At 67.2% G+C, this 48,606-nt stretch carries 45 protein-coding genes, 1 tRNA gene and 1 pseudogene; 25 read left to right on the top strand and 22 right to left on the bottom strand.

Features of this window, described 5'->3' with window-relative positions:
- Positions 1-49: 49 nt before the first annotated feature.
- Positions 50-126, top strand: a tRNA-Met gene (locus EU513_RS14755).
- A 71-nt stretch (positions 127-197) separates the two neighbouring features.
- On the opposite strand, the gene EU513_RS14750 is transcribed toward EU513_RS14755, so the two are convergent.
- From EU513_RS14750 to EU513_RS14725, 6 genes and pseudogenes are all read right to left on the bottom strand, one after another.
- The gene (locus EU513_RS14750; RefSeq protein WP_129627370.1) at positions 198-935 is read right to left on the bottom strand and encodes a hypothetical protein; all 738 of its coding nucleotides are present in this window, start codon (positions 933-935) and stop codon (positions 198-200) included.
- A gap of 54 nt (positions 936-989) precedes the next feature.
- Positions 990-1,816, bottom strand: a pseudogene (locus EU513_RS14745) (oleate hydratase); the annotation flags it as partial.
- A 106-nt stretch (positions 1,817-1,922) separates the two neighbouring features.
- Positions 1,923-2,255, bottom strand: coding sequence for a hypothetical protein (locus EU513_RS14740; RefSeq protein WP_205744808.1), 333 nt, complete (start codon positions 2,253-2,255; stop codon positions 1,923-1,925).
- Entirely contained in the window at positions 2,252-4,618 is a 2,367-nt protein-coding gene (uvrA, locus tag EU513_RS14735) for an excinuclease ABC subunit UvrA (RefSeq protein WP_129627366.1), read from the bottom strand. The genes EU513_RS14740 and uvrA overlap by 4 nt, the downstream gene beginning before the upstream one ends.
- 213 nt (positions 4,619-4,831) lie before the next feature.
- A complete protein-coding gene (locus tag EU513_RS14730) occupies positions 4,832-5,545 on the bottom strand; it encodes an SDR family oxidoreductase (RefSeq protein ID WP_129627363.1) in 714 nt (237 codons plus the stop codon).
- Positions 5,542-6,357: a transglutaminase family protein gene (locus tag EU513_RS14725; protein ID WP_129627360.1), complete on the bottom strand. Its 816-nt coding sequence runs from the start codon at positions 6,355-6,357 to the stop codon at positions 5,542-5,544. Before EU513_RS14725 ends, EU513_RS14730 begins: the two co-directional genes overlap by 4 nt.
- Positions 6,358-6,447: 90 nt before the next feature.
- Here EU513_RS14725 and EU513_RS14720 point away from each other — a divergent pair, with 90 nt between their 5' ends.
- The 5 genes from EU513_RS14720 (at position 6,448) to EU513_RS14700 (ending at position 11,907) form a co-directional block, all read left to right on the top strand.
- The gene (locus tag EU513_RS14720; protein ID WP_205744807.1) at positions 6,448-7,149 is read left to right on the top strand and encodes a general stress protein; all 702 of its coding nucleotides are present in this window, start codon (positions 6,448-6,450) and stop codon (positions 7,147-7,149) included.
- Positions 7,150-7,197: 48 nt separating this feature from the next.
- Positions 7,198-7,734: a PadR family transcriptional regulator gene (locus tag EU513_RS14715; RefSeq protein WP_129627357.1), complete on the top strand. Its 537-nt coding sequence runs from the start codon at positions 7,198-7,200 to the stop codon at positions 7,732-7,734.
- Positions 7,731-8,135, top strand: coding sequence for a nuclear transport factor 2 family protein (locus EU513_RS14710; protein ID WP_129627354.1), 405 nt, complete (start codon positions 7,731-7,733; stop codon positions 8,133-8,135). The genes EU513_RS14715 and EU513_RS14710 overlap by 4 nt, the downstream gene beginning before the upstream one ends.
- Before the next feature lie 8 nt (positions 8,136-8,143).
- Positions 8,144-10,186 (top strand): NADPH-dependent 2,4-dienoyl-CoA reductase, encoded by a 2,043-nt coding sequence (locus EU513_RS14705; protein ID WP_129627351.1) that lies wholly within the window; start codon positions 8,144-8,146, stop codon positions 10,184-10,186.
- A gap of 71 nt (positions 10,187-10,257) precedes the next feature.
- Positions 10,258-11,907, top strand: a complete 1,650-nt coding sequence (locus EU513_RS14700; protein ID WP_129627348.1) for an HNH endonuclease signature motif containing protein — start codon at positions 10,258-10,260, stop codon at positions 11,905-11,907.
- Here EU513_RS14700 and EU513_RS14695 read toward each other — a convergent pair.
- Positions 11,826-15,959, bottom strand: coding sequence for an FtsK/SpoIIIE domain-containing protein (locus EU513_RS14695; RefSeq protein ID WP_129627345.1), 4,134 nt, complete (start codon positions 15,957-15,959; stop codon positions 11,826-11,828). The genes EU513_RS14700 and EU513_RS14695 overlap by 82 nt on opposite strands.
- Positions 15,960-16,152: 193 nt before the next feature.
- Here EU513_RS14695 and EU513_RS14690 point away from each other — a divergent pair, with 193 nt between their 5' ends.
- The 11 genes from EU513_RS14690 to EU513_RS14640 all read left to right on the top strand — a co-directional run bounded on the left by EU513_RS14690 (position 16,153) and on the right by EU513_RS14640 (position 25,346).
- A complete protein-coding gene (locus EU513_RS14690) occupies positions 16,153-17,379 on the top strand; it encodes a CpaF family protein (protein ID WP_129627342.1) in 1,227 nt (408 codons plus the stop codon).
- Positions 17,376-18,236 (top strand): type II secretion system F family protein, encoded by an 861-nt coding sequence (locus EU513_RS14685; protein WP_129627339.1) that lies wholly within the window; start codon positions 17,376-17,378, stop codon positions 18,234-18,236. Before EU513_RS14690 ends, EU513_RS14685 begins: the two co-directional genes overlap by 4 nt.
- Entirely contained in the window at positions 18,233-19,156 is a 924-nt protein-coding gene (locus tag EU513_RS14680; protein WP_129627336.1) for a type II secretion system F family protein, read from the top strand. The genes EU513_RS14685 and EU513_RS14680 overlap by 4 nt, the downstream gene beginning before the upstream one ends.
- A 39-nt stretch (positions 19,157-19,195) precedes the next feature.
- Positions 19,196-19,399 carry a hypothetical protein gene (locus EU513_RS14675; protein ID WP_205744806.1) on the top strand — a complete coding sequence of 68 codons (204 nt, stop codon included), beginning with the start codon at positions 19,196-19,198 and terminating at the stop codon, positions 19,397-19,399.
- Positions 19,368-19,775 (top strand): TadE family protein, encoded by a 408-nt coding sequence (locus tag EU513_RS14670; protein ID WP_129627333.1) that lies wholly within the window; start codon positions 19,368-19,370, stop codon positions 19,773-19,775. The genes EU513_RS14675 and EU513_RS14670 overlap by 32 nt, the downstream gene beginning before the upstream one ends.
- Positions 19,772-20,233: a pilus assembly protein gene (locus tag EU513_RS14665; protein ID WP_129627330.1), complete on the top strand. Its 462-nt coding sequence runs from the start codon at positions 19,772-19,774 to the stop codon at positions 20,231-20,233. The genes EU513_RS14670 and EU513_RS14665 overlap by 4 nt, the downstream gene beginning before the upstream one ends.
- Positions 20,230-20,709, top strand: a complete 480-nt coding sequence (locus EU513_RS14660) for a pilus assembly protein TadG-related protein (protein ID WP_129627327.1) — start codon at positions 20,230-20,232, stop codon at positions 20,707-20,709. The genes EU513_RS14665 and EU513_RS14660 overlap by 4 nt, the downstream gene beginning before the upstream one ends.
- 87 nt (positions 20,710-20,796) lie before the next feature.
- Positions 20,797-21,903: a peptide chain release factor 2 gene (gene prfB / locus EU513_RS14655; protein WP_129627324.1), complete on the top strand. Its 1,107-nt coding sequence runs from the start codon at positions 20,797-20,799 to the stop codon at positions 21,901-21,903.
- Positions 21,904-22,370: 467 nt separating this feature from the next.
- A complete protein-coding gene (gene ftsE, locus EU513_RS14650; RefSeq protein WP_129627321.1) occupies positions 22,371-23,099 on the top strand; it encodes a cell division ATP-binding protein FtsE in 729 nt (242 codons plus the stop codon).
- A gap of 1 nt (position 23,100) precedes the next feature.
- The gene (gene ftsX / locus EU513_RS14645; protein ID WP_129627318.1) at positions 23,101-24,021 is read left to right on the top strand and encodes a permease-like cell division protein FtsX; all 921 of its coding nucleotides are present in this window, start codon (positions 23,101-23,103) and stop codon (positions 24,019-24,021) included.
- A 26-nt stretch (positions 24,022-24,047) separates the two neighbouring features.
- Positions 24,048-25,346, top strand: a complete 1,299-nt coding sequence (locus EU513_RS14640) for a peptidoglycan DD-metalloendopeptidase family protein (RefSeq protein WP_168990305.1) — start codon at positions 24,048-24,050, stop codon at positions 25,344-25,346.
- On the opposite strand, the gene EU513_RS14635 is transcribed toward EU513_RS14640, so the two are convergent.
- The 4 genes from EU513_RS14635 to EU513_RS14620 form a co-directional block, all read right to left on the bottom strand.
- Positions 25,347-26,537 (bottom strand): sorbosone dehydrogenase family protein, encoded by a 1,191-nt coding sequence (locus EU513_RS14635; RefSeq protein ID WP_129627312.1) that lies wholly within the window; start codon positions 26,535-26,537, stop codon positions 25,347-25,349.
- Between the two features lie 32 nt (positions 26,538-26,569).
- The gene (gene smpB, locus EU513_RS14630) at positions 26,570-27,049 is read right to left on the bottom strand and encodes an SsrA-binding protein SmpB (RefSeq protein WP_129627308.1); all 480 of its coding nucleotides are present in this window, start codon (positions 27,047-27,049) and stop codon (positions 26,570-26,572) included.
- Positions 27,050-27,133: 84 nt separating this feature from the next.
- A complete protein-coding gene (locus EU513_RS14625) occupies positions 27,134-29,740 on the bottom strand; it encodes an FHA domain-containing protein (RefSeq protein ID WP_129627306.1) in 2,607 nt (868 codons plus the stop codon).
- A gap of 87 nt (positions 29,741-29,827) precedes the next feature.
- Positions 29,828-31,075, bottom strand: coding sequence for an FHA domain-containing protein (locus EU513_RS14620; RefSeq protein ID WP_129627304.1), 1,248 nt, complete (start codon positions 31,073-31,075; stop codon positions 29,828-29,830).
- Positions 31,076-31,228: 153 nt separating this feature from the next.
- On the opposite strand from EU513_RS14620, the gene EU513_RS14615 reads away from it, so the two are divergent.
- Both EU513_RS14615 and EU513_RS14610 read left to right on the top strand, forming a co-directional pair.
- Positions 31,229-32,503, top strand: a complete 1,275-nt coding sequence (locus EU513_RS14615) for a pitrilysin family protein (protein WP_129627301.1) — start codon at positions 31,229-31,231, stop codon at positions 32,501-32,503.
- Positions 32,500-33,843: a pitrilysin family protein gene (locus EU513_RS14610; protein ID WP_129627299.1), complete on the top strand. Its 1,344-nt coding sequence runs from the start codon at positions 32,500-32,502 to the stop codon at positions 33,841-33,843. The genes EU513_RS14615 and EU513_RS14610 overlap by 4 nt, the downstream gene beginning before the upstream one ends.
- 1 nt (position 33,844) lies before the next feature.
- Here EU513_RS14610 and hisN read toward each other — a convergent pair whose 3' ends face one another.
- From hisN to aroA, 4 genes are read right to left on the bottom strand one after another with little or no spacing between them, the layout of a single operon-like run.
- The gene (gene hisN, locus EU513_RS14605; RefSeq protein WP_129627296.1) at positions 33,845-34,642 is read right to left on the bottom strand and encodes a histidinol-phosphatase; all 798 of its coding nucleotides are present in this window, start codon (positions 34,640-34,642) and stop codon (positions 33,845-33,847) included.
- A gap of 47 nt (positions 34,643-34,689) precedes the next feature.
- Positions 34,690-36,450 carry an FUSC family protein gene (locus tag EU513_RS14600; RefSeq protein WP_129627293.1) on the bottom strand — a complete coding sequence of 587 codons (1,761 nt, stop codon included), beginning with the start codon at positions 36,448-36,450 and terminating at the stop codon, positions 34,690-34,692.
- A 10-nt stretch (positions 36,451-36,460) separates the two neighbouring features.
- Positions 36,461-37,474, bottom strand: a complete 1,014-nt coding sequence (rsgA, locus tag EU513_RS14595; RefSeq protein WP_129627290.1) for a ribosome small subunit-dependent GTPase A — start codon at positions 37,472-37,474, stop codon at positions 36,461-36,463.
- Positions 37,475-37,477: 3 nt separating this feature from the next.
- Entirely contained in the window at positions 37,478-38,779 is a 1,302-nt protein-coding gene (gene aroA, locus EU513_RS14590; protein ID WP_129627287.1) for a 3-phosphoshikimate 1-carboxyvinyltransferase, read from the bottom strand.
- 51 nt (positions 38,780-38,830) lie between these two features.
- Between aroA and EU513_RS14585 the strand changes: the two genes are divergently transcribed.
- The 4 genes from EU513_RS14585 to rsrA all read left to right on the top strand — a co-directional run bounded on the left by EU513_RS14585 (position 38,831) and on the right by rsrA (position 41,520).
- Complete coding sequence (locus EU513_RS14585) at positions 38,831-39,664, top strand: SOS response-associated peptidase (protein WP_129627284.1); 834 nt, start codon at positions 38,831-38,833, stop codon at positions 39,662-39,664.
- A 3-nt stretch (positions 39,665-39,667) separates the two neighbouring features.
- Complete coding sequence (locus EU513_RS14580) at positions 39,668-40,312, top strand: alpha/beta family hydrolase (protein WP_168990303.1); 645 nt, start codon at positions 39,668-39,670, stop codon at positions 40,310-40,312.
- Positions 40,313-40,411: 99 nt separating this feature from the next.
- Positions 40,412-41,251, top strand: a complete 840-nt coding sequence (locus EU513_RS14575) for a sigma-70 family RNA polymerase sigma factor (protein ID WP_370447366.1) — start codon at positions 40,412-40,414, stop codon at positions 41,249-41,251.
- Entirely contained in the window at positions 41,248-41,520 is a 273-nt protein-coding gene (gene rsrA / locus EU513_RS14570; RefSeq protein ID WP_129627281.1) for a mycothiol system anti-sigma-R factor, read from the top strand. The genes EU513_RS14575 and rsrA overlap by 4 nt, the downstream gene beginning before the upstream one ends.
- A 26-nt stretch (positions 41,521-41,546) precedes the next feature.
- Here the strand turns inward: rsrA and EU513_RS14565 are convergent, their stop codons facing one another.
- Both EU513_RS14565 and EU513_RS14560 read right to left on the bottom strand, forming a co-directional pair.
- Entirely contained in the window at positions 41,547-42,821 is a 1,275-nt protein-coding gene (locus EU513_RS14565; protein ID WP_129627278.1) for an HD-GYP domain-containing protein, read from the bottom strand.
- Entirely contained in the window at positions 42,818-44,056 is a 1,239-nt protein-coding gene (locus EU513_RS14560; protein ID WP_129627275.1) for a hypothetical protein, read from the bottom strand. The genes EU513_RS14565 and EU513_RS14560 overlap by 4 nt, the downstream gene beginning before the upstream one ends.
- A 418-nt stretch (positions 44,057-44,474) precedes the next feature.
- Between EU513_RS14560 and EU513_RS16695 the strand changes: the two genes are divergently transcribed.
- Positions 44,475-44,549, top strand: coding sequence for a 50S ribosomal protein bL37 (locus tag EU513_RS16695; protein ID WP_370447367.1), 75 nt, complete (start codon positions 44,475-44,477; stop codon positions 44,547-44,549).
- A gap of 29 nt (positions 44,550-44,578) precedes the next feature.
- On the top strand, positions 44,579-44,734 hold the full coding sequence (locus EU513_RS16015; protein ID WP_168990302.1) for a hypothetical protein: 156 nt from the start codon (positions 44,579-44,581) through the stop codon (positions 44,732-44,734).
- 56 nt (positions 44,735-44,790) lie between these two features.
- On the opposite strand, the gene sodN is transcribed toward EU513_RS16015, so the two are convergent.
- The 5 genes from sodN to EU513_RS14535 form a co-directional block, all read right to left on the bottom strand.
- Positions 44,791-45,192, bottom strand: coding sequence for a superoxide dismutase, Ni (gene sodN / locus EU513_RS14555; RefSeq protein ID WP_129627272.1), 402 nt, complete (start codon positions 45,190-45,192; stop codon positions 44,791-44,793).
- Positions 45,193-45,267: 75 nt separating this feature from the next.
- Positions 45,268-45,609: a S24 family peptidase gene (locus EU513_RS14550; RefSeq protein ID WP_129627269.1), complete on the bottom strand. Its 342-nt coding sequence runs from the start codon at positions 45,607-45,609 to the stop codon at positions 45,268-45,270.
- A gap of 11 nt (positions 45,610-45,620) precedes the next feature.
- Entirely contained in the window at positions 45,621-46,457 is an 837-nt protein-coding gene (locus EU513_RS14545; RefSeq protein WP_129627266.1) for an amino acid ABC transporter ATP-binding protein, read from the bottom strand.
- On the bottom strand, positions 46,454-47,395 hold the full coding sequence (locus tag EU513_RS14540; RefSeq protein ID WP_129627263.1) for an amino acid ABC transporter permease: 942 nt from the start codon (positions 47,393-47,395) through the stop codon (positions 46,454-46,456). Before EU513_RS14540 ends, EU513_RS14545 begins: the two co-directional genes overlap by 4 nt.
- Complete coding sequence (locus EU513_RS14535; protein ID WP_129627260.1) at positions 47,395-48,306, bottom strand: ABC transporter substrate-binding protein; 912 nt, start codon at positions 48,304-48,306, stop codon at positions 47,395-47,397. The genes EU513_RS14540 and EU513_RS14535 overlap by 1 nt, the downstream gene beginning before the upstream one ends.
- Positions 48,307-48,606 lie beyond the last annotated feature (300 nt).

The raw sequence follows: 48,606 nt of genomic DNA, 5'->3' as shown, positions 1-48,606 counted from the left end.
TCGATTTGGTGAACGGCGAACCGGTGATTTATGGTTATGGACATACCGACGCGGGGTGGAGCAGCTCGGTAGCTCGCCGGGCTCATAACCCGGAGGTCGCAGGTTCAAATCCTGCCCCCGCTACCAAAGCCGTTTTACTCCAACTGGCGACCTGAGGGTCATCGTGGAGTGAAGCGGCATCGAACAGATCCTCGGAGTTAGCTCCGAGGATCTTTTCGCTGTGCGGCGTGATGTCGCGATGATCGGGTCGCCCTGGGGTTTCCAAACAGGATCACCGCCGTCTTGGTGTTGCGGCGACGAGCGTCGTTGACGCAGTGCAGCACGTAGTTGTACGCATTGAGTTGCTCGTCGAGCAGCACGAACTGTTCGCGGTGCTGCACCTCCTCAGCTGCGAGAGCCATGAGGTGGTTGGACGGTGCGACCCGACTGCCGGTGAGTTGGTCGGCAGCTTCCGCGCCGCTTGCACCGGCGAACGTGGTGCGCAACGGCTCCCTGAACGCGCCCCGTCGCTGACCCGTGACGAGCCGCCTGAACTCGTCCTGCGGCTTCGCGAACAAATCGCGCACCCCGGCATCGGTTGCGTTGTGCAAGTAGGCGATTCCGCGCACGCGACCCTCGTTGCCACGGAGGCTCATGGCGAAGTCGGTGAGGTGTTCGCAGTAACCGCGCCCTTGGTCAACGGGGTGGCTTACAGGGCGCGAGTAGCCAGGCACGCTGACGACGCAGTCGCTGTCCTCGAACAGCCTCGCGTCCGTCCACTGCTTCAGCTCAACAACCAGATAGGTCGGTTCCCCGTCCGGGGCAACGCGGCCTCGGCGTACTTCGTCTTCGTCGCGGTCGAAGGGGCTGGCCACTCCCGGCTGGTCCCCACGCTGCCCACCGAGAGCGAGGAGGACCGGCGTCGGGAGCGCGAGGCCGAGATCCGGCGTGAGCACCGGCTCGCCCGGCGAGTCGCCATCGAGGCGGGCCGCACGGCCGGCGCCTGGCGCTCAGCCGCGCAGGAGCCCGGCCTGCTCGAGGAGGCGTCCGATCTGGTTGTCGTCGAGCCGGTCGACGAGCGTGGAGCGCACCCGCCCGGGGCCAGGGACCTTGATCGGGTAGCCGCCGCGGAGTCGGGCAGAGGCGTCGAGGAGCGCCCGCACGTCGTAGGTCGACCCCCACACCTCGCGGACGGCTCGCTCGATGCCGACTAGCGAATAGGCCGCCTCCATCCCGGTGCGGACGGAGTACTCGGTCGTGAAGATGCAGTCCCGGCTCGTCTCGGCGAACTGGCCGATGAAGGCGAAGTTCTGCGCCCCCTCGGGGACGACGTCGGGGCGGTCGCCGGCCTTGCGCGGCATGAAGAAGCTCGTGACGTAGGGCATCATGACGGGCACGCAGGTCGCGCCGTCGGCCGCCAGCTCGGGGATCTCCTCGACGGGGACACCCATGTGGTAGAGCCACTCCTGGACGATCTCCTCGCCCGTGCACTCCTGGATCGACTTCTTCACGTAGTCGCCGGGGACGTCGCTGAAGAGGGCGTAGACCCAGACGACGACCTGACCGGGGACCTGGGCCTTGAACTGTGGCTGACGGTTGACCGTCCACGACAGGAGCCACGAGGAGTCGCGCGCCGTGACGATCCCGCCGGTCACGGTGCGGCCGGAGAGGGGGTCACGGCCGCAGATCGGCGGATGTGCTCGGGGATCCGCTCATCGAGGGTCGTGACCGTCGCCGACTCCCACTTCGTCTCGGGAATGCTGCTGCAGAAGACCTCCGGGCGGCCGAATGCCGGGTCCTTGCGGGCGACCTTCTTCCACAGGTCCCACGACCTCGCGATCGCCGGGGCCACGGGCGGGTGACACGGGCCGCGTTGGGAGACTGGCGCCTGGTGAGGAGTTCGGTATGGCTCCGTCAACGCAGTGGCGATCGTTCAGATGAAGTCAGGCATGCTCACTCGCCGTCGGATGCCTCGCGGTCCGCTCACGCAACCAGGTAGTCGTTCCGGCGGCCATGCCCCGCGACTTGGGCATCTGGTGCACCGGGACCACGATGAGCGAAGCCTCACGTCGCAGGGACCACTTGATGGCGTGATAGACGGCTGACAGCGATTCAGTGCTGTTCACGGCGATAAGTCCCGGGGCAATAAGCATCGCTTCATGCCACGGCCCCTCCAGGTCGGCTAGGTCGGCCAGGTCTTCCGAGGTCCAAGCGAGGTAGACGGTCAATGTCGTCATCCTTTTCGACGTGCGCAGCGGCGACCGCAGCCAGCTCATGTCCGCTCGAGCCGCCGCGCGAGGTAGGGCGCGGTCACGCTCCCGTCGGCCTGCACGATGTCGGCCGGCGTCCCGGTCGCGACGACTCGACCGCCGGCGTCTCCTCCGCCCGGGCCGAGGTCGATGACCCAGTCGGCTGTGGCGATCACGTCGAGGTCGTGCTCGACGAGAACCACCGTGTTGCCGGCGTCGACGAGCTGGTGCAGCTGGCGCAGCAGCAGCGCGGTGTCGGCGGGGTGCAGTCCTGAGGTGGGTTCGTCGAGCAGGTAGAGAGTGTGGCCTCGGTGCGCCCGCTGGAGCTCGGTAGCGAGCTTGATGCGTTGCGCCTCACCACCGCTCAGTTCGGTCGCAGGCTGTCCCAGTCGCAGATATCCCAAGCCCACCTCGCGCAGCGTCCGAAGGCTGCGTGCAACGGTCGGCACGTCGGCGAGGAATCTCGCGGCATCGTCGACGGACAGGGCGAGGACCTCCGCGATGTTCTTGTCGCGATAGGTGATCTGGAGCGTCTCGGGGTTGTAGCGATCGCCGTGGCACGTCGGGCAGGGAGCGTAGGTGCCAGGCAGAAAGAGCAGCTCGACGGAGACGAACCCCTCGCCCTGACAGGTCTCGCACCGGCCCCCGGCGACGTTGAAGGAGAAGCGGCCGGCGCCGTAGCCACGAGCCCGGGCCGCGTCCGTGGCGGCGTACAGCTTCCGCACGGCGTCGAACATCCCCGTGTATGTCGCGAGGTTGGACCGCGGCGTCCGGCCGATCGGGCGCTGGTCGACCAATACCAGTCGGTCGAACGACTCACGAGCAGTCGGGTCCTCGGCCAGGACCTGGGTGACCAGGGTCGACTTGCCGGACCCGGACACCCCGGTGACGGCGGTCAGCACGCACAGCGGGATGTCGACAGACACGTCGCGCAGGTTGTGGCGATGTACGCCGGTCAGTCGCAGCCAGCCCTGCGGGGCCCGCGCATCGTGCACAAGCCGCTCAGAGCGACCGAACAGGTAGGCGCTGGTGACCGAATCCGTAACCTCTTCGAGGTCCGCGACAGGGCCGCTGTGAAGCACCCGACCTCCGGCCTCGCCCGCACCCGGGCCGATGTCGACGACCCAATCTGCTCGTCGTACGACGTCGAGGTCGTGCTCCACGACGAACAGCGTGTTGCCAGACGCCTTGAGGCGGTCCAGGACATCCAGCAGGGGCTCTGCGTCGGCCGGGTGCAGTCCGGCGAAGGGCTCGTCCAGGACGTAGACGACCCCGAACAGACCCGAACGCAGCTGCGTGGCGATCCGCAGGCGCTGCGCCTCTCCAGGCGACAGCGTCGTCGAGCTCCGTCCCAGGCTCAGGTAACCCAGGCCCAGATCTAGGAGCACCTCGACGCGCGCGACCAGGTCAGTGCAGATCCGCGACGCGACCTCGTCGGCACCCGCGGGCCGCTCGGCGACCGGACGCAGCAGAGTCACCAGCGCTGTGAAGGGCAGGTCGTTGACCTCGGCGATGGAACGCCCGAGGAAGGTCACCGCGAGGGCTTCGGGCCGTAGTCCACTGCCCTGGCAGTCCGGGCAGGGCGCTTCCTCCACGAACCGCATGGCCCGCTCGCGCATCCGCTCGCTCGTGGAGTCGGCCAGCACGTGCATGACGTGGCTGCGCGCGCTCCAGAACTTGCCGTAGTAGCCGTGGTCGACGCGACCTGGTTCAGGCTCGATGAGCACCGAGGGCTGCTCTTCGGTGAACAGCAGCCAGTCGCGGTCCCGCTTCCTGAGACTGTGCCACGGCTTGTCGACATCGATGCCGAGCCCCATCACGATGCTGCGCAGGTTGGCACCCTGCCACGCGCCCGGCCAGGCGGCGATCGCCCCTTCACGGATGCTCAGTGATGGGTCCGGGACAAGCAACTCCTCGGTGACGTCGTGGACGACGCCCAGGCCGTGGCAGCGCGGGCACGCGCCCGCGCTGGTGTTGGGCGAGAACGCCTCGGCCGCGAGGTGATCGGCACCAGCCGGGTAATCGCCGGCCCGCGAGTAGAGGATCCGCAGCAGGTTGGACAGCGTGGTGATGGTGCCGACCGACGAGCGCGAGGTGGCCGTGCCCCGGCGCTGCTGAAGCGCGACCGCAGGCGGCAGGCCGGTGATCTCCTGGACGTGCGGGGCACCGACCTGCTGCAGCAGCCGGCGCGCGTAGGGCGCGACCGACTCGAAGTAGCGGCGCTGCGCCTCGGCGTACAGCGTTCCGAAGGCCAGCGACGACTTCCCCGACCCAGAGATCCCGGTGAACGCCACCATCACGTCGCGAGGAATGTCCACATCGATATTGCGCAGGTTGTTCTCATTGGCACCGCGAACATGCACAAAACCATCGGTCGCATCGGTGGTCACGTGCTGCCCCTGTCGGTCGCCCTCGGTGTCGTCGACGACAAGTTATCGCGCTGCCCGAACGCCATCGTCACTGAGACTCGTCCGCGGCGGACCTGGGTGCAGCAGATGCGTGTTTGCGTGACGGGCCGAGGCGGTGCACGGCTGCCAGCCGAGCTGCTCCTGGTCTCGGAACTACCGCCGGACTCGGCGGCCGTCCGAATCGCGCCGGAATCCTTACGATGGTCGCCGGTTCGTCGCCGCGGGCGCGGGACGGATCGAGATGGTCTCGTACGTGGCGTCCGGGGATGCGGTGATCGCGGTGCGGACGGCGATGGCCACCGACTCCGGGCGCAGGAACTCCAGCGGGTCGTACGCCCGGTTCTCGGACGCGACGAGTTCGCGCTGCATGTCGGTGTCGACGCGTCCGGGGTGCACGGAGCAGACGCGGATGCCGTCGGGGCGCAACTCCTCGCGCAGAACATCGGTCAGCGCGGTGAGGGCGAACTTGGTCGCCGGGTAATGGCCGCCCTTGCCGGACGCCTTCAGGCCCGAGCCGGAGTTGATCGTGACGATCGTGCCCTCAGCGGCCTGTAGCGCCGGCAACAGCAGGCGAGTGAGGTCGGAGACCGCAATCACGTTGAGCTCGAACATTCTTCGCCAGATGTCACGCGAGGAGTCCTCGGTGCGTTGACCGCCGGCGACGCCTGCCGAGTGCACGACGGCGTCGAGACGATCGAGTCCCAGCGCGGCGACGGCGTCCGCCGTCGACTGTTCGTCGGCTAGGTCGCAGATGAAGGGCTGAGCAGACTCGTACGAGGCGCAGGCGGATTCGACAGCATCTCGGTCACGTCCGCCGATGATCAGGTGATGGTCGGGCGCGAGAGCGGCACACACGGCGGCGCCGATCCCTCGGGTGCCTCCGGTGACGAGCACGCTGGGGCGGGTCATTCGGTGGCCTCCTTGCTGGTGACGGTCATCAGCTGCATCCAGGGCGCTCCGTAGGTGGTCACCATCGCGACGTCGGCGGCATCGCGGCCGATACCGATGATCACGCGTCCCTTGCGTGGGCTGTCCCAGCGCGGGTCGAAGTCCCACCAACGATCGCCGAGCCACACCTGAGTCCACGCGTGGAAGTCGTACGGACGTCCGGTCGGTTCGACGTCCATCTCGCTGATGTAGCCATGCACGTACCGCGCGGGGATGTTCATCGCCCGGCAGAAAGTGATCATCAGGTGCGCGAAGTCGCGGCAGACGCCCTGGCCACTGGCGAAGGTGTCGACCGATGTCGCGGTGCTCGTGGTCGAGCCGGTCGTGTAGCTCAGCCACTGGTTGACGAAGGTGTTGATCGCTGCAACCCGCTGGTAGCCCGGCTTCATCGTGCCGAAGCGCTTCCACGCCTGGTTGCCGAGCAGATCGGGCAAGCAGTAGCGGCTGGTCAGGGTGTAGAGCAGCACGTCGTCCGGGAGGTCGGTGGGCGCCATCTCGGGGGCGTCCTCGTCCCAGGAGTCGAACGCGTCCGGAACTGTGGCCAGGGCCGAGTAGGTGAGTGTCGTGACCCCGATCGGCAGGGTGAGGCGGGTGCACGGGTTGTCGTACACGTCGCGGAAGTGGTGCAACGGGAGGTCGTCGGTGATCGTCCAGTTCTCGTCCTTGATCGACACGGTGTCGGACGGCTGCGCTGCCACCTGGAAGACGGCGGCGGTGGGCGCCAGCGAGGAGTAGCGGAAGGTGCATCCGAGTTGCAGGGTGCGAGTGGACACGACGCTCCTGTTCGTTGGATCGGGGGACCTGCTCACTCTAGGTGGGGACGACAGCGCTGCGGTGCCTCGCAGGGGTGGCACAATGCAGGCATGAGCACGCCTGGCATGCGCCCGAACAACGCCCACCTTCCGAAGCTGACCCTCGACTACCCGATGTCGCTGGGTGTCTTCAGCGAGTACGAGGAGGCGCAGCGGGCGGTCGACTACCTGTCCGACCACGAGTTCCCGGTGCAGCAGTGCATGATCGTCGGCACCGACCTCAAGCAGGTCGAGCGGATCACCGGGCGTCTGACCTGGGGACGCGTGCTGCTGGGCGGCCTGGCGTCCGGTGCCTGGCTGGGTGCGTTCGTCGGACTGATCTTCAGCCTGTTCTCCAACGAGAACGGCCTGTCGATGATCCTGTCCACGGTGCTGCTCGGTGCGCTCTTCGGAGCGTTCTGGGCGGCCATCGGTTACGCAGCAACCCGGGGCCGTCGCGACTTCACCTCGGTGTCTCAGGTGGTCGCCACGAAGTACGAGGTGCTGGTCGAGCACAAGAGCGTCAATCAGGCGCGTGAACTGCTGTCGCAGATGGGCGGCGACGCAGGCCGCGCGGCGCGGGCTGCGCAGGAAGCGACGTACGCTCCCCGTGATGCCGGTCCGCAGCGCACCTACAGCGAATCGTTGAACGACGGTCGTGGCGGGGCGACTGCGCAGCCGACGCCCGAGGGACAGCAGAGCTGGCCGGCGACCGAGCCGCGCTACGGACAGTACCAGCAGCCGCAGCAGCCGGAGACTCCGAACCAGGGCTAACCTATGCAACTCGTTGCACAACAGCGAGTTGCATAGTACTTTCGTCGCGTGGCACTGGAGCACGCGATCCTCGTCTCGCTCGCCGAACGCTCGGCGTCCGGATACGATCTCGCGCGCCGGTTCGATGCGTCCATCGGGCACTTCTGGAAGGCGAGCCACCAGCAGATCTACAAGGTGCTCGCCCGAATGGAAGCCGACGGCTGGGTGAGCACCGAACGTGTGTCCCAGGGGGCGCGTCCGGACAAGAAGGTGCACGCGATCACCGAGGCCGGGCACGCCGAACTCCTCGCCTGGTCGGCCCGTCCGACGCCCGCTGAGGCTGTGCGCAGCGAGTTCGCCGTCCGTATCCGTGCGCTGCACCTGCTAGATCGAGCGACGGTGCTGGGCGCCGTCCGGGACCGGCGGCAACAGCACGAGGACGCGCTCGCGGGCTACGAAGCCAGCCGCCGCAAGTACTTCGCCGACCCGGCTGAACTCGCCGACGACGAGATCGGCCCCTACCTCGCGCTACGAGGTGGAATCCGCTTGGAACGCAACGGTATCGACTGGTGCGACGAGATCATCGAGACATTGGAGCAGAGATGAAGAAGTTCCGCGAGGCGGCCGAGGCCCACGACTGCGACGCGATGGCCGCGCTGTTGGCCGACGACGTCCGCTTCATCAGCCCGGTGGCATTCAAGCCGTACGAGGGCAAGGCGGTCACGGCCGCGATCCTGCGTGGGGTGATGCGCGTCTTCACCGATCTGCGGTACGAGCGCGAGATCGTCGATGGCCGGCAGAGCGCACTGATCTTCCGGGCGATGGTCGGTGACACGGAGGTCAACGGCTGCGACTTCATCACCGTGGGACCGGACGGGTTGATCACCGAGTTCATGGTGATGGTCCGTCCGCTGCGCGGCGCGAATGCGCTCGCCGAGGCGATGGGCGCACAGTTCGACCAGATCCTGGCCGAGGCCGCCGCCGACATGACCGATTCACAGAAGTGAGCACACCGATGACGAACCCGCAGCAGTACCCGCACCTGCTCAGCCCGCTCGACCTCGGATTCACCGAACTGCGCAATCGCGTCGTGATGGGTTCGATGCACACCGGCATGGAGGACAAGCTCAAGGACCTGCCCAAGCTCGCGGCGTACTTCGCCGAGCGTGCTCGCGGTGGTGTCGGACTGATCGTCACCGGCGGCTACGCGCCGACCAAGCGTGGGTGGCTGCTGCCCTTCGGTAGCGAGATGACCAACGCACGGCAGGCCGCCAAGCATCAGGTCGTCACCGACGCGGTGCACGCCTACGACGGCAAGATCCTGCTGCAGGTCCTGCACGCCGGCCGCTACGGGTACACCCCGTTCAACCTTGCGCCGTCGCGCAAGAAGTCGCCGATCACGCCGTTCCGGCCGTGGGCGATGTCGACCAAGCAGGTCGACCACACGGTGTCGGCGTTCGCGAAGGCGGCGAAGCTGGCCAAGGACGCCGGCTACGACGGTGTCGAGATCATGGGGTCGGAGGGCTACCTGATCAACCAGATGCTCGCTGCCCGCACCAACGACCGCACGGACGCGTGGGGCGGCACCGCCGAGAAGCGGATGCGCTTCCCGGTCGAAATCGTCGCTCGCACAAGAGAACTCGTCGGCGACGATTTCATCCTGCAGTACCGCATCAGCCTGCTCGACCTGGTCGACAACGCGCAGACCTGGCAGGAGACCGCCGAACTCGCCAAGAAGCTCGAGGCAGCGGGTACGACGATCCTCAACACCGGCATCGGCTGGCACGAGGCACGCGTACCGACCATCGTGACCTCGGTACCCCGCGCCGCATTCGCCTGGACGACAGCGAAATTGAAGGACGAGGTCGGTATCCCGGTCGTCGCGTCCAACCGGATCAACAAGCCGGAGACCGCCGAGGAGATCATCGCGTCAGGCCAGGCCGACCTGGTGTCGATGGCACGTCCGTTGCTCGCCGACGCGGAGTTCGTGAAGAAGGCGCAGGAGGGCCGCTCCGAGGAGATCATCACCTGCATCGCCTGCAACCAGGCCTGCCTCGACCACACGTTCGCGAACAAGCGCGCCAGTTGCATGCTCAACCCCCGCTCGGGCCACGAGACCGAACTCGTGCTGCTGCCAACGCGGACCGTGAAGCACATCGCGGTCGTCGGTGCCGGCCCCGCCGGGCTTGCCGCCGCCGTGGAGCTGGCCGGACGCGGGCATCGGGTGGAACTGTTCGAGGAGTCGGCGGAGATCGGTGGCCAGTTCAAGCTCGCCGCGAAGATCCCCGGCAAAGAGGAGTTCGTCGAGACGATCCGCTACTACGAGCACATGCTGGATCTGCGAAATGTCAAGACTCACATGGGAGTTCGCGCGAGCCTCGACGACCTGAGGCACTTCGACGAGGTCGTGCTCGCCACCGGCGTCGAGCCGCGCGTGCCATCGATCGCGGGCATCGACCACCCGAAGGTGGTCACGTACCAGCAGGTGGTCGGCGAGGGCGTCCCTGTCGGGCAGCGCGTTGCCGTGATGGGTGCCGGCGGCATCGGCTTCGACGTCAGTGAGTTCCTGCTGCACGACGTGGGGGAGAGCCTCGATCATTGGATGCAGCGGTGGGGTGTCACCGATCCCGAACAGGAGCGCGGTGGCCTTACCGACAAGGTGAAGATCAGTCCGCGCCGCGAGGTGATCCTGTTGCAGCGCAAGGCTTCTGCGCACGGTAAGGGCCTGGGCAAGACCACCGGATGGGTGCACCGTCAGACCCTCAAGGACTCCGGCGTGCAGTTCGTCGGTGGGGCTGAGTACGTGCGTGTCGACGACGACGGTCTGCACATCACCGTGCCCGTCGACCCGAAGGACGAGAAGTCCGAGCGTGAGGCGAAGGTGCTGCCCGTCGACACCGTCGTGCTGTGCACCGGGCAGGAGTCGGTGCGTGACCTGGTGCCGCTCACCGATGCCCTCGGCAAGCCGGTGCACGTCATCGGTGGCGCGGACGTCGCGGCTGAACTGGACGCGAAGCGGGCGATCAAGCAGGCGACCGAACTGGCTGCGCGGCTCTAGATTTTCCTCGCCCACAGCGGTCCCGGTTTCCGACCAGGGACGTTGTCGGTGGGCCCGCCTAGAGTCTTCGTATGGCCCTTAGCTACGAGTTCTACGAACCGGTCTCACCGGTGGAATTCGTTCTGCTGCAATCGCTTTCGGATCAGAAGCAGCGTTTGTTGAACCAGCTTGTGAACGCTTTGGGTTCACCTGCGGAGATGCTGACGTTCGCGAACCGGATGTCCCGTGAAGCGTTCTACCGGCTCGATGCCGAAGCCGTGCGGAACGCCGGTGGCATCAGCACCGCTCGGCCCGTCGATGTCGATGACATGCGGCTGTTGGAGGAAGCCATCAAAGGCTCCACCCAGTTGGCGTCCACGTCACAAGCCGTGCAGGCAATGGCCATGGCTCGGTATGCCGCGATCGATGAAGAGCTGGTCGATTCCGACACCGGCGTCACGGCGAAGGTCGAGTATGCGCTCGGTCACCAGGCGTCGTTCGCCGACACCGACCTGGCGGCTGCCTGTCAGATGGCACCCCGCACCGCGTCGAGCAAGCTGAGCAACTCCATCGATGCGTGCACCAGAACTCCCGGGTTGCTGGCTGCGGCGGTGGAAGGGGAGATCCCGTTCTGGAAGGTGTCGCTCGTTGCGTCGGAACTGGTGAACGCCTCACCCAAAACCTCCCACCGGGTCGAGCAGCACCTGCTCGACACCAAAGGCTTCGACGCCTGGGGTTACCTCAAAGTGAAGAGCGCCGCGCGGGCACTGGTGACCCAGTGGGAGGCCGAGGCCGCGAAGAAGACCCGCCAGAAGGAAGCCAAAGAAGCCACCGGTGTGTGGGTTCGCCCCTCCGACATTGCCGGGATGGCGGAGTTGTGTGCCGTCGGCCCGGCCGACCAGATCGCCCGCATCTACGGAGCCGTGGACCAGTTGGCTGATCGACGCTCGAAGAACCCGCCCGAGGGCAACGAGACCGGTGAATCGAAGCCGACGCTCGGACAACTGCGCCTGGGCGCGTTGCACGACCTCGTCACACAAAGCGCCGACATCTCCTACCACGTCGTCATCCAGGTCCCTGTCGTGCGTGAGGAACAAGCCGCCACGGCTGCAACGAAACGTGCCACCGACGACCCGGACCACGAGCCCGAGGCGTCCCCGGACGACGGATCACCACCACCCGGACAATCCAGCTCATCCCCGCGAGGCCCGGACGACTTTGAATTCGCTTCAGAAACAGGTGAAACCGCCCGGGCGTACAAAGCCGGTTGGGCACGGATCGCCGGGATCGGGTTCATCCGGCCCGAAGTGCTCGACGCATTGATCGAGCAGTTCGGTTGCCGCCTCACCCGAGCACTGGTCGACGCCGACACCGGAGTCACCTGCGAGACCTCGACGACGGCGTACGAGCCCACGCCCAGGATCAGGGAGTTCGTGCAACAACGCGACCAAACCTGCCGGTTCCCCATGTGCACCAGGACCGCCATCAGGTGCGACATCGACCACGTCATCGAATGGCCGCAGGGACCCACCGCCGGGCACAACCTCGCCGCACTCTGTCGCCACCATCACGACGCGAAGACGAAGAATCACTGGGACTACGAGATGAGCGACGACGGAGTCTGCACCTGGACCTCCCGCACCGGCCGCACATACGTCACCTACCCGGACTCGGTGCACGACGATTCATCGCCCGGTCCGTCCGGACTCGATCGCGCGGGCGCCGCGACCTGGGCGACCTGAAGTTCGGTGAGTTCGCCGCGGTGGACCAGGAATCCGTTGCCCGGACGCGGACGGTCGAGTTTGGGGCATCGGAGCGCGAACAGTTCACCGTCGGTGCGGCTCGGCATCAGCAGCACGCCTGTGCCACGGCGCCGCAGTTCGCCGACGAGTCCCCGGTAGTTGCCGGAGAGCTGATCGATGTCTCCTGACGCGACGACGACGGCGCCGGTGCTGCTCGCCTTGGCCGCGTAGCGGGCCAGCGACTCCTCGATCTCCGAGTCGACCAACGCACAGACGTCGTCGATCAAGAGAACGCCGGTCGGATCGCGAGCAAGCCACTCGGCCAGTTGTGTCCCGTCTTCCGGTTGGAAGACGTCATCGGGCAGGTCAGCGCGGGTGTCGGTGGAGATCCAGCAAGTAGGACGCCCGTGCAACTGTTCGGCAACCGTGAGGAGGGTCGTGGTGCGTCCGCTGCGGGGTGGTCCCGCGATGATCGCGACCAGATCATCGAGCCGTCCGAGGGGGAGTGCGACCGTGCCGTCGGCGCCGGCTCCGACGGCGATTCCCTGAGACGGAGCCAGGTCGGTGACAGGCACTGCGGTCGGGACCGCATCGATGCGGTGAATGCCGGTCGGCACGAAGCATGCAGGCAGCTCGGCAGGAAGCGTGATCTGCAGTTCTGTCCCGTCCGGCACCGTCAGACCGCGCCCGGGTGGCATGTCTGAGGGGATGCAATCGCGAGGGACCCCGATCGCCGCGAGATCGTCCTTGTCGGCCATCGCCAGTGCGATCTGGGAACGAAACAGTGACAAAAAGCGGCTGGTCAGCAATCCGCGTCCCCCGGTCGCCAACACGTGCACGTCGGCGGATGAACCGTCGCGCAGGATCGTGGTCGCCAGGTCCATGAGGCGGAAGAGCGCCGCGTCGTCGGCGAGATCGTCGAGCACGTCCCAGCCGTCGATCACCAGGATCAGCCGCTGACGCCCCCGCTCAGGATGTCGTCGACGGTCGGCGATCTCGTTGGTGACGTACTCCAGTACGCGTTCGACGCGACTTGGTTCATCCGGGCTGACGACGGCTCCCACGCGCGAATGGCTGCCCAGATCGGCCAACGACCGCCCGAGATCGAGTACGTAGACGTGCGGGGCGTCGTCCTGGGAGAGGGCCTCGGCCAACAGGGTGCGGACTGCCGTCGATCGTCCACTGCGCGGACCACCGACGATCGCAAGGTGCTGATCGGTCGGCGGCGACCACACCATGGCCGGCTGATCCTGTCGGTGCGGGCGATCGGCGAGGCCGAATCGGTAGCCCGCTGATTCTGCGCCGCAGACGGTCACTGAGTCGCGTCCGTCGAGGGTCCGTCGTGTCACTGCGTCCGGCAGTGGCGGGAGCCACGGAGGCGGCGAAGCGGTGATCCGGAGGTGTTCTGCGCAATCCTTGAGCAGGGGCGCGAGCCGGGTGAGGATCGACTCGTCTTCGGTTCCGCGGTGCTGGGTAGGTCGACCGAACTCACCCACCGAGATGCTGTCGCGCCTTAGTGCGGGCACTGTGACTCGCGCGCTCTGGAACAGCTGGGACTCACCACCGCCGCAGCGCAGGTATCCCCGTCCGGGGGACGACGCCGGGATTCGGGCGGCGTCCATGGTGTCGATGACGTCCTGGGAGTCGCCGTCGTCACGCACCCGCAGCGCGATGCGCAGGTTGACGTTGGCTCTGATGTCGGCCGACACGATGCCGGCCGGACGCTGTGTCGCCAGCACCAGGTGCACACCCAACGATCGCCCCACGGTCGCCAGTCTCACCAGACCGTCGACGAAGTCAGGCAATTCCTCTGCCAGCACGCGGAATTCGTCGATGATGAGGCACAAGCGCGCAATGGTCGGGGCGCTCGGATCACGGTGATAGTCGTCCAGGTCCTTCGCGCCGGCTACAGCAAGCAATCGTTCACGGCGCTGGAGCTCGGCCTGCAGTGACACGAGTGCGCGCTCGGTGAGATGCCCGTCAAGATCGGTCACCAACCCCACTGTGTGGGGCAGCCGAGCGCACTCGCGAAAAGCTGCGCCGCCCTTGTAATCGATGAGGACGAAGTTGAGTGCATCCGGGCGGTTGGCGGCAGCCAGCGAAGCGATGAGCGTCTGCAACAGTTCCGACTTGCCCGCGCCGGTCGTGCCGGCGAGTAGCGCGTGCGGTCCGTCGACCACCAGGTCGGTGACTGCCGGTCCTGACGCCGTGGCACCGAGGAGGGCGGACATCACCGGTCGGCGGGGCCAGTTCGATTGAAGCGCAGCGATATCGAGCAGGTCTGTGCCCAGGTGCGAGCGCCATACCTCGTCCAGTCCGACCTGTGTCGGTGGAGTGCCGTTGACATCGATCGACGAGGTGTCGTGTGCGGGGGCGAGGAGCCTCGCCGAACGATCGAGCAGTCCGATGGCCGGCAGATCGGGGACACAGTCGGTGACATCATCGGCGAGGACCGTCGTCCGTGTCGAGGAGTGCAACCGGACGATCGGATGGGCTCGGTCGGGTAACTCGGTCTCGGTCTCGCCGAACGCGACGACGCTGCAACGGTAACGCTTCGGATCGCCGATAATCTCGGTCAATGCCTTTGCAGCGCAGGTGAACTCCGCGTCAAGAAGGATGAGCAGCAGACTCGGCGGATCCTGTGAACGATCGTCCGGGGAGCAGACCGGAAGGCCGCGGACGAAGTCGGCGAGGGCGTCCGGATGGTCGAGGTCGAACAAGGCCGCGGGACGGTCGAGCACGGGTCGCAGGTGGGGGAGCCAGCCCAGCTCGGTCTCATCGAGCCGGTGGTGGCTGACGACTGCGATCCGCAGGTGCGCCGGTGAGTGCCAGGCCACGGCCTGGACCAGCAGGCTCTCGAAAGCACGTCGATGGTCGTGACCGGCCACGCCGACGACGCGGTGCGCCGCGAGATCGACCGTCACGGGCGCGTCCGGCAGCGGCACCCGCTCGTCCTCGGCGCCCTCGTGTACCACGGTCAGCCCGGAGGCGATGGTTCCGCGACCGATTCGCCAGTGCAGGTAGCCGTACTCGGCCGGGTGTCGGTGCCACAATCGCCGGTCGAGGGTCTCGATGGTGCGGAATGCATCGCTGAGACCTGGGAGTGCGCGGATTCTGATCGCGTGCTCGGCCAGCAGCGTGCGGGCGATCCGCTCCCGGTGACGTTGCAGGGCCTTGTTGTAGTCATCGATGTCTCGTCCGCGAGATCGTCGTCCGTCGCGCTTGTCCGACAGGTGCTGGGCGAGCATCAGCACGGGACTGAAGAGGGCGAAGGCGAGGAACATCATCGTCTTCATCCACCACGCGAGGCCGACACCGATCACGAGCGGGAGCAGGATCACGATCCACGGCATCGTGCGTCGATCTGGACGTCGCGGGCGCGTCGGGGCGGATAGCCGCACCTGTGGTGGTGGGGCGGAACGCGCCGGCGGACGCCGAACCGGCACCCTCGCGTCCTGTGCCGGGCGTCGCCCTGCAGGTGGTGTGCTGAGTGTGAGCGTGGAGTTGCCGACCCTCAGTTCGTCACCGACGCGCAGCTCCGACCCCGATTCGACCGCACCGATCTTCCGGCCGCCGATCTGCGTACCGTTCGTCGAATCGAGATCATGGACGGTGACCCGACCGGCGTCCAGGGCCACCGCGCAGTGCAGTCGCGACACGTCCGGGTCGTCGAGAGGAAAGACCGCAGGTTCAACCCTGCCGATCGTCAGCGGCCGGCGGTCGAGCCATCGTCGCGCGCCGACCTGCGGGCCGTGGATGCATTCAAGGGCCAGCAGTCCACGATGCGTTGCTGCGGTGGGTCGGAACGACAGGACCGAACCATGTGCGATGTGGCCGACGAGGAAATCGTCGGTGAGTTCGTCCGGTCCGATCCACACCCGGCTCGGCACCGGACAACCCGACGAGGTCATGGCGGTCCGGATCTCTGCCCATGTCGAGTCGGACGCCGCCGCGATTCGCACGTCGTGGACGGTCGACTCCGCACCCACGATGCTCAGGGCCAGTTCGATCCGTCGGATGCTCGAGGACTCGGGTCGTTGCAGGTGTGCCATGGGCGCGGAGTATCGCCCGAGACGGGGTTCGCTGCCGGTGGGCCTGTGGATAAGTGCTCGAAGGTCAACAGATGGTCAAGAACAGGCCAGCCGGACCCCAAATTTTGTGGATGAGTGTTCCGGTCCGGCTGCGGAGCGCGTTTCATGTGCTTCATGCCGCCGGTAGGTGCCGAGCGGCAGGAAGGCAAGGGGCATGAACGGTATCCAGGTCATCGAGGGCGAAGTCCGCGAACTCATTCGTCGACGTCGCCTCGACCCGGTCGGGGACCGTGCCTCGCTGCACTCGCTCGTGCACGACGTCGTTCAGGATTACGAGGAGCGCACGCTGCACGGTGGGCTCGAGCCGCTCGGTGACCGTGATGTCGCCACACGCAGTGTGCTCGATTCCGTCCTCGGTTTCGGGGCACTGCAGCAGTACCTCGACGACCCGACGATCGAGGAGATCTGGCTGAACGATCCGAACCGGGTCTTCGTGGCGCGACACGGCGTATCCGAGCTCACCCCGACGATCCTGACAGAGCACGACGTCCGCAATCTGGTCGAGCGGATGCTCAAGCCGTCCGGTCGACGGGTCGACCTCTCCTCACCGTTCGTGGACGCAACCTTGCCGGACGGGTCCCGGCTGCACGTCGCGATTCCGGATGTGACCCCGGGCCGCTGGTACATCAACATCCGAAAGTTCGTCGCCAGAGCGCACTCGTTGGACGATCTGGTCACGCTGGGTTCACTCAACCGGCACGCAGCCCAGTTCCTGCGAGCCGCCGTCGCCAGTGGCCTCAACATCCTGGTGACTGGAGGTACGCAAGCCGGCAAGACGACGATGCTCAACTGTCTGGCAGCCGCGATCCCACCCACCGAGCGGGTGGTGTCCTGCGAAGAAGTCTTCGAGCTGAAGCTCAATCTGCGTGACTGGGCAGCGCTGCAATGCCGCCAGCCGAGTCTCGAGGGCACCGGGGAGATCCCGCTGCGGCGCCTGGTCAAGGAAGCGCTGCGAATGCGCCCCTCCCGGATCATCGTCGGTGAGGTGCGCCAGGAGGAGAGCCTCGACCTGCTGATCGCAATGAACAGCGGTTTACCCGGCATGGCGAGCTTGCACGCCAACTCCGCACGCGAGGCACTGGTGAAGATGTGCACGCTGCCGCTGCTTGCCGGACCGAATGTGGGTTCGCAGTTCGTGATGCCGACTGTCGCCAGCTCGATCGACTTGATCGTGCACGTCGGGCTCGAACGCGACGGGAAGCGTGCTGTTCGGGAGATCGGCGCGGTACCAGGGCGATTCGAGGGAAGCGTCATCGAATTGGCCGAGTTGTTCGTACGGCGTGACGGGGAACTGGTGCGGGGCGAGGGATTCCCGCCGCACGAGGAACGTTTCGCGCGCGCCGGGTACGACGTCGCCGACCTCTTGGGGGACCGACGATGATCCCGGTCGTCAGTGTCTTGTTCGGCCTGGGCGTCTTCTGCATCTACTGGTCCTTCTGGCCGCGTATGCAAGCCAAGCCGAAGTCCAAGGTCACCGCCGTCGACCGGTTGCGCAGCGACCTTGCGGTCAGCGGCGTTCGCGGATTCTCCCTGCCGATGCTGACCTTCATCTGCGGCGGAAGTGCGCTGCTGGTGTTCCTGGTCGCCATGGCGGCCACCGGGGTGATTCCGGTGGCACTCTGCTTCGCCGTCCTTGCCGGCTACGGCCCGATCGCGCTCGTCCGTAGCCAGGCACACAAACGGCGGCACAACCGCCGTGAACTCTGGCCGGACGCGGTCGATCACATTGCCTCCGCGGTCCGCGCCGGGCTTGCCCTGCCCGAAGCGTTGGCGCAGTTGGCGATTCGCGGACCGGAGGAGCTGCGACCGGCGTTCGCGCAATTTGCCCAGGAGTATCGAACCTCGGGTGACTTCCAGCGGTGCCTGGACGATCTCAAGCAGCGCCTCGCCGACCCGGTGGCCGACCGACTGGTCGAATCGCTGCGGCTGGCACGCGAGGTAGGTGGCACCGACCTCGGGCGACTGCTGCGCACCCTGTCGACCTTCCTGCGCGACGATGCGCGCACCCGCGCTGAGTTGGAGGCGCGGCAGTCCTGGACTGTGAACGCCGCTCGACTGGCACTCGTGGCGCCGTGGTTGGTGCTGCTGATGTTGGCCACGCGCGGCAGCAGCCTGCAGGCATACAGCAGCGGTACAGGGGTGGCGATCCTGACGATCGGCGGCCTGGTGTCGTTCGCTGCCTACCGGATCATGCGCCGGATCGGCCGGCTGCCCAGTGAGATCCGGGTGATGGCATGACCGCCAACCTCGGGTGGATCGGTGCCCTGTGCGGACTGGTGGCGGCCGCCGGACTGCTGTTGCTGTGGCAGGGCCTGCCGATGCGCCGACGGTTGACATTGTCCGACCGGATCGCACCCTACGTCGCCGAGCGGCCACGTCCCTCCAAGTACCTCGGCGGCCCGATCGCGTCCGACCAACTGTGGAACTCCTTGCTACGCAAGGCCGGTGGTGTCGTCGACTCCGTGCTGGGCGGAAGTGTCTCGGTGCGTCGCCGGCTCGAACGAGCGGGCAGCAACGCGTCCGTGGAGGACTTCCGGGCTGAGCAGGCGATGTACGGCTGTGTCGCGGCGCTCGCCGCCACCGGCTGCGTGTCCTTGCGGATGGCGTCCGGATCGCAGTCGCCGGTGACCGCAGTGCTGCTGGTGCTCATCGCCTCGGGTGCAGGAGTCGTCCTGCGTGACCAACTGCTCACTCGAGCAGCTGAGAAGCGCGACCGCCAGATCCTGGCCGAATTTCCCGCAGTCGCAGAACTCCTGGCGCTCGCCGTCACTGCTGGCGAAGGTGCGGCGGCTGCTCTGGAACGTGTGGCTCGTCTGTCGAAGGGGGAGCTGTCGAGCGAACTGCGCCGGTGTCTCATCGACGCACGTGCCGGCGCCAGCCTGCCGGAAGCGTTGCAGGGTCTCGCCGACCGCACCGGACTCGCCAGCCTGGCTCGGTTCGTCGACGGCATCGTGGTCGCTCTCGAACGCGGAACACCCCTCGCTGACGTGATGCGTGCGCAGGCGCAGGACGCGCGTGACGCCGCCAAGCAGGAACTCATCGAACTGGGTGGCCGGCGGGAACTGGCGATGATGGTTCCGGTGGTGTTCCTCGTCCTGCCGGTGACCATCCTCTTCGCGGTCTGGCCAGGGCTGTCCGCGCTCAAACTCACGATGTGAATTGCATTGTGTCTCAAGGGAAATACGGAGGTAGGAACAATGAGCGGTCTGCAGAGAATGTCCGACCGGATGCTGCGCCGAGTGGTCGAGCTGCGCGGCGAGGGTGAGCGCGGCGACGTGCCGGGCTGGGTTCTGATCACCTTGATGACCGCAGGACTGGTCACCGCGATCTGGCAGTTCGCCCAGCCTCAGCTCACCAGCTTGTTCGACAATGCCATCCACGGCGTCAACGGCGGCAAATGAGTCCGATCGCGAACGGGGCAGCGCCGTCGCGGAGTTCGCGATGGTCGGATCCTTACTGGTCGTGCTCTTCCTCGGTGCGTTCCAGGTGGGGTTCGCCTTGTTCGTGCGCAACTCTTTGACGGCGTACGCCGTCGAGGGTGCCCGTTACGGTGCTCGGGCCGACTCGACACCGGCTGCCGGTGCCGATCGAACCCGTGGCCTGATCGATCAAGCTTTGGACGACCGGTTCTCCGGTGACGTGAGTGCGAGTGAGACGACCGAAGGCGGTGCGCGCGTCGTCGTGATCAAGGTGCGTGCGCAACTTCCGGTGCTCGGGCCTTTCGGTCCACCAGGCGGGCTCGAAGTGTCCGGGCGGGCGTACGCGGAGGCGCAATGAGGCATGCTCTGAGCACGCTGGTCGAACGGATACGCGTCCGATTGCGGGAACCCGAACGCGGCAGCGCCGTGCTGGAGTTCCTCGTCGTCGGTGTGCTGCTCACACTGCCGGTCTTCTATCTGGTCATCACCTTGTCCAGGATGCAGGCCGGGGCCTACGCGGTCTCCGGGGCGGCGCGCGAAGCCGGCCGCATGTACGTCACCGCCTCGGACGACGCGAGCGCGGCCGGACGCGCCGATGCAGGGGCGGCGTTGGTGTTCGCCGATCATGGTCTGAGCGGCGATATGACGCTCGCCTGCTCAGCATCGCCGTGCTTGACCCGTGGCGCCCAGGTCACCGTGCGCACCGCTGTTGACGTCGATCTCCCGCTGGTGCCCGATTTCCTCGGGGCAGTGGTTCCCACCTCCGTGCGCATGACCAGCACTCACGTCGAATCGGTGGAGAAGTACCGCGAATGAGGTGGCTCGTGCACGCGCTCGTCACCCGTCTGCAGCGAGACCCCGAAGGCGGACGCATCCTCGTCCTCGCGGCCGGACTGTTCGCGATACTCGGCCTCCTTGTCGTGGGTGGCATCGACGTCACGGCAGTTCAGTTGGCCAAGATGCGGGTGCTGAACGCAGCCGACTCCGCGGCCCTCGAATCGGCCGACAGCGTGGACGAAGGATCGGTGTACCGGGGCGGGCTGGCGGGAGGAGTGCCACTGACCGACGAACGAGTGGGCCAAGCAGCGCAGGGAAGCCTGTCCCGGCAGGAGGTGCCGGCGAATGTCCAGGCCTGGCAGGTGGTGAACGGTTCGGCACCGGGCAACAACACGGCCGTCGTACGCGTCCAGGCACTCGTCCGGCCGCCGATCACCGGGGGCTTCCTGTCGTTCCTCGGCACCGAGGTATCGGTGACCGTCGAGTCACGAGCACGTTCCATCGTCCGACCGTGAGTGCCGAACCCACTGGGTCTGCCACGTGGGCTCGGCGCGCATCAGTAGGTTCGGCAAGTGCGCGGCACTGCCGTAGGCTTGCCGACTGTGGCTGTTGATTTTGCGGTGGAACTGAAGGAACTTCGCGCGACGATGAAGTCGGTGAGCGACGTGACCGACCTGGGCGCGCTCCGGGCTCAGATCACCGACCTCGAGGAGCAGTCCGGCGCCCCCGATCTGTGGGACGACCCCGACAAGGCGCAGCAGGTGACCAGCGCTCTCTCGCGCGCCAACTCCGAGATCGAGCGCATCGAGACCATGGACCAGCGCATCGACGACCTCGAGGTGCTGGTCGAGATGGCCGCCGAGGAGAACGACGCCGAGACCCTCGCCGAAGCCGAGCGTGAGCTGATCTCGATCCGCAAGGCCGTCGGCGAACTCGAAGTGCGCACCCTGTTGAACGGCGAATGGGACCAGCGCGAGGCCGTCGTCACGATCCGCGCCGGAGCGGGTGGTGTCGACGCCGCCGACTTCGCCGAGATGCTCATGCGCATGTACCTGCGCTGGGCCGAGCGTCACGGCTACCCGACCAAGGTGATGGACACCAGCTACGCCGAGGAGGCCGGCCTGAAGTCGGCCACCTTCGAGGTCAACGTGCCCTACGCGTACGGCCATATGTCGGTCGAGGCCGGCACCCACCGCCTGGTGCGGATCAGCCCGTTCGACAACCAGGGCCGACGCCAGACCAGCTTCGCCGCGGTCGAGGTGATCCCGCTGATCGAGCAGACCGACTCGATCGAGATCCCCGAGAACGAGCTCAAGATCGATGTCTTCCGCTCCAGCGGCCCCGGCGGCCAGAGCGTCAACACCACCGACTCGGCGGTGCGCATGACGCACATCCCGACCGGTGTGGTCGTCTCGATGCAGAACGAGAAGAGCCAGATCCAGAACCGCGCCGCCGCCCTGCGCGTCATGCAGTCCCGACTGCTGTTGCTCAAGCGTCAGGAGGAGGCCGCACAGCGCAAGGAACTGGCGGGCGACTCCACCGCGAGCTGGGGTGACCAGATGCGCTCGTACGTGCTGAACCCGTACCAGATGGTCAAGGACCTGCGCACCGAGCAGGAGACCGGCAACACCTCGGCGGTCTTCGACGGCGAGATCGACGCCTTCATCGAGGCCGGCATCCGCTGGAAGCGCACCGGCGAAAAAGACTGACGCACAGCTTTTTCGCGAGTGATTGCACGACAATCGGCTCGGACATCGATGGATGTCCGAGCCGATCCCCTTGCACTCGGCGATGAACGACGCTGAGTCCGCCGCGCTCCGCGGCCGGCACGCGTCGGCGGACACCACTGGCTGGGTCGCGCCGGTCGCCACCGAACGAACGGTCATGCCACCGCCGGTGTGGCCCGCAGCAATTAACCGGGTGCCGGACGGATTCACGAACACGTACCCCCGGCGTAGGCGAATCGAGCCGTGGCCACGCCGGACGCGGTTCGGCCGCCACCATGGGTAGACCTGCCCCTGCCCATGCGTCAGGACCATGCCGCAGCGCCATTTGGCCGGGCGTCCGGCGTGCCGTCCGGGGCCGGACGCTACCGCGGCGTACGGTGGCGATGCCCCGGCGAGCATCTCGCTGCGGCCGCACCATCCGACCGACGTGAGGCCTTGCTCGAACCCGCATGATCACCTTCGAGAACGTCACCAAGCGGTACGCAGGCAGCGCCGAACCGGCGTTGTCCGATGTTTCGATCGACGTGGGGCGCGGCGACTTCGCCTTCCTCATCGGGACCTCCGGCTCCGGCAAGTCGACGATGCTGCAGTTGATGACCCGCCAGATCACCGCTTCCCAGGGCGCGATCCTGGTCGCGGGCCGCGACCTGCGTACGTTGCCTGACCGGCACGTGCCGCAACTGCGTCGGGACATCGGCGTCGTCTTCCAGGATTTCCGTCTGCTGGAGAACAAGACCGTCGCGCAGAACGTCGCGTTCGCTCTGCAGGTGCTCGGCACCAAGCGGCACCGGATCAAGCAGATGGTGCCCGAGATCCTCGAACTGGTCTCGCTGGACGGCTTGGCCAAACGGCGTCCGCACGAGTTGTCCGGCGGCGAGCAGCAGCGCGTCGCGATCGCGCGCGCGATGGTGAAGAAGCCCCAGATCCTGCTGGCCGACGAACCGACGGGAAACCTCGACCCCGACACCAGCACCGAGATCGTGAAGGTGCTGGAACGGATCAACAAGACCGGGACGACCGTCGTGGTCGCCACCCACGACGAGCGCATCGTCGATCTGTTCCGCAAGCGGGTCATCGAACTGCACAACGGAGAACTCGTGCGCGACGAACAACTCGGCAGCTACCTGGCCGAACCTCAGCCGGACGACCGGCGTGGGCGCGGACGGTTGGTGGACTGAGGTGCGACTGCGTTTCATGCTCGGCGAGGTCGGTGGGGGCCTGCGCCGCAACATGTCGATGATCATCTCCGTGGTGCTGGTCACGATGGTGTCGATGTTCTTCCTCGGTCTCGGTCTGCTTGCCCAGAAGCAGGTCACGATGGCCAAGGGGTACTGGTACGACAAGGTCGAGGTCTCGATCTTCATGTGCACCAAGGACTCCTCGGCGGCCGCCTCGTGCGTCGACGGCGCGGTGACGCCGGCTCAACGCGACCAGGTCAAGCGAGACCTGGAGAGCATGAAGCCTTTGGTGGAGGAGATCCACTACGAGTCCGCCGCGCAGGCCTACGAACGGTTCAAGCAGCAGTTCAAGAACAGCCCGTACCTCAGTGACGTCGGCCCGGACTCGATGCCCGCGTCCTTCCGGGTGAAGCTGTCCGACCCCAGCCGTTACGCCGAGGTGGTGGCTGCCATCGACGGATCGCCCGGGGTGGAGGCGATCACCGACCAGCGCAAGGTGCTCGACACCTTCTTCAAGCTGCTCGGTGTGCTCAGCGTCGCCGCCGTCGGTCTCGCGGCGCTGATGGTGCTGTGCTCGATCCTGCTGATCAGTACGACGGTGCGACAAGTGGCGTTCAGCAGACGGCGCGAGGTCGAGATCATGCGCCTGGTCGGCGCCTCGGCCACGACCATTTACCTGCCGTTCATCATCGAGGTGGTCCTGGCTGCTCTAGTTGGTGCCGTGCTGGCCGGGGTCGCGCTGTGGCTGCTGGTCGTCAAGGGCGTGGCCGATCTGTTTTCGGCCGAGGGTCGCGGGGGTGACGTTATTGCGCTCATCGGTGCGGACGAGGTGTGGCAGGTCCTACCCTGGTTGGTGGGTGGAGCCGTCGTGTTGTCCATCCTCGTCTCATGGTTGAGCCTGCGCCGTGTGGTGAGGGTGTAGGTGTGACGCAGAAAGGCACAAGCGACGTGGAGCGAACTGAACGAGGTCTGCGCCCGACCCTGCGACGCGGTGCAGCCATCGCGGCACTGATGATGCTCGTTCCCGGCGGGGCAAACGCGGCAGCGGACGATCCCGGCGACCAGAAGGCCAAGATCGACCGGCAGATCATCGCGACGGCCGGCGGGCTCGACGCCGTGAGTCGTCAGTTGATCGCTGCCTCGGACGCGCTGCGTCGCACCGACGGCCTGCTGGCGAAGGCACGTACCGACCTGGGCACCAAGCAGAAGGCGCTCACCGGCGCCGAGAACCACCTCAAGGGTGTCAACAGCCAGCTCAAGATCGCGCAGTCCGAGGAGCGTCGGGCCCGCGGTGACCTGACCACGATCAACACCAATCAGGTCAGGACCAAACGTCTGGTGGGTGGTGTGGCGCGGCAGAGCTACATGACCGGTGGTCTGGGGTCCTTCGACCTCACGCTGCAGATCCTGATGAGTCGCAAGAACCCGTCGGAGACGATGTCACTGGCCGACATCGTGATGCGCCAGCAGAACGGCGTCCTGACGAGCCTGGCGGGGGAGAAGGCGTCCAAGACCGCTGCGATCAACCGGCTCGCTGCTGCCAGCCGGCGAGTCGCCCGGCTGAAGGTGCAGGCCGGCAACGCGGTGACCGCGGCGACGACTGCTCGCAACAACGCGCGGTCCGCAAAGGCCCGCCTGGAGTCACTGCGACGCACCCAGATCACCCAGCGCGACTCCCTCGAACGGCAGCGCAAGGCCGACCTGAAGCTGCTGGCCTGGCAGAAGGGCGAGTCCTCCCGCCTGGGCCGGGTGCTGGCCTCGCGCGCCGCAGCCCGCGCGAAAGCGGCCCGGCAGGCACGCATGGCCGTGCCGCCACCGGCGGCTGCCCCGCGTGCGCCCAGCCGCAGCAGCGGCTTCCTCGAGCCGCCCGCGTCACCGAGTTCGATCGTGTCCGAGTTCGGCATGCGTCACAACCCGGTGCTGAAGGTATGGATGCTGCACGCCGGCGTCGACTGGGCCCTGGCCTGCGGGACGCCGGTGTACGCGTCCGCCGCCGGCGAGGTGGTCACCGCGACCTACAACAGCGTGGCCGGCAACTACGTGGTCGTCGACCACGGGTTCGTCCGTGGGGTCAACCTCGCCACGATGTACGAGCACCTGTCGGCGTTCGCCGTCCGTGGCGGCACGGTGAAGAAGGGCCAGCTGGTGGGGTACGTCGGCACCACGGGTCGGTCCACCGGTTGTCACCTGCACTACACGACGTTGAATGACGGACAGGCCGTCGACCCGCGCAGCTGGATCGGCTGATCAGCCGGCGCTGATCCGCAGGACGCGGTCGTCGCTGCCGTTGCTGGTGGTCACGTACAACGCGCCGTCCGGACCCTGGCGGGCTGCACGAAGGCGTCCGTACGCCTCGTTCACCGGTTTCGGGGCCTGTGTCGAGATCACCCTCGTCCCCGATGAATCAAGGTGCAGCACAAGGAGTTTCGAACCTTTGAGCGCCGTCGTGACGAGTGCGCCGTCCCAGTTCTTCCATTGCTTGCCGGTCAGGAAGGTCGCCGCACAGATCGCCTCTGTCATGTCGCCGGACGACCACACGGCCGCCACTGCGTCGGGGAAGCGGTCGGTGTCGGTCATCGACACCGACTCGTCGTAGTCGTCCTGGCTACCGCCCTTGCTGGGGTCCCAGCCGTAGTTGGCGCCCTTGCGCAGCAGGTTGATCTCGTCGTTCTTGTCGGGTCCGTGTTCGGCGACGTACACCCGTGACCCGCGTACGGCCACGCCCTGGACGTTGCGGTGACCGTACGTCCACACCAGGCGCTCGCCGGCGTTCGAGGAGGACGCATACGGGTTGTCCGCAGGCGCTCTGCCGGTACGTGGATCGATCCGCAGCACCTTCCCGCCGAGGCTCGAGCGGTCTTGCGGCACAGCCGCATCCGCCGTATCTCCGGTGCCGACGTACAACATGCCGTCCGTGCCGTAGTCCATCCGGCAGCCCGAGTGACGTCCGCTGCCGGCAACAGGGAGCCCGGTCAACAGATCGCGGACGCGGTCGGCACTGCGACCGTCCGGCGAGAGTTTCCGCACGACGAGACGGATGTCGACCTCGCGGTGGGTTTCACAGGTGAGGAAGTGACGCGATGTCGCGAAGTCCGGCATCAGCACCAGACCCATCAGACCACCCTCGCCGCGTGCGTTCAGAGAGTCGAGGTCGGCAGCGACGGGTGTGCGCTGTGCCCCGGGCCGCGTCGAGGACAGCAGGGACAGGCGGCCCGAACGTTCGGTCACCAACATCTGGCCGCTCGGCAGGAACGCAAGATCCCAGGGGTGCTCCAGCCCGCCGGCGACCGGCCGGACGGTGAGCCTGGGGGAGTCGGAGCCCGCCGGTGTGGTCGACGGCGCGGTCGACGGTGAGGACCCGCCAGAGCCTGAGAGTGAGGATTCGCCGGAGCCGGGTGACCCCGAGGTGCAGCTCGCGAGCAGGAGCGCGGCCACCATGACCGTTCCTGCCGTGCGCCTGCGCATCGCGCCTACCTGCGACCGCGCTTGAACGCGTTCGACATCGCCCGCTCGGCTTCGCGGTTGTCCTGCCGTTCGCGCAGCGACTGCCGCTTGTCGTGCAGCTTCTTGCCCTTCGCCAGGCCGATCTCGACCTTCGCCTTGCCGTCGAGGAAGTACAGCGACAGCGGGATGAGCGTGTGCCCGGACTCGCGCGACTTGGCGATCAGCTTGTCGATCTCGGCACGGTGCATCAGCAGCTTGCGACGGCGCTTGGCCGAGTGGTTGGTCCAGGTGCCCTGCAGGTATTCGGGAATGTGGACGTTCTCCAACCACAGCTCGCCGTTGCGTTCGCCGGCGAAACCGTCGGTGAGGTTGGCGCGCCCCATGCGCAGGCTCTTCACCTCGGTGCCCATGAGGACCAGGCCCGCCTCGACCGTCTCCTCGATGAGGTAGTCGTGGCGCGCCTTCTTGTTGTTGGCGATGATCTTCTTGCCGGCTTCACGGGGCATACCGAAAAGGATACGTGCCGAAACTGGGCAGCCCCACCGAATTGTCGGTGGGGCTGCCCAGTGTGTGGCTGCTTGTGGTGCTGATCAGTCGGCGGTCTTGCGCAACCGCCACTGGGTCAACGCGGTGAAGACGGCCGCGAGCACCAGCAGCATCGCGACGCACAGGATCCAGGTACCGGAGGAGTGCGACCACAGTGGGTCATCGACGTCGGCACGGAAGGCGGCGAACCGTTCGCCGTCGGGGATCCAGTCCTGCAGACCGACGGTGGACACGGCCGCGGCGTACCCCCAGCGACCCGGGGTGAACCAACTCAGCTGCTCCATGACCGCTCGCCCGTCGACAGGGAACAGGCCACCGCACAGCACCATCTGCGTCATGATCGACACCACCAGCAGCGGCATGACCTGCTCGCTGGTCGTCACGAAGCTCGACATCAACAGGCCGAGCGCGACCGCGCAGAATGCGGTGAGCCAGGTAGCGATGATCAACTCGATCAGTCCGCTGCCGAACATCACCGCCGACGACGGACCGGGTTTCACCAACGTCACCAGGACGACCAGCACGATCGACTGCAGCAGCGTCAGGAAGCCGAAGATCGCCAGTTTGCTCCACAGGTACGCCGCCGGTGACAGACCGACCGCCTTCTCCCGGGTGAAGATGGCGCGCTCGCCGACCAGTTCCCTGATGCTCGCCGCCGTGCCCATGAACAGCGCCCCGACGATGATCACCACCAGCAGGACGCGTGGTTCGGCGGTGTTGATCTGATCGGCCGGCGGAGTGGCCAGTCCGTGCTTGCTCGGGACGACCATCACCAGGACGGCGAGCACGACCGGAAGCAACAGCATGAACGCGGTGTAGCCCTTGTCGGCGAAGATCACCTTGAGGTGCCGCCGCGCGAGCGTCGACAACTGCGAACCGATGGACTGCTGCCTCGGCGGCTTCTCCAGCGGACGTTGCGCAGGACGACGAGCCGACAGCGGCGCTTCGATCTGCTCGGCCTCGAGCGGGGAGGCCTTGAAGCGCCGCTTCGATCCCTCGGGATCGCGGGCGACCTGAGTGAACACGTCGGCGTGGTCGGAGAGCCCGAAGAAGGGCAGGAGCTGGTCGGGCGGTCCGAAGTAGGCGACCTTGCCACCAGGCGCCAGCAACAACACCTTGTCGCAGACGTTGAGGTTGGCGACACTGTGCGTGATCACCACGACTGTGCGACCGCCGTCGGCCAGGCCGCGCAGCGTGTGCATGACCTGCTTGTCCAGGCCCGGGTCGAGACCGGACGTCGGTTCGTCCAGGAACAGCAGCGAGGGTCGGGTCAGCAACTCGAGCGCGACCGAGGTGCGCTTGCGCTGGCCACCGGACAGCTTGTCGACCCGGGTGTCGGCGTGGGCGGTGAGGTCGAGTTCGCCCATGACCTCATCGACCCGGCGGTCGCGCAGGTGCTTGTCGAGGTCGTCCGGGAAACGGAGCTCCGCGGCGAACCGCAGCGCCTGCTTGACGGTGAGCTGGCGGTGGACGACGTCGTCCTGCGGCACCACTCCGATGCGGTGACGCAGGTCGTCGAAGTTCTCGTACAGGTCTCGTCCGTCGTAGTAGACCTCGCCCTCGGTCGCCTGCTGCGAACCGGTCAGCGCCTTCAATAGCGTCGACTTGCCGGCGCCCGACGGGCCGATGACCGCGAGCAGGCTGGACCCTTCGAGGGCGAACGAGATGTCGTCCAGCAGCTTCTTGCCGCTCGGCAACTCGAAGGTCAGGTGGTTGGCGACGAAGTTGACGTCACCCTCGTCGAGGCTGGCGACGAGCTGACCGCGCAACACTGTGAACCGCGAGTGACCGACGGCCAGTAGGTCGCCCTCGCCGAGGCGTCCCGCGGTGATCCGCTGACCGTTGATGTACGTGCCGTTGCGGCTGTCGAGGTCCTGGACGTCGAACCCGACACCGTTCGGCACCAGGCGAGCATGCACCCGGGAGACCAAAAGGTCATCGACGACGACCTGGTTCTCCAGGCCGCGACCGATGGTCAGCGTGCCCTGAGCCGCACCCGGCCCCGGGGCGCCTGCACCGCCCGGGCCGCCCGGGCCGCGCTGTCCGCCCGGCCCGCCGGCAGGAGCCAGCACCTGAGGAGCGGCGCCGCTCAAGGCTGTCGGGCGACCGTCGGACGGCGCCCGCATCGCATCTTGCAACTGGTAGCGGTCGAACACCACACCGGTGTGAGAGGGAACGCGAGGCACCGACGAGGTCGCGGGCAGTCGCTTGGGCAAGGGTCCGCTCGGACCACCGCCGGGACGCGTGGGTCCGGTCGGTCCCGAAGGGCCACCGGTCGCCGGGCGTGAGCCGGGACCGGGCATGCGGGCTCCCGCCGACGGCATCGGCGCACTCGTGGAACCGCCGGTGGTACCCGAGTCACGGATCACGACACCGATCGGCTGCGCATCCAGACCGCCGAATTGGACGCGTCCACCGACGTCAACGATCGTGGGCCCGCTGATCCGCTGACCGTCGACGAAGGTGCCGTTGGAGGAGCCGAGGTCGGTGACCTCGATCCGGTCACCCGTGCGGCGCACCTGGGCGTGCCGGCGCGAAGCACCCGCGTCGGTGATCATCAGGTCGTTGTCGCGGCTGCGGCCGATGGTCAGGATCTGGTTGTTGGCGATACGACGTGAGTTGTCGCCGTACGTGATGCGGACATCGGTCATCGACCCGTCCCCCTGGTCGTGGTGGTCATGTGCGTACTCGCGGCAGGTTCGAACAATCGATCAACAAGCGGTCCCCGTCTCGCGAGATCAGATCGTCACCAGCCAGCCGTCGCGCACCTCGAACGTGGTGCCACCGACGCCGATCCGGTCGCCTTCCTGCAGGTGCGAGCGCTCGACCCGGCGTCCGTTGACATAGGTGCCGTTACGGCTGCCGAGGTCCTCCAACAGCAGTCCTTCGTCGTCGGCGGTGATGCGCAGGTGCTTGCGCGAGACCAACATGTCGTCGAGGACGATCGAGTTGTCGCGTCCACGCCCGATGGTCAGTGCATCGTCGTCGGAGTCGGTGGCCGTGGAGCCACCACCGGACTGGCCCGGGGCATCGTTCGCGGGCGGTGCCGGGATCGCGTCACCCGCCGACGGGTCGGTCGCCATCGGGCTCTCGGCCGCCAGTCCCTGGTGGTGGGCGGACCAGGCGTCCTGCGCCTCGGCCTGGCCCTGTCCTTGCTGGTAGCCCTGCTGGTATCCCTGCTGATGGCCCTGGGGCTGCCCCTGCGCCGGGTGCGAGGCGTCCTGCTGGAAGGGCTGTGCCTGCGGCCCGTCCATCGGCGGGCGGTGCACCTCACCGGGGGCGCGGTCGTCGTGGCCACCGAACGGCTCGGGCTGCTGCGCCGGACGGGCGTACGGGTCGTAGCCGCCCTGCGATCCGTCGTCCTGTCCACGCCGGTCCTCGCCGCCGAAGTCGTCGTCGTCGGGACGGTGGTGCATGGTGGCCTGACCGTCCGCCGGGGCACCAAAGTCGTTCGGTTCGTCGCGGTGGCTTTCGTCCTTGCTCAGGCTCAGGCCCGAGGACTGCTCGTCGGGCACATGGTGCTCGTGCTGGTCGTGCGAGGTCTGCGGGACGTTCGGCTCGTCGACCGGCGCCTGTGCTTCACGTGGGTCCTCGGAGTCGGAATCAGGCTCGACCTGCGCGACCTGCTCCTGCGAGGCGAAATCCTCGACCGGCTGCTGTGCCACCGGTTCATCGACGCGCACGTCATCACGTCGGTCATCCCGGTCGTTCGTGAAGCTGTCGTGCCGGGCGGGAGCATCGGAGGCCGCCGGCTCCTGCGTCCGCGACCACGAGGCCCAGGCGGACGACAGCGACTTCGGTTCCTCGTGTGCGGGTGCTTCGGCCGGCGCGTTCTCGCTCTCGGCGCCGAAGGCGGCCGGGCCTGTCCACGCGGGCGTCGCACCGGGCGAGGTGTCCTGCCAGACGATCTGCGCCGGAGCGCCGTGACCGCCGTGCGCGGGGGCGGACGGGTGGCTGCCGAACTGCGGGTCGTGCGAGGTGCTCATCAGGTCTCCGACTTTCGTTGACGATCTGCGGTCCGGCGCACCGGCCGGACGTCGGTTCAGGTTACCCGGCAGCTCACCCGTGAGGACGAATGCCGGACGATTGCCCCGACGCCCGTCAGGGCACGGCGGTTCCACCCGCTTAGGGTGGCGCCCATGCCCTTGGACTTCGAAGTGCACGACCACACCCTCGACAACGGACTGCGCGTCGTGGTCGCGCCCGACCCGAGCGTCCCGGTCGTCGCCGTGAACCTGTGGGTGAACGTCGGTTCACGTCACGAGACGCCCGGCCACACTGGACTGGCTCACCTGTTCGAGCACCTGATGTTCCAGGGATCGCGCAATGTCGCCGAGGGCGAGCACATGCGCGTCCTGATGGGCCACGGCTCCCGGCTGAACGCGACGACCTGGTTCGACCGCACCAACTACTTCGAGACCGTCCCGACCGGCGTGCTCGATCTCGCGCTCTGGCTGGAAGCCGATCGGCACGGCTATCTGCTGGACGCCGTCACGCAGACCTGCCTGGACAATCAGCGCGACGTGGTGAAGGAGGAGAAGCAACAGCGCTACGACAACCGGCCGTACGGGCACGCGTTGGAGGACCTCTACGGCCTCGTCTTCCCCGAGGACCACCCCTACCACCACTCCACGATCGGCTCGATGGCCGATCTGGACGCGGCGACGCTGGACGACGTCCACGACTTCTTCAAGCGGCACTACGGCCCCAACAACACCGTGCTCACGTTGGTCGGCGACGTCGGTGCCGAACAGGGGATCGAGTTGGCGGACAAGTACTTCGGCGGTATCCCGCGCGCCGACATCGCGCTCGCCCCTCGCACGGAACCGTTGCCGCCGTTGACGGCGCCGCTACGTTTCGAGCGCACGGACGACGTACCCGACGACCGGCTCTACCTCGCGTTCCGACTCCCGCCCGACCACACCCGTGACTACCTGGTCGCCGAGGCGGCGTTCGACATCCTTTCGGGTCTGGCCACCTCGCGGCTGTACCGACGGGCCGTCCGCAGCGAGCAGGTCGCCACCCACGTCTCGCGCAGTTGCATGGGTCTGGTCGACGGTGTCTCGCTCGGCCTGCTGACAGCGGACGCGGCCGAGGACTCGAGCATCGACCGGGTCGAGGAGGTCATCTGCGAGGAACTCACCCGTCTGGCCGACGAGGGCCCGACCGGCGCCGAGATGAAGGCCGCCTTCGCCGACTTCGAGCGCGGCTGGCTGCAGGCGCTCGCCGTGCACGAGGAGCGAGCCGACACGATCAGCCAGTCGACGCTGCTGCACGACGACCCGCAGTTCATCAACACCCACCTGGACGACGCCGCGACGGTCACCGCCGATGAGGTACGCCGGGTCGCGAGTGAATGGATGCGGCCCGACTCGCGAGCTGTCGTCGTCCACAAGAAGGGAGCCGCAGCATGAACGCCGCCCGACCCGAGGTGCACCCGCCCGCGCCGTGGACCTTCCCGCAGGCGAGCGAGCACACGCTCGACAACGGACTGCAGGTCGCGCTCTATCCGTTGCCGGGACAGCACGTCACCTCCACCCGTCTCAACCTCCCGGTTCCGTTGGCCGCCGAGCCGCGCGACCGGGAAGGGGTGATGACGATGGTCTCCCGGACGATGGACGAGGGCACCGCGTCGCACTCCGCCGACGAGATGGCCGAACTGTTCGAGGGCAACGGCATCGCGCTGCACGCGGGCGTCACCCAGCACGGCATCTGGCTCGACCTCGAAGCGACCACCCGCAACGTCGAGACCGGCTTCGGGCTCGCGCTGGAATGCCTCACCGAACCGGCCTTCCCTGAGCAGGAGGTGAATCGCCATCGCCTGCAACGGATCTCGCAGATCGACCACGATCTCGCCGACCCCGGCTACCGCGGGACGTTGGAGTTCGTCCGTACCTTCTTCACCCCGCAGTCGCGGTTGTCCCGGCCCACCGGGGGAACGCGCGAGTCGCTTGCCGACCTCACCCGTGAGGACTGCGCACGCTTTCATGCCGACTGGGTGCGCCCGGGCGATGCGTTCGTGGTGGTGGCGGGCGACTTCGACGAACAAGCGATGCTCGCTGCGTTGAACCGGACGCTGGGCGGTTGGCACTCCCAGACGTCCGCGCCGACGCTGGACGTCGCATCCGACCAGCCCGCGGACGACCGCAACCGCGTCGTCTTCGTCGACCGTCCGGGCTCGGTGCAGACCGAGATCCACCTCGGCTGGTTGGGCCCGGCCCGCGAGAACGGCACTCAGTGGGCGCCCTACCCGGTGTTGTCGTACGCCGTCGGCGGTTCGCCGCACGCCCGCATCGACCGGGTGCTGCGCGAGGAGAAGGGCTATACCTACGGGATGCGCGGCAGTTTCCGACCGAGGTCCGACTTCGGGCAGTTCGTCGTCGCGGGCTCGGTGCGGGCGGACTCCACGCCCGATTCGTTACGGCTGCTGGGGGAGATCTTCGACGGCGTCGACGGCGGTCTGGACGTCGAGGAGCTGCGCGAGGGCGTCGATTTCCTGTCGATGACGGCTCCCGCCCGGTACGCCACTGCGGACGCGGTCGCCGACGAGGCAGCGTCGCTCCATTTCGTCGGCCTGGACACCTCGTTCATCACCGACTACCTCGCGGCCATGCGGTCGTTGACCCTCGAGGACGTGAACTCGGCCTGGCAGCAATGGAGTTCGCAGCCTCGGACGATCGTGCTCGTCGGTGATGCCGATAAGTACGCCGACCAAGTGGGTGCGCTCGGCATCGGCGATCTGACGGTCGTCTGACCTACGCCTCGGGTGCACCCGACGATCCCAAGCGGCGCAGCACCTCGTCGTGCAGCAGGCCGTTGCTGCTGACCGCGTTGCCGCTCCAGCAGCCGGGTTTCCCGTCGAGGCCGGTGAACCGGCCACCGGCCTCGGTGACTATCGGCACCAACGCCGCCATGTCGTAGGTGGCGAGTTCGGGCTCGGGCGCGATGTCGACGGCGCCCTCGGCGACGAGCACGTGCGACCAGAAGTCGCCGTACGCCCTGCTGCGCCAGACATCGTCCATCAGTTGCAGCATCGCTTCGCGCTTGCCGTAGGCGTCCCAGTCGCGCACGTTGGCGTACGACATCGAGGCGTCCTCGATCCGCGACACCTTGGACACGTGAATCTGCTTGGCGCCCTGCAGGTTTCGTCCGGTCCAGGCGCCGGTGCCCTTGCCCGCCCACCAGCGGCGCCCGAGTGCGGGGGCGGCGACGAGGCCGACCACCGGCTCGTCGTCCTCGACCAGGGCGATGAGGGTCGCCCAGACCGGCAGACCGCGGACGTAGTTCTTGGTGCCGTCGATCGGATCCACGACCCAGCGACGCGGACCCTCGCCGACCAGTCCTTGTTCCTCGCCTTCGACGGCGTCGCGCGGGCGGGCCCGTTTGAGCTGAGCGCGGATGATCTCCTCCGTCGCGATGTCGGCGTCGCTCACCGGTGTCAGGTCGGGTTTGTTGTTGACGATCAGGTCGTCGGCCCGGAACCGGCCCATCGTCGTCGGCTCGACCGCATCGGCGATCACGTGGGCGATACGGACATCATCGGAGTAACTCACGAGGACGACCGTAGCGACCCTGCTGTGGTGGCGCCGGGACCTGCGCGTCAGTCGTCCGCCTGGACGGTGCGGAGCGGGAGCTGTGGCGCACCGATGCCCAGCACGGTGTCCAACTGTTCGCACAACTGATCGGCGTCGACCAGACGCGTGCTGACCGGCGGCAACTCACGGATCACGGTGCGCAGACGTGTGGCCATCCCGGCAGCGTCCAGGTGCTCGGTCGGGTCGCGTAGCCAACAGGCCACGAGAGCGGTGAAGACGAGCTGATTGACGGTGATCTCGACCCGGGACCAGGACCCGAGCGTCACGGGGAGGTCCTCCTGGGCGATCTTCAGGATGCGCGCCGCCTGCAGTTGCTCGTAGGCGAGGTCGCGCCGCACCCGGAACCCCGTCTCGGATGCTTGATCGCCTGCCGCCAGCAGCTCCAACAGGTCAGCGGTCACTCGCAGCACCCGCCGGAACTGCCTGCGTACCAAAGCGATCGGCGCCCGTCGGTCGGTCGCCCACATCACCAGCAGGCTCACTCCGACGCCGATGAGTGTGTCGATGATGCGTTCGCCGACGACGTCACCCACCGCCTGCCCCTCGTTGCTTGTGGTGGTCACCAGCAGCGCCATCGGGGTCACGAAGAAGGCGGCGATCGCATAGTTGCGTACGGCGGTCCACTGGACCAGGAAGACCAGGACGAGGCAGATCGCGATCGCGGCCTCGAGCGGCGGGTGCAGCGCGTGGACGCCGATGAACACGACGATGCCGGCAAGTGTGCCGAGCATCCTGTGCAGTCCGCGGTGGGTGAGGGACAGGCGGTCGGTGCCCAGTGACATCACCAGAGCGGTCGTCATCACGGCCCAGAACGGATGGTGTAACTGCAGCCCGTACGAGACGGCACAGGTGAGCGCGATCGCCATGCCGATGCGGCGGGCGGCCAGCCACGGCAGCGACCGCGGAGAGAGTCCCCAGCGCAGCATGTACTCCACCGGCGGGGCACCCAGGTACCTGCGCTGAGCACCCGCCTCGACCTCGACGACCGCTCCCGGCAGCCACCGTTCGGCGACCTCGTCGATGACCTCGAAGTGCAGCTTGCGCAGCTCGATGAGCAACGAATGCCACTGTCGCCCACCAGGATTTCGTCCGGACGCTTCGGCGAGCGTCATGCTCGCGGCAAGCACCTCTGCGTAGGCGGCGTCCCGCAGTCGGGCCAGTTCGAGGGCGTCGTCCGAAGCTTTGTCCGTCGCCTCGGTGAGGTCTTCGACCGCCTCGGCAGCCTTCGCCACAGCGAGGGTTTCGGCGGACTCCTTGGCGCGCGGATGTAGCACCAACGTCGTGACGGACGCGACCAGGCAACTGAGTGCACAGACCGCCATCACCTGCCAGGCGCCCACCCCGATCGTCGGTAGGTAGGAGGCGATCGCGGGACCGATGATGAGGAACATCGGTCCCGGTGGGTCGGCCATCAGTGCGTTGTAGCCGAGCACCGCCGTCATGGCGATGGCGGTCATCGACAGCGTGAGCAGCACGGGGTTGTCGCCGATGAGCACCGCGATCGCGCAACCGATCAGGTAGGCGGCGTCCATCCAGAGCAGGATGTGGAGCCGAGCGCGCCACGGGCGGCGGATCGCGGTGTTGCCGACGAAGGACCCGGTGATCGACAGCAGCGCGAGTTCCTTGCCGAGCGTGGCCCAGACGACCAGTACGGTCACCGTCGTCATCGCGGTCGCGCGAAGGGCGACCTTCCACTGACCCGGCGCCGACTTGATCTCGGCGAGCGCCGACAGGTGGGAGCCGGCGGTGCTCAACCCGATCGCCACCGCAGCACCGTCACTCGTCCTCGGGGTTGCCCAGGCGCGAACGCAGCAAGCGGCGCAGCGACTCCAACCGGGCCGGCCCGGAATCGCCGGCGTGGCCGGCCGCGACCCAGGCGTCCAGCGCACAGTACTCGTTGTCGTGCGTGCACCCGCGTGGGCATTCCTCGGTGCCCGCCGCGAGTTCGGGGAAGTGGTCGATGAACGAAGCCGGATCGACGTGGGCCAGACCGAACGATCTGACGCCCGGGGTGTCGATCACCCAGCCGCCCTCGGGCAGCGGCAGTGCGATGGCCGAGGTCGAGGTGTGTCGGCCGCGTCCGGTGACGGCGTTGACGTGTCCGACGGCCCGGTCCGTCCCGGGCACGAGGGCATTGACCAAGGTCGATTTGCCGACTCCGGAGTGCCCCACCAGAACGGTCATCCGATCGTGGACCCGCTCGTGGACGGCGTCGAGCCCGGTGATGGTGCCGTCGTCCCTGACCTCGGTGACGACGTACGAAACATCTAGTCCCGCATAGGTTTTCATGAACTCGTCCGGGTGGGCGAGGTCGGCCTTGGTGAGCACGAGCAGCGGCTCCATGCCGGCGTCGTACGCGGCGACCAGGCATCGGTCGACCATCCGCGGACGCGGCTCCGGATCGGCCAGGGCGGTGACGATCGCCAGTTGGTCGGCGTTGGCTACCAGCACCCGCTCCACGGGATCGGTGTCGTCGGCGGTGCGGCGAAGGAACGTGTCACGCTCCTCGATCCGGACGATGCGGGCGAGGGAGCCCTCGGTGCCGGACGTGTCCCCGACGAGTCCCACGCGGTCGCCCGGAACGATCGGGCTGCGGTGTAGTTCGCGCGCTCGCATCGCGGTGACCGGGTGATCGTCGACCAGCACGGTCCAGCGTCCTCGGTCGACGGCGGTCACCATGCCGATGATCGCGTCCTTGTGCGCCGGGCGGTCCTTGGTGCGCGGACGGGTACCGCGCCGGTTCGGACGCACGCCGATGCGCGACTCGTCGTAGTCGTAGCGTCCGCCCACGGATCAGTCCCGGTGCCCGAGCATCTGATCCCAGAGCCGGGTGAAGGTGGGAAGCGTCTTGCCCACGGTCGCGACGTCCTCGACCACGACGCCGGGCACCCGCAGGCCCAGCACTGCGGCGGCCATCACCATGCGGTGATCGCCGTAGGTGTGGAAGACGCCCTCGTGCAGTGGCGCGGGATCGATGCGCAGGCCGTCGTCGGTCTCGGTGACCTTGCCGCCGAGACCGTTCAGTTCGGCGGTGAGCGCCGCCAGGCGATCGGTCTCGTGGCCGCGCAGATGTGCGATGCCGCGCAACTGGCTGGGGGAGTCGGCGAGCGCGGCGAGCGCCGCGACCACGGGGGTCAGTTCACCGACGTCGTGCAGGTCGAGATCGACGGCCGAGATCTGTCCGTCGCCGCTGACGGTGAGACCGTCGCGGTCCAAGCTCACGTCGGCGCCCATCGCGTCCAGGATGTCGCGGATCGCGTCGCCCGCCTGCGTCGTGAACTGCGGCCAGCCCGGCACGCGCACGGACCCTCCGGCGACCAGTGCCGCGGACAGGAACGGTGCCGCGTTGGAAAGGTCGGGCTCCACCTCGACCTCGACCGGGCAGATCTCGGACGGTTCGACCCGCCAGGTGTTCGCGTCCAGATCGTCGACCACCACACCGGAATCGCGCAGCACCTCGACGGTCATCGCGATGTGCGGCAACGACGGCAACGGTTTGCCGTCATGGACCACGGTGATGCCCTGCTCGAAGCGGGCACCGGCCAGCAGCAGCGCCGACACGAACTGCGATGAACCGGACGCGTCGATCAGCACCTTGCCACCGCGCACCGAGCCGTTTGCGACGACGGTGAAGGGGAGAGCCTCGGCGCCCTCGGTGCGCAGTTCGACCCCGAGGTCACGCAGCGCACCGAGAACCGGCGCCATCGGACGGTTACGCGCGTGCGGGTCGCCGTCGAAGGAGACCTCGCCGTCGGCGAGAGCCGCGACCGGCGGCAGGAAGCGCATCACGGTGCCGGCGAGACCGCAGTCGATACGGGCCGGCCCGCGCAGGGCAAGTGGTTCGATCAGCCAACTCGGTTCGTCGTCGACCTCCTCCTCGATCACCTGCGTGCCGAGGCTGCGCAGGGCGTCGATCATCAGAGTCGTGTCGCGCGAGACCAGCGGACGGGTGATCCGTGAGGCGTCGGTCGCAAGTGCCGCGAGCACTGCGTACCTGTTGGTCAGGCTCTTCGAACCGGGCACCAGCACGGTGGAGTCGAGCGGGCCAGGGGCGGTCGGTGCCGGCCAGTCGCCGGTGGGAGTCTGCGGATCCATCGGGTCCAACGGTAGTGCGAGAGCGCACGTGCGCGGCTCTAGGCTGGCCACATGTGTGGGCGATACGCAGCCAGCTTCAGCCCGGACGACATCGCCGACGAGTTCGATGTCGACGAGGACCGCACCGATGAGCACGCTCGATCGGTGTTGGTGAACCCACAGCAACCGCCGGCCGGTGCGCCCGACTGGAACATGGCTCCGACCAAGCAGTCGACCGTCGTGCTGACGCGTGTTCCGAAAGACGATCCCGACAACGGACCGGTCCGTCAGCTGCGCCTGCTGACGTGGGGTCTGGTGCCGTCGTGGTCCAGGGACACCAAGGTCGGTCTGCGAATGATCAACGCTCGATCCGAGACCTTGCTCGACAAGGGCGCATTCGCGAAGGCCGCGGTCGGTCGGCGGTGCCTGGTTCCGGCTGACGGTTGGTATGAGTGGCAGGTCAGTCAGACCGCGACCGACGCGAAGGGCAAGCCGCGCAAGCAGCCGTTCTTCATCCGTCGTGGCGACGGCGAGCACTGTGCGTTCGCGGGTGTCTATGAGTTCTGGCGCGACAAGAGCAAGGACGCGGACGACCCGGACGCGTGGCTCACGACGTTCTCGATCATCACCACCGCGGCCGAGGCCGGCCTCGACCGCATCCACGACCGTCAGCCGCTGGTGCTCGACCGCGAGGTGTGGCAGCACTGGCTCGACCCGGACACCAAGGACCCGGACGAGGTGCGCGCGCTGCTCGAATCGCCTCCGCCGGGCCGTTTCGAGGCGTGGCCGGTCTCGTCCGCAGTCGGTTCCGGACGTAACAACGGCGAGCAGTTGACCCTGCCGATCGGCCGGGACGAGCTTCGGGGAGTCACCGACCCGACCACCGGCGAGATCATCGGGGCATAGCGAATGTCGTTGCAGACCAGGCTGCAGATCAAGGAGATCGACACTCCTCAGGGAGTCGGCCGAGCGCACATCGAGCGCGCGACGGATGCTCGCGGCACGGTTGTGGTGAGCCACGGTGCCGGCGGCGGGATCGAAGCGCCCGACCTGGTTGCGCTCCGTACCCTCGTCGCCGACGGCTGGAACTACGTCCGTGTCGAGCAACCCTGGCGGGTTGCCGGACGCAAGCTGGCGACGCCGCCCAGAACACTGGACGTGGCCTGGGCGCCGATCATCGCGGCGCTCACCGCGGGTCGCGGCAAGCTCCCCGGTCCGTTGGTCGTGGGCGGCCGGTCCGCCGGTGCCCGGGTCGCCTGTCGCACCGCGGTCGAGGTGGGAGCGGACGCCGTGCTGGCCCTGTCGTTCCCGCTGAGCGGGGCCGGCAAGTCCGACCGGGGCCGCGCGTGCGAGGTGCGTGGCGTGCTGGACGCCGGGCTGCCGATCGCGGTGGTGCAGGGAGCAACCGACCCGTTCGGCCGTCCGGACGATTTCCACGACGAGTTCGGTGACGCGCTGCCGGTCTTCGCGTGCAAGGGGGCGCACGGCTTCAGCAAGCAGCCCGGCGATGTCGTGGCTGCGGTGCGGGACTGGCTCGGCACACTCGCCCGTTGAACCGCGCGTCTGGGTCGGGTGAGGCCGGAATGATCAGGCCCCGACGGGTGTTGGCCTGAGCGTGCGGGTGAGTGCTCGCACGGGAGGAGGAAACCGAGCGTGTTTGCCGCACCCTGCGCGCCCGACGACGTGGCGTACGACGCCACGCCCCAGCCGGCGCCCAACGGTCTCGGCCTACCGGCCAAGCCGAAGGAGACCGACCGTCAGCGGTCGGCGTTAAGCTGGACCACGATGACTCAGGATGGATCCTCCAGCACGGCGACCGTGCCAACCGACCTGCCGGACGACGTGGCCGACGGCGACGACGACGACCGCAGCCACGAGAAGACCGCTGTCTCCGGCGGCACCGTCGACGTGTCCGCGGAATCGCCGGCCGAGCGCCTGGCTCGCTTCGAACGCGACGCGATGCCTTACCTCGACCAGCTCTACAGCGCCGCACTGCGCACCACGCGCAACCCCTCCGACGCCGAGGACCTCGTCCAGGAGACCTTCGCGAAGGCGTACGCCGCGTTCCACCAGTACAAGCCGGGTACGAACCTCAAGGCGTGGCTGTACCGCATCTTGACCAACACCTACATCAACGACTACCGCAAGAAGCAGCGGCAGCCGTTGCAGTCCGACGCCGCCGAGATCGAGGACTACCAACTCGCACGTGCCGAGGCGCACACGTCCAAGGGCCTGAAGTCCGCCGAGGCCGAAGCGCTGGACCACCTGCCCGACTCCGATGTGAAGCGCGCGTTGCAGGACATCCCGGAGGACTTCCGGTTGGCCGTCTACTTCGCCGATGTCGAAGGCTTCTCCTACAAGGAGATCGCCGAGATCATGGAAACCCCGATCGGCACGGTGATGTCGCGCCTGCACCGCGGACGCCGGATGCTGCGGGAGAAGCTCACCGACTACGCGCGTGAGCGCGGATTCATCAAGGGTGACGACGCATGATGTTCAACGGGGCCCACGGGTGCGACAGTTACCTGCAGCACTTGGGCGAGTACCTCGACGGTGAACTCACCGACGCGGAGTGCGCCGCGCTCAAGGAGCACCTGGCCGACTGCCCGCCGTGCCTGGACGAGTACCAGCGCGACGCGATCATGAAGGCGCTCGTGCGTCGCTCCTGCCAGTGCGAATCGGCGCCCGTCGCCCTGCGCACGCAGATCATGCAGCGGATCAGCACCCAAGTCACGACGGTGGAGATCCACCGCATCGACTGAAGCGGTCCGTCCGGCTTGCTTCGCCGTCAGCGGGTGGTGGTGCCGGCGTGGGTCAGCAGGTCAACGACGTCCGGGTCGTACTCGTAGCCCATGCCCAGCGAGATCCGCTCGATGGCCTCGGCCCGCGCTTCGGGACGTCCCTGGGTGAGGTCGTCGTAGGCGTTGCACACCTTCAGGATGCGGCACTCGACCGGGACGTCCTCGCCGAACTCGCGCACATTGCGGTACGGCGTGGTCTGCTGCTCGATGATCTCGGCGACCCGTTCCATCCCGCCGAGGGTCCGGACGACTCGGGCTCCTGCGATTGCGATCGCGGCCTGGTCGGACGGTGCGGCTTCGCTGGTGGCGCCGCCCGGGATCGGGTCGGTCAATCCGAGTTGGCCCACGTCATGCATCAGCGCCGCCGTCTCCAGGTCGCGTAGCTCCCGGTCACTCAGCATCAACTGCAGGCCGACCTCGCGCGCCAGGTCACGAACCCGACGCCCGTGGCCGGTGGTGGTGTACCCCGTGCCGTCGGTGAGCCGTCCCAGCGCGGCGATGGTGTCGTGGCGCACCCGGACGATCGCCGCCTGCCGGCGAAGAGCGGTTCGCATCAGCAACAGGGGTGAGGCCATGACCGGCACCGACCACAGATCGAGCGGGCCGAACCCCAGCGCGATCGCGACCGCGATGCCCAGTACCGCGAGCCAGACCGGACCGATCTCGCGGGCGAGTTGTTCGCCCTGGGTGCGAAGGCGTCCCGGTGCGGCAGTGCGCAGCACGAGAAGCCCGAGGTCGACGGCGATCGCCACCAGGCCGCAAAGGGTCATCGCCAGCGCCGTACGCCACGGATCGTCGAGCCATCCTTGAGCAGCCGAAGCCGGCGATTCGCCGTCGATGATCGGCATGTTGCGGAACAGCAGGGCGGCTGCCGTTGCGCCGATCAGGCGGCTGCCGAGCATCGCCAACGAGGTGCGGCCCTGACCCGTCAACGAGGACAAGCCCACCCCGACCATCGTTCCGACCGCGAGGGCGACGACCACCAGAGCGGTGCCGGTCAGGGCGTTCTGAGCGGTCGACAACGGAGTCAGCACCATCGCCAGTCCGATGGACGGCGCCAGTGGCGATGCGTCCGTGCCGCTGGGCAGTCGAAGATGCAGCGGGACGACCAGGGCGAGCGCGATGGTCATCACGCCCAGACGCCAACCCGCGTCGGCAAGTGCCTGTGCCGGATTGAGGGCGAGCGTGGCAGCCGCGACGAGCAGCACGACCGCGCTCAGCACAACGATCGCGCGATCGACCAGCGGCTGACGAGTCCTCATCCCACGGCACCTTCGTGGACCCCCAACGGGGACGGCGAGGCGAGTTTCTGGATGATCTGCTCAGGCAGGGTTCCGCCGGCTGCAGCGGACATGCCGTGACGGGCGGCCGGGTCGAGTTCGTCGCGTCGGGCAACGGCCTCGATGCACTCGCAGATCAGCGTGGAATCGACGCCTGCGTCGCGGCCGAGCTCCATGAGCCGGTGCTCGAGCATCGACGCCAGGGCATCGGCCGTGGCCAGCACCCCTGTCACCGACGTGTTGCCCGGCGCACCCAGTGGGTCGGACTGGGTGGCGATGACCTTCCGGACGTTGCTCAGGAAGTCGACGCCGTCGAGCAGGCCTGCTCCGCGACGGGCGGACTCACGGTCGACGGTGATGATGTCCGGGCGATCGGGGTCGATGGTGCCCAGGTGGTGCAGGCGTGCTGCATGGCGGACGTCCTGGACGTCGGCGTCGGACAAACCGCGCACATTGCCGATCTCCTCCGCGACCACCATCACGAGCTCGCCGTGGCGGCGAGACCCCGGACGGTGGAGTTCGAGGGCGGAAACCAACGCCTCGACGGCGTGGTCGACGTTGGATGCCTCGGCGGCGAGGGAGGAGTAGGCCCATTGCGCCAGCAGCAGCGGAGGTGCCATGACCAGGACCGTGAACGGCCCGATGCGAGCACCGACCCACAGCACCACGATCAGGTAGGAGATGAGGCCGCCGATCAGGAACAGCAGCGAGCTGCTGCGTCCGAAGTCGCGCAGCGACACGTTGTACGGCACCCCGACGGTGATGTGGATGACCGCGCTCAGCAGCAGGGCGTTGACCAGCAGCATGACCAGGGTGGCCACGAACATCGGGAACCAAAGCGTCGAGATGTGCCCGCTGATCCATGGCCGCCGACCGGTCCCGGCATCGGTCATGACACTGAACACGACGCCGCCGGCCATGCCGACCCAGCCGGTCATCACTGCGTTGAACGCCCGGACGCGGGATGACCATGTGCTAAGGAAGAGGCTGGCGGCGATGATTCCCAGGGCGGCCGCACCGACCGGTCCGCAGAGCACAGCAGCAACACCCATCAGGGTCGACGTCAGTGACATTGAAGCGAACCGCTGGGCGAAGGCGGAGAACGACTCGGCGACCCATGCGACGCAGACGAGCAGGACGAGAGTGACCGAGTCCTGAACGCCGTCGCCCATGAGCGTGCACGCGATGATCGCGCCGATCAGTGCAACGCCGAGCACCGTCGTGAGTGGGGTGGCGCTGCCTAGAGCTGCTCGTCGCGGATCTGTCAGGGAAGCCGGTACGGCGCCGCTGGGGGGCGGCGCCGTAGTGGTGTTCATGTTTCCGATCAGAGGATCAGTTGCCGCCCGGCGGACGCCATCCGACGATCGGGGTGGGGGACGTCGTCTGCCCGCCGGACAGCATGGCGGCAAGCAGTTGGAGTGAGGCGTTCATAGATGGTCCACCTGAGTGCTGTAGTCATGCGCTCGGTCGAGCGCAGTCCTTGATTATGCCATGTGTCACACATCCTTGAACAGATGTTCGGACTGGGTGACCTGCAGTGAACGCCAGGTGATTTCTGCCTCCGGGTGCCGGTGTGGGAGACTGACGGAGTTTGCCGGGCCCGCCCGGCCATTGGACGACATTCAGGAGCAGACCATGAGCAAGCGCGGTCGTAAGCGTCGTGCGCGCAAGGGCAAGGGTGCCAACCACGGCAAGCGTCCCAACGCCTGAGCGAATCGCACAGACATGACGAAGGAGCGGTGCATCTGCACCGCTGCTTCGCCGTTCCTGCCGGTCGCACGTCAGGTCGTGCGTGGGGCGTGCTTGCCGGACGACCCGACCTCGTCGTGGGAGTGGTCCTCGAACGGGTCCGGGTCGTACGCCTGGACGCGCGGGTCGTCCTCGTCGGATCCTGAACATGACGAAGGGGCACGACCGCGACGGTCGTGCCCCTTCGAACCGGGAGCGGTGCTCAGGCCTTCTTGGTCTCCCAGAAGATGCGATCGATCTCGGCGATCTTGGCGAGGAGGTCGTCGGCGACCTTCTCGTCGAGCTCACCCTTGGTGCCGCTGGCGCCGGCGAGCTTGGTGGCCTCGTTGACGAGGGTGTGCAGCTCGGGGTACTTCTCGAAGTGCGGCGGCTTGAAGTAGTCGGTCCACAGCACCCAGAGGTGGTGCTTGACCAGCTCGGAGCGTTGTTCCTTGATCAGGATCGCGCGGGTGCGGAAGTCCGGGTCGTCGTTGTCGGCGACCTTCTTGATGATGGCCTTGATCGACTCGGCCTCGATGCGGGCCTGAGCGGGGTCATAGACGCCACAGGGCAGGTCGCAGTGGGCGCTGACCTCGACGGTGGGGGCGATGAAACGGCGGAACATGGGAGTCCTTCCCGTGGGTTTTCGCTGGGCGTGGCCCACTCGGCAGCAGCCGAGCAAGCCCTGTCGAGATCGAACTTACTCCGCCCGGCGACCGAGTGGGCGGCGGGGCAACGGTCGTCCGCCGATCACCGCGGCGACCATCCCGCAGGACGGGATGGCACCGACCGTTCTGGAGTCTGTGCCCTCGGCAGGGTTGTCGCTCTCGACCCACCATCCGTCCGGTGTCTCGCCGCGGACCCGCTTGACGGCCAGCGGACGCGGACCGGCCGGTGACGGTGGTAACTGCACCAGGTGGACGCGTCCGGGACGGGGACGGGCGCCGTACAGCACCAGTAGCCGGTCGCCGTCCTGATAGGCGGGCAACATGGACCGGCCTCGCACGATGGCGAGGCCGATCTTGAAGCGGGACAACGACATTCGCGTGCCGCTCAGCGCTTGGTGAGGTTTGGTGCGTCGGGCTCCGGTGTCGGCGATTCGTCCTGCTCGGCAAGGATGCGACGCAGAAAAGTGCGGGTGCGTTCGTGCTGTGGGCGGGCGATGATCTCGCGTGGCTCTCCTTGCTCGACCACCACGCCGGCGTCCATGAAGACGACACGGTCGGCGACGTCACGGGCGAAGGCGATCTCGTGGGTCACCACGATCATCGTCATCCCGCCTTGCGCCAGCTCGCGCATCACGTCGAGCACCTCGCCGACAAGTTCGGGGTCGAGCGCAGAGGTCGGCTCGTCGAACAGCATCAACTTGGGGTGCATCGCGAGAGCGCGGGCGATCGCGACCCGCTGCTGCTGGCCACCCGACAACTGCGCGGGGTAGTGGCCGCAGCGGTCGCCAAGACCCACCCGCTCGAGCAATGTGCGTGCCTCGTCGCGTGCCTGCTTCTTGCCGACACCCTTGACGTGCACCGGCGCCTCGGCGACGTTTTCCAGCGCCGTCATGTGTGGGAACAGGTTGAATCGCTGGAAGACCATCCCGATCTCGCGACGCTGGTCGGCGATCTTCCTGTCGGGTAGGTGGTGCAGCGTGCCACCGCGATCCTCGTACCCCATGAGGTCGCCGTCCACCCAGATGCGTCCACCGTTGATGGACTCCAATTGGTTGATGCAGCGCAGGAACGTGGTCTTGCCCGAACCCGACGGACCGAGCAGGCAAACCACCTCGCCCTCGCGGACGTCGAGGTCGATGCCCTTGAGCACCTTGTTGTCGCCGAAGCGTTTGGTCACGTTGACCGCGTGGACGAGCGGCTGCGCGTGGGTGCCGGTGGTCATGCGGATCCCTTGCCGATCATCGTGAGTTTTCGTGAGCTGTTCGTCTGGGTGCCGTAGCCGCGTCCGAAGCGTCGCTCCAGGAAGTACTGGCCGACCATCAGGATGGAGCAGATGATCAGGTACCACAGGAATCCGGCGACATAGGCGGGCATGATTCGGCCGGTGTTGTTGGCCACCTGGGTGACTTGGAACCAGAGCTCGTTGGACACCGGCACTGCCACGAGCAGTGAGGTGTCCTTGACCATCGCGATCGTCTCGTTACCGGTCGGCGGGACGATCACGCGCATCGCCTGCGGGAGCACGACGCGACGCATGGTCTTGCCGTTGCTCATGCCGAGTGCCTGAGCGGCCTCGGATTGCCCCTTGTCGACCGACAGGATGCCGGCCCGCGCGATCTCGGCCATATAGGCGGCTTCTGACAGGCCGAGCCCGAGAATGCCGACTGCGATTCCGTTGGACAACGCGTTGACGTCGATCGAGCCGAACACCAGCGGGGTGTCGATTCCGAAGATCTGCTGCGCGAACGGAATGCCGACGTCGAGCTTGGGGTAGAGGAATCCGGCGCCCACCCCGAGCATCACCAGCAGGACGAGGCGGGGGATGGCGCGGAAGAACCAGGTGTAGGCGAAGGCGACGCCGCGAAGGACGGGGTTGCCCGACAGTCGCATGACCGCCAGCAGGATGCCCAGAGTGACGCCGAGAACCATCGCGCCGATCGTGCAGACGATCGTGCCCTGTACCAGGCCACGCAGGACGGGGCTGAAGTTCATCACGTTCGGGACGAACTCAAGATTCCACCGGTCGTTGGTGAGCAACGAGCTCACGAACATCGCGACCAGAATCAAGATGACCGCGACGGCGACGAAGCGCCACGGGTGCCGGACCGGCCGGGCGTTGATCTCGCCCGGCCGGTCGTCGTTGTGTGTCTGAGTGGTCATCAGACCGAGGGATTGACCGCGAAGTCGTCGATAGCGCCGCCGTCGACCTTCCACTTCTTGAGGATCTGGTCGTAGGTGCCGTCCTTCTTGATGGCCTTCAAGCCTTCGACAAGCACGTTGCCGAACTCGTTCTGGTCCTTCTTGACCACGTAGCCGTAGGGGGCGGTGTCGTAGTTCTCACCGAGCAGTTCGAGCTTGTCGCCACTCTTGTTGACGGCGTCGACCGAGACCGGGAGGTCTGCCACCATCGCGTCGGCCTTGCCTGCGGACAGGTTCAGCGTTGCCTTGCTCTGGTCCTGTTCGATGAGCAGCTTGATCTCGCCCTTGCCGCCAGTGGTGCACTTCTTACTACGGGCCTGCATGTCGGCGACCTGGACGGTGCCCTTCTGTACGGTGAACGTCTTTCCGCAGGCGTCGTCGAGCGAAATTTTCTTCGGGTTGCCCTTCGGCACGACCCACTGGCTGCCGGCCTTGAGGTAGCTCACCATCGTGACCTGCTGCATGCGCTCCTTGTTGATGGTGAACGAGGAGACGCTCATGTCGTACTTGCCGGATCCGACACCGAGGATGAGCGAGTCGAAGCCGCCGTTGACGTACTTCGCCTTGAGTCCCAGCTTGCCGAGTACCGCGTCGAGCAATTCGATGTCCATTCCGACGATCGTCTTGCCGTCGGTGTCGAAGTACTCATTGGGCGGGTAGGACGCGTCGGTACCGATAGTCAGCGTGCCCTTGCTCTTCAGGGCAGCCGGCACCTTGTCGGCGAGCGAGGTGTCCTTGGCGACGCTCTTCACCGACTCTTTTGCGCTGCTGGTGCCCTCCTCGAGGCTGTCCGAACCGCAGGCGGTGAGACCGAAGGTGAGAGCGACCGCTGTGACCAGAGCGATACGTGAACGCGAGTGGACCAGTGCCATGGTGGAACTCCTTGCAGATCGACGACCCGAGCGGGCCCGAATGTGCGCACATCTTCGCACCGTTGCCGCGCAGTCGCTTCGGATTCGCCGAAAGTGTGACGCCGCTGTGACCGCCTGTTCGTCCGGTCGCCGACCGGACGGTGCCGCTGGCGCAGCGGCGAGGACTCACCGACTGAGCCGTCGAACTCGTGCGCGATTGTCCGCCGTGTCGCAGCGACCGTTGTTCAGCGCAGCGAGTTGCGGTAGTTGAGGCAGTCTTCGTAGGTGGGCAGCAGGCCTTGTGCTTCGGCGTCGGCGAGG

The sequence above is a fragment of the Yimella sp. RIT 621 genome (assembly GCF_004146205.1).
In the GTDB taxonomy this organism is placed as follows: domain Bacteria; phylum Actinomycetota; class Actinomycetes; order Actinomycetales; family Dermatophilaceae; genus Yimella; species Yimella lutea.
Note: the sequence above shows the minus strand (reverse complement) of the source record. Positions and strands in the feature narration are given on the sequence as shown.

Bases quoted from the DNA above. Each gene is read 5' to 3' on its own strand.
- ftsE (WP_129627321.1), top strand. From the start codon at position 22,371: ATGATCACCTTCGAGAACGTCACCAAGCGGTACGCAGGCAGCGCCGAA.
- EU513_RS14615 (WP_129627301.1), top strand. From the start codon at position 31,229: ATGCCCTTGGACTTCGAAGTGCACGACCACACCCTCGACAACGGACTG.
- smpB (WP_129627308.1), bottom strand. From the start codon at position 27,049: ATGCCCCGTGAAGCCGGCAAGAAGATCATCGCCAACAACAAGAAGGCG.
- EU513_RS14620 (WP_129627304.1), bottom strand. From the start codon at position 31,075: ATGAGCACCTCGCACGACCCGCAGTTCGGCAGCCACCCGTCCGCCCCC.
- EU513_RS14545 (WP_129627266.1), bottom strand. From the start codon at position 46,457: ATGACCACCGGCACCCACGCGCAGCCGCTCGTCCACGCGGTCAACGTG.
- sodN (WP_129627272.1), bottom strand. From the start codon at position 45,192: ATGTTCCGCCGTTTCATCGCCCCCACCGTCGAGGTCAGCGCCCACTGC.
- EU513_RS14675 (WP_205744806.1), top strand. From the start codon at position 19,196: ATGAGCGGTCTGCAGAGAATGTCCGACCGGATGCTGCGCCGAGTGGTC.
- EU513_RS14660 (WP_129627327.1), top strand. From the start codon at position 20,230: ATGAGGTGGCTCGTGCACGCGCTCGTCACCCGTCTGCAGCGAGACCCC.
- EU513_RS14540 (WP_129627263.1), bottom strand. From the start codon at position 47,395: ATGACCACTCAGACACACAACGACGACCGGCCGGGCGAGATCAACGCC.
- EU513_RS14740 (WP_205744808.1), bottom strand. From the start codon at position 2,255: ATGAGCTGGCTGCGGTCGCCGCTGCGCACGTCGAAAAGGATGACGACA.
- EU513_RS14710 (WP_129627354.1), top strand. From the start codon at position 7,731: ATGAAGAAGTTCCGCGAGGCGGCCGAGGCCCACGACTGCGACGCGATG.
- EU513_RS14625 (WP_129627306.1), bottom strand. From the start codon at position 29,740: ATGACCGATGTCCGCATCACGTACGGCGACAACTCACGTCGTATCGCC.
- EU513_RS14730 (WP_129627363.1), bottom strand. From the start codon at position 5,545: ATGACCCGCCCCAGCGTGCTCGTCACCGGAGGCACCCGAGGGATCGGC.
- EU513_RS14610 (WP_129627299.1), top strand. From the start codon at position 32,500: ATGAACGCCGCCCGACCCGAGGTGCACCCGCCCGCGCCGTGGACCTTC.
- EU513_RS14585 (WP_129627284.1), top strand. From the start codon at position 38,831: ATGTGTGGGCGATACGCAGCCAGCTTCAGCCCGGACGACATCGCCGAC.
- EU513_RS14705 (WP_129627351.1), top strand. From the start codon at position 8,144: ATGACGAACCCGCAGCAGTACCCGCACCTGCTCAGCCCGCTCGACCTC.
- EU513_RS14700 (WP_129627348.1), top strand. From the start codon at position 10,258: ATGGCCCTTAGCTACGAGTTCTACGAACCGGTCTCACCGGTGGAATTC.
- EU513_RS14665 (WP_129627330.1), top strand. From the start codon at position 19,772: ATGAGGCATGCTCTGAGCACGCTGGTCGAACGGATACGCGTCCGATTG.
- EU513_RS14690 (WP_129627342.1), top strand. From the start codon at position 16,153: ATGAACGGTATCCAGGTCATCGAGGGCGAAGTCCGCGAACTCATTCGT.
- EU513_RS14635 (WP_129627312.1), bottom strand. From the start codon at position 26,537: ATGGTGGCCGCGCTCCTGCTCGCGAGCTGCACCTCGGGGTCACCCGGC.
- EU513_RS14685 (WP_129627339.1), top strand. From the start codon at position 17,376: ATGATCCCGGTCGTCAGTGTCTTGTTCGGCCTGGGCGTCTTCTGCATC.
- EU513_RS14565 (WP_129627278.1), bottom strand. From the start codon at position 42,821: ATGAGGACTCGTCAGCCGCTGGTCGATCGCGCGATCGTTGTGCTGAGC.
- EU513_RS14695 (WP_129627345.1), bottom strand. From the start codon at position 15,959: ATGGCACACCTGCAACGACCCGAGTCCTCGAGCATCCGACGGATCGAA.
- EU513_RS14670 (WP_129627333.1), top strand. From the start codon at position 19,368: ATGCCATCCACGGCGTCAACGGCGGCAAATGAGTCCGATCGCGAACGG.
- rsrA (WP_129627281.1), top strand. From the start codon at position 41,248: ATGATGTTCAACGGGGCCCACGGGTGCGACAGTTACCTGCAGCACTTG.
- aroA (WP_129627287.1), bottom strand. From the start codon at position 38,779: ATGGATCCGCAGACTCCCACCGGCGACTGGCCGGCACCGACCGCCCCT.
- EU513_RS14680 (WP_129627336.1), top strand. From the start codon at position 18,233: ATGACCGCCAACCTCGGGTGGATCGGTGCCCTGTGCGGACTGGTGGCG.
- EU513_RS14550 (WP_129627269.1), bottom strand. From the start codon at position 45,609: ATGTCGTTGTCCCGCTTCAAGATCGGCCTCGCCATCGTGCGAGGCCGG.
- EU513_RS14720 (WP_205744807.1), top strand. From the start codon at position 6,448: ATGAGCACGCCTGGCATGCGCCCGAACAACGCCCACCTTCCGAAGCTG.
- EU513_RS14580 (WP_168990303.1), top strand. From the start codon at position 39,668: ATGTCGTTGCAGACCAGGCTGCAGATCAAGGAGATCGACACTCCTCAG.
- EU513_RS14535 (WP_129627260.1), bottom strand. From the start codon at position 48,306: ATGGCACTGGTCCACTCGCGTTCACGTATCGCTCTGGTCACAGCGGTC.